The following is a 52,880-nucleotide window of genomic DNA, read 5'->3' as shown; positions in this document are numbered from 1 at the left end:
AAGTGCCCCGCGCCATCCGTATGGAAGACGATACGGAGGTCGAGGTGCCGGTGGCTGATCTGGCCTATGGCGATCTTATCCTGGTGCGCCCAGGTGGTCGGATGCCGGTGGATGGCGTCATTGCCACAGGCGAATCCGAGCTGGACCGTTCTTTGCTCACTGGCGAGACGCTGCCGGTCTTTGCCGCGCCGGGCACGCAGGTTTCGGCAGGGGAGGTCAATCTGACCGGCCCATTGGTGGTCCGGGCTGAGGCCGTGGGCGAGGACACCTCGCTGCACCGGATGGCGGATCTGGTCGCGATCGCCGAGTCTGGCCGCTCGCGCTATACCTCGCTGGCCGATAGCGCCGCCAAGCTTTATGCCCCGGGTGTTCATATCCTTTCGGCTTTGGCCTTTGTGGGCTGGTATCTCTACACCTTTGATCTGCGCATGGCGCTGAATATTGCGGCGGCTGTTTTGATCATCACCTGCCCCTGCGCGCTGGGTCTTGCGGTGCCTGCGGTGACCACGGCGGCCTCGGGGCGGTTGTTCAAAAAGGGCATGTTGATCAAACATTCCACCGCGTTGGAGCGTCTGGCCGGAGTGGATACCGTGGTTTTTGACAAAACCGGTACCTTGACGACGGGGACCCCGCAGTTGGAAAACCTCGAAGTCTTCACCCGCGCCGAGCTGGAAATCGCCCTGGCGCTGGCGGAAGGCTCTTCGCATCCGCTGTCGCGGGCTCTCACCGCTGCGGCACGTACGGCGGGAATAGCTCCGGCCGACGTTACCGACCTGCAGGAACGCCCAGGCTTTGGTACCCAAGGCCAGTATATGGGTCGCACCGTACGCTTGGGCCGTGCCGCTTGGTTGGGGGCTGACCAGGGCAGTCAAACGGCAGCCTGGCTGGACACCGGTGAAGGGGCTGCGCCACGTGGGTTCCTGTTCCACGATGCGCTGCGCCCCGGTGCCGCCGAGGCGGTGGCGCAACTGCATGCGGCTGGCAAAGAGGTTTTGTTGATCTCCGGCGATACCACCGCCGCAGTCGAGGATCTGGCGCAGCGTCTGGGCATCCAGAAATGGCTGGCGGAGGCGCTGCCGGAGGACAAGGCCGAGCGCATTCAATCTCTGTCTGACCGGGGCCACAAGGTTCTGATGGTGGGCGACGGGTTGAACGACACCGCTGCCCTGACGGCGGCGCATGTCTCGATCTCGCCGGCCTCTGCTTTGGATGCGGCGCGGGTGGCCTCGGACATTGTGCTGCTGGGCCAGGATCTGGAACCCATCGCCGAGGCCTGTGTGGTTGCCAGCAAGGCGACCAAACGCATCCGCGAGAATTTCCGCATTGCGACGCTTTACAACGTGATCGCAGTGCCGCTGGCCATAGCTGGCTTTGCAACCCCCTTGATTGCGGCGCTGGCAATGTCTAGCTCTTCGATCACCGTATCCCTTAATGCGCTGCGCCTGAAATAACCTGCGCCGCCCCCGACAAAAGTGCCCTAGCCCATGAGCGTTCTTGCCTATCTCATCCCCATTTCGCTGTTGCTGGGTGGCGGCGCCTTGGCGGCCTTTGTCTATACGGTGCGCTCAAACCAGTATGACGACCCCGAAGGGGACTCACGCCGTATCCTGAGCGAGGAATGGGACGATCACCCCAAGCCGTGAACGCTGATTTGAGACAGAGAAATTGGCCGCAAAACCTCTAGGGTATCCTAAGGGCCGTAGAGCGGGACATTGCTGCCGTTAAAAGAAACGATGCGAAGGGCTGCTTTGCTAACAATGCCCTTTCCTGACCTAACTTCATTGAAGATATTCAGGTGCGAAGATCTTTAAAAACCCGACGACCAAGAAAAGCGTCAAGAAACTAACCACTAGATATGCGATAGCTTTACTCCATTTGCGCCGCAACTCGGGCAAAAGTTCACCAGCTATGAAACGGCCAAAGCTATTTTGAGGGCTGTTTGGGTTGCCCAAACTCTTCGGCGGATTAAATGCGCCATCCCAGTCCGACATCCCATACAAGGTGAAGATAACCTTTGCCTGCCAATAGAACGCGACCCCAAAGGCGACCAGAGCATTCACAAACAGCAAAAGAAAAAGGGCGTAAATAGCAAAGGACATGAAGCAAGATTAACGGCAAAAAGCGCATTGTTCAAATCGGTACTCCGGACATTGATACATCATGCAACATCGGGAGATCTGGGCTCGAAGCCGACATTGAAGGCACTAAAAAGGCCCCTTCGGGAAGGGGCCTTTTGCTGCGGCCAGTCACGAGGTAAGTGCGGCCACGGGTTAATCTGATGTCACAGGGCCTAGGGGCCAAGCGTGTCGCAGGCGATATTGCGGGCACTCAATCGGCGGCAGGCGAGCTCCGCCTGCTCCTTGGTCATGCCTAGGAAATTGGCGTCATAGCCCAGTCGTGATTTGGCCACTTTGCGCAGGGTACCGTTGAGGGTCTCCATCTCCGACAGCGCGGTGCGCAGCAGGACTTTTTCGGCCTGATAGGCGCTGGTGTAGCGTCCGACATTGATGCCCCAGTACCGACCGCCCGAGGTCGATAGTCGGGTGACCACCACCGGCGGCTGGTCAGCAGGCACAACGGCGTTTGCCAATTTGGTTGGGCGCGCCACAGGTCGCAGCCCGGTAAAGGGAACCGTTTGCACGGCGGCAGTCGGCGCGGAGTGTGCTGCGGCGAGAGTCAGAGTTTCGCTGCCTGCAGGTGGATTGGCGCTGGGGCTCTGTCCGGTTGCGGCTGGTAAGACCTCTGCCTCTGCAATGGCGGCGGTGATGCTGGCCTGTAGAACCGCGGGATCGATATCTGTGCTGCTCTGCTCGGCGGCATCCTGTGGTTGGATCGCCTGAGTTTGGACCTCTGGGGCTTGCAGCCCAGGGGCCGGAGTCGCGGTGGCAATTTGCACCGCTTCGGCAATCACATCCGGGTCAACAACCGGGATCGGGCGCGCCAGGGGACGGAGGCTGGTTTTGACCAATCCATTGACGCGAACCGTCTTACCAGCGCCGCCATTGGTGGCAGCCGCCACCTGGGTCGATCCGCCAATCCCTTGATTGCCAACATAGGCTGGACGCCCCGGTGCGCGCACTCTGGCGCGTGATGGAGCGCGGCGGAAGCCAAGGTCGAGCAGTTCAACGATGCGGGCATTGCGCGAGGTAGAGGATTTTCCGCCAAAAACGGTTGCGATGATGCGCTCGTCGCCGCGTTTGGCTGAGGCCACAAGGTTGGAACCCGCTGCACGGGTGTAGCCGGTTTTGATCCCGTCAGCCCCCTTGTAGGAGGCCAGCAGGCGGCGGTTGGTGTTGGGCACTGTTTTCACCCCCGCATCAATCGAGGTCCGCGAAAACAGGTGATAATACTCCGGGTAGTCATACAGGATATGGCGGCCCAGTTTGGTCATATCCCGGGCGGTCGACAGATGCCCGGCCTCGGTGAGCCCATGGGCATTCTTGAACGTGGTCCGTGACATGCCGAGCGCCTTGGCGGTGCGGGTCATGCGCCGGGCAAAGGCGGCCTCTGATCCCGAAATGGCCTCCCCAATTGCGGTGGCGGCGTCATTGGCTGATTTCACCGCAGAGGCGCGGATCAGATAGCGGAAGGCAATCCGCTGGCCGGATTTGAGCCCCAGCTTCGAGGGGGGCTCTGCGGCGGCATTCTTGCTGATACGGACCTTCTGGTCGAGAGAGATCTCGCCGTTGCGCACGGCTTCGAAGGCGATGTAGAGGGTCATCATCTTGGTCAATGAAGCGGGATGCAATCGGGCATCTGCATTGCGCGAGTGCAGCACCTCACCCGTACGCGCATCCACAACGACGGCCGCGTAGGGCGCCGCTTGGGCCTGGGTTGGGGGAATCAGCGCCATCCCAAGAAAGAGAACAACACCCATGATCCACAGCACAGACCGGGCCCTTGCCCGCTGCCCGCGGATCAGGCGATTACACCTGATCTGCACGATATCTGCCATTTTTGCCTCTTGCCGCCGGTTTTCCGGCTGACGTTTTTGCCTGCTATGGAAAAATCGTAGCATAGAAGATGGCTGGAAGAAACCTTGGCGATCAACGGGTAAACAGGGGGGAGAAAGAGCTTCCCCCAGATTTAGTGGCGCCGGGGCGAGTCTCGCCTAAATCGGGGTTGTCTTAAAGAAGTGTAAATAAAATCACAGGCTTTTACCCTGCCAAATCCTGGGGCAGCAGCAGGCGAATTGCCCCCTGTGCGACCTCTGGGCAACAGGTGAAAAGTTTGTTTGCCAACTCCGCCTCGATTCTTATCCACAGCGCAGAAGAGGCCGGGGTGGCCCCAGCGCTCTCTCTTTGCCTGGGGCTAGGGTTCGAGTTTACGAGTCACGTAATGGGGCGTGGAGTAATGCAATCCAAATGAGAACTCGCAGGGGCGCGGTACCCTGGCACTCACGGCCTGCTCCAGTGCGCTGAGCAGAGTGGTAGAGAATGCGTCGTCCCGGTGTGGTTTTACCAAGAGAGAGAGGCTGACAGTGACATGGCTGTGATGGTATTCATCCGTGGGATAGGCGCGCCCCTTGCAAGCGCCAGCACCAGAGTCATGGCGCAGGATGATGGCCTCGATCTCTGCCAGAATCGCGGCGCTATCGAGCTCTAGATCACTTGAGTATTTTATCTCGGCATGGGGCATGGTTTGACCGGTCCTGTCTGTCTGATGCATTCGTAATGTTGGTTTTGGGGGAGCAGCTGTTTATCGCGTCCTGAGCTTTTCCTCAATCTGCGCCACAAGCTGGGGCAATTGGCTCAGATCCGTGATGGCGTTGTAGCGGGGGCTATCCTCAGGGGGCTCTGCATGTTCCAGCTCCCAGATCTCCCCATGTGGGACATAGGTGCCCCAGCCGCCAGCCGTGACCACGGGGACCACATCAGAACGCATGGAGTTGCCCACCATCATGGCGCGCTCAACCCCATCTCCGTGCCGCTCAAAGATCTCCCTGTAGGTCTCTGGGGTCTTTTCCGAGACGATCTCGACCGCGTCAAACAGGTCGCCCAGGCCGGATTGCGCCAGTTTGCGTTCTTGGTCCAGCAAGTCCCCCTTGGTGATCAACACCACCTGGTGGCTTGCCGCCAGATGGCTGACGGCCTCTTGGGCATGGGGCAGCAGTTCAATTGGGTAGGACAGCATCATCTGTCCGGCCACGATCAGCTCTTGAATAACGCTGGCCGGAACCCGCTGCTCGGTCACCTCAATTGCGGTTTCGATCATCGACAGGGTGAACCCTTTGACCCCGTAGCCATACCGACCAAGGTTGCGCTTTTCTGCCGCCAACAACCGCTGATCCAGGGCTGGCTGATCCAGGTCTTCGGCGGTATGATCCTGCAACAGCTCCGCAAATCTTTCCTGGGTCACACGAAAGAAGCGCTCATTATGCCAAAGCGTGTCGTCGGCATCAAAACCGATTGTTGTCAAATTGCCCGTCACGGTACATTTCAATCCCTTTTCCTGCCCTTTTCCTGAGCTGGCTTTACGCTATATAAGCGGGATATAGATTTCCACGCATGACTGGAACACCAAGCCGATGCCGTTGCTGCCTGTGATGATGTCCAAATTTTCGGACGATGACGATACCGATCTGGGTCTATTGACTAAGACGCGCCCAAAAACGCAGCGCCCGCCGCGGTATAAGGTGCTGTTGCTCAATGACGACTACACGCCAATGGAATTTGTCGTGATGGTGCTGGAGCGGTTCTTTGGTATGACCCATGCCCAGTCTTTTGAAATCATGCTTACCGTGCACAAAAAGGGCGTCGCGGTTGTGGGGGTCTTCACCCATGAAATCGCCGAGACCAAGGTTGCTCAGGTGATGGATTTTGCCAATCGCCATCAGCATCCGCTGCAATGTACGATGGAAAAAGAAGAATAATATCAACATCTAAAAGGATGTGTCATGTCCCTGCGCCTGTCCCTGGCCCTTGACGCGGGTGGCTGTGCCCTGCCCGATGAGGGCCGTATTGCTGTCTTTGCGCCTCGCGCTGGTTTGGATCTTTCTGCCCTGCCAAAAGACCGCGTGCTGATCCTGCAGCCGTTGCGACCGGATTTTGAAAGCTTCGAGGCGGCAGGCTTTGCCTGTCTGCCCGAACTGGCCGATCTTCCCGAGACTGAACGCTTTGCCGCTGCCGTGGTTTTCTTGCCCCGTGCAAAGGCTGAGGCCCGAATGTTGGTGGCACAGGCCGAATCCATAACTGCTGGCCCAGTGCTGGTGGATGGGGCCAAAACCGATGGGATCGATTCGGTGCTCAAAAACCTGCGCAAATGCACTGACACCTCGGCGCCACTGTCAAAGGCGCATGGAAAGATCTTCTGGTTCCAAGGCGGAAACAATAGGCTGAGCGATTGGATCCCCGAACCGGGCGTCAGCGTCGATGGCTTTATCACTGCGCCTGGTGTTTTTTCTGCAGATGGTATCGACCCGGCCTCGAAGCTCTTGGCAGGCTGTCTGCCGGAGAAACTGGGTCGCCGGGTTGCGGATCTTGGTGCTGGCTGGGGCTACCTGGCCGCACAGATTCTCCAACGCACAGGCGTGGAGCATTTGCATTTGGTCGAGGCGGATCATGTGGCGCTGGGCTGTGCCCGGCATAATGTTGCAGATGTACGGGCCGAATTCCACTGGGCTGATGCGCGCAAGTGGCAGGCACCGGAACAGATCAATACGGTGGTGATGAACCCGCCATTCCACGCGGGGCGCAGCGCCGAGCCCGAACTCGGCCAGGCCTTTATCTCGGCGGCTGCAAACATGCTGGTGGCATCCGGGCATCTGTGGATGGTGGCCAACCGCCATCTCCCCTATGAGACCCTGCTGGGGGAGCGGTTTTCTGCGGTGAGCGAAGTTGCGGGCGACAACCGGTTTAAGGTCTTACATGCCCAGCGTCCAAGGCGCGCCAAAGGCTGATTTCCTGCGGGCCTATGCCGTTATATTCGTCGTTTCCAAAACGGGAACCGGAGAGTAGGCTCGCGCCCAGAACGAAACTTCAGGAGTATGCTTCGCATGTCCTTTTCCATCTCAGGCAAGACGGCCATTGTAACCGGTGCCTCGTCGGGTATTGGCTTGGCGATCGGCCGTCAGTTTGTGGCCGCCGGTGCCAATGTCATGTTTGCGGATACCAGTGAAGCCGCGCTGCTGCATGAGCTGGGCGAGCAGGCGGAGGAAAGCAACATCCGCTATTTCGCCGGAGACCTGCGTGAACGGCTGACCATTGCCAATTTGCTGTCGGCGACGATTGATGCCTTTGATCAGGTCGACATTCTGGTCAATGGAGCGCGACAAGTGGTGCAAAGTGACCCTCTGGATCCCAATGATGACTCGCTAGAGCTGTTGCTGATGGAAAACCTGCTGCCCACCCTGCGCCTGTCTCAGCAAGTGGCGCGTCGGATGATCAAGCAGGGCGAGGAACGTGACGAAGACGCGCCCCTGGGGGCGATTGTCAATCTGTCCTCGATTGCGGCGCGGCGCACCCATCCTGAGCTGATGGCCTATTCCATCGCTTCCGCCGCGCTTGATCAGCTGACCCGCTCGCTGTCCGTCTCTTTGGCGCCCCATCGTATCCGGGTGAATTCTATTGCCTTTGGCTCGGTGATGAGCGCCTCGATGCGTTCAACCCTGAAAGACAACCGCAGCTATCGGTCGGATATCGAAGAGCACACGCCGCTGGGCCGGATTGCCTCCCCGACAGAACTGACCGAAGCGGCGCAGTATCTGGCATCGGATGCCTCTGCCTTTATGACAGGGCAGGTGATGACTTTGGACGGTGGGCGCACCCTGCTGGATCCGGTTGCCGCACCGGTCCACTAACGCGCGCCCCCATAGATCACAGCAGAAAGCCCCCTTGATGACCGCCGATATGAGCACCGAAAAAGCCCAGGCCGCTGCCTGGTTTCGCACCCTGCGCGACGAGATCGTCGCGGCCTTTGAAGCGCTGGAAGATCGCCATGACCAGGGACCCTTTGCAGAGTTGGAGCCAGGCCGGTTTGAGGTTACCCAGACCAAACGGGCGGCAGAGGATGGGTCAGATGCCGGCGGTGGGTTGATGAGCGTGATGCGCGGAGGCCGGGTGTTTGAAAAGGTTGGCGTCAATATTTCAGAAGTCTACGGCACCCTGGGCGAGCGGGCGCAGAATGCCATGGCGGCCCGCAAGGGCCTGCCGGGGATGAAGGAAGACCCGCGGTTCTGGGCTTCAGGGATTTCCCTGGTGGCGCATATGCGCAACCCCCATGCTCCAGCCGTGCATATGAATACCCGAATGTTCTGGACCCCGCATGCCTGGTGGTTTGGCGGTGGCTCGGATCTGAATCCCTGTCTTGAGTACGATGAAGACACCGCGCATTTCCACGCCACCCAAAAGGCCCATCTCGACCCGTATGGTGCCGATCTGTACCCCCGGCTGAAAGACTGGGCGGATGAGTATTTCTATATCCCCCACCGCAACCGGGCGCGTGGCGTTGGCGGTATCTTTATGGATGATCACAACAGTGGCGACTGGGCGACGGATTTTGCCCTGACACAGGATATCGGCCGCGCCTTCTTGCCTGCCTATCTGCCACTGGTGGACAAGCGCCGGGTGCAGGATTTTTCGGAGGCCGACAAGGACGCGCAATTGGTGCATCGCGGGCTCTATGCGGAATATAACCTGGTCTATGATCGCGGTACCAAATTTGGCCTTGAGACCGGCCATGATGCCAATGCCGTGCTGATGAGCCTGCCGCCCATGGCGAAATGGGTCTGAGGCAGCGTACCAAACGGGCGCGAAATTGTGCCCATTTCCCGGTGGCTGCAGCTTTGCACTAGGAAAACAGATATCTTCGATACAAATTGAAAGAACCGGCGCATTTGCAGCCGGTTCTTTTGTCTTTGGTTCAAGGGTTTCGTGATGCGTAGCAGGGTTTTAGGTGTTCTGGCAATTATGACCCTGGCGAGTTGCGGCGCCAAATCACCGCCCCCGCCAGAGGGGAGCACCGCCCCGACGCAACGTCCCTCCGAGGCCCAGCTGGCCCAGCTCACCACCTTTCCTCGCTTTGGCGACAATGACCCGCATGAATGGACCGGGCGCGGCCCCAACAGTTATGCGATCCATGGTATTGATGTCTCCCGCTATCAGGGCGAGATCGACTGGCCACAGGTGAAATCCGCAGGCGTCTCCTTTGCCTATATTAAGGCAACTGAAGGCGGCGATGTGGCCGACCCGCGCTTCACCGCCAACTGGCAAGGTGCGCAACGTGCAGGGGTTCCACGTGGTGCCTATCACTATTTCTATTTCTGCCGCCCCGCCGAGGAGCAAGCACGCTGGTTTATCAAACATGTGCCACGCGACCCAAAGGCCTTGCCGCCAGTTCTGGACATGGAATGGAACCCGAGCTCGCGCACCTGCACAAAACGCCCTGATGGCCGGGTGGTGCGGGCCGAGGCGCGCAAGTTCCTGGCCCTGCTAGAGGCGCATTACGGTCAGCGCCCGGTGGTCTATACCACGGTGGATTTCTACCGCGAGACTGGCATTGGGCGGTTGCGCGGGACTGAGTTCTGGCTGCGCTCGGTCGCGGGACATCCCCGTCAGGTCTACCCCGGCGCCTTTTGGCGGTTGTGGCAATATACCGGCACCGGAGTGGTGCCGGGGATTGAGGGTAACGTGGATCTGAATGTGTTCCACGACAGCCCTGAAACCTGGCTGCGTTGGTCCGGGCAGCTCTGATTTCTGGCTAAGTCGTCATTCAGTACGCCAAATGCGAAGCAGATTGGTCATGACGGAGTCTTTGCGTTGTGGGGTGCTCGATAGCTCTCCTCCGCCCCAAGCCGAAGAGAAGAGCCTGACGTTGGTACCGGGCTCTGACGTCTTCAAATGCTGAAGATCGACGAGGAGCTTTTCGATCTCATCGGCACTCACAAAGATTTTTACGGTGTGATTGCCCTCTTTGACGTCTTCTGGGTCTCTGATCTCAACTGTAAAGGTCATGCCGTGCTCCCACCTTTGGCGTTATGCCCTCCAGTCAAAAAACCCGGGACCTGCGGTGGCCAGAAGTTTCGCAGCCATCTCGCGGCCTAGTTCGCCCCCGTCTTCAATGGCGCAGCTCTGATCCTCTGCAAGAGCCTCTGACCCATCCGGGCGCAGCACTTCACCGCGCAGCCGGAGTGTGCCGCCATCCAGTTCGGCCAGCCCTGCGATAGGCGTCTCACAAGAGCCATCCAACGCAGCCAGAAAGGCCCGTTCTGCCGCCAAGCGCTTGCCGGTAGTTACGTCGTGGATCGCTTCAAGCATCGCGGCGGTACGACTGTCATCGCCGCGCCGCTCGATCCCAATGGCCCCCTGCGCCACGGCTGGAAGCATGTCATTTGTCTCAATCGCGGTGGCAGGCACATCTGCCATCGCCAGTCGGTTCAGACCAGCCATCGCCAGGAAGGTGCATTCCGCCACACCTTCATTCAATTTTTTCAAACGCGTCTGCACATTGCCACGGAACTCCACCACTTTCAGGTCTGGACGACGGTTCATCAATTGCGCCCGGCGGCGCAGCGATGAGGTGCCAACCACAGCCCCGGGCTCCAGATCCTGCAGGCGTGAAAACTTGGGCGAGACAAAAGCGTCCCGCACGTCTTCGCGCGGAAGATAGCAGTCCAGCAGCAGCCCCTCGGGTTGGGCCACGGGCATATCCTTCATCGAGTGCACCGCGATGTCGATAGCGCCTGACAGTAGATCCTCCTCGATCTCCTTGGTGAACAACCCCTTGCCGCCCAACTCCTTCAGCGGCTTGTCCGCCGCAATCAGCGCCTGATTGTCGCCACTGGTTTTAATCACCACGATCTCAAAGGCCTCATGGGGCAGATCAAAGGCCTCTGCCAGGCGGCGACGGGTCTCATAGGCCTGGGCCAGCGCCAAGGGGGAACCACGGGTGCCGATTTTCAGCGGAGAAGCGGGGGAGGGCAGGTTCTGTGTCATGTTATGACCTTTAGTAGCGGCGATTTGCCGTTGCAAGCATTGCTCAGGCTACCCTTGACAATTTGCCGCTTTGGGCCGACCTCATGGGCGGTGAAACGAGCACGTAAATTGAGGGTGACATGGCTGAACAAAAGAAAATTCTGCGCGCATTGGCAGGGGAAACACAGGATGTGCCGCCAATCTGGATGATGCGCCAGGCGGGCCGCTACCTGCCCGAGTATCGCGCCACCCGGGCCCAGGCCGGGGATTTTCTCAAACTCTGCTACAACCCTGAACTTGCCGCCGAGGTCACGCTCCAGCCAATCCGGCGCTATGGGTTTGATGCGGCGATCCTCTTTGCCGACATTCTGCTGATCCCCCAGGCCCTGGGCGCGGATCTGTGGTTTGTCACCGGCGAAGGCCCGCGTCTTTCGACCATCTCCACCGAGGCCGATTTTGCAAAGCTCGGCCCAGTGTCTGACATTCACGAGACCCTGAACCCGATCTATGAAACGGTAAAGATCCTCTCGCGAGAATTGCCTGCCGAGACCACGCTGATTGGCTTTGCAGGCGCCCCCTGGACCGTCGCAACCTATATGATTGCCGGTCGTGGCACCCCGGATCAGGGCCCGGCCCATGCGCTGAAACAGGAAAACCGCCCCCTGTTTGAGGCCCTGCTGGCGCGCATCACCGAAGCCACGATTGATTACCTGTCCAAACAGATCGAAGCCGGTGCCGAAGTGGTCAAGATCTTTGACAGCTGGGCAGGCTCGCTCAAAGGCGAAGATTTCCGCAAATATGCCTTGGAACCCTGCCGCGAGATCACCGCAGCGCTGAAACAGCGCCACCCCGGTATTCCCGTCATCGGCTTCCCGCGGGAAGCGGGCGAAAAATATCTGGGCTTTGCCAAGGAAACGGGCATCGACTGTCTGGCACTGGACAATTCGGTTGACCCCCTTTGGGCAGCACAGAACCTGCAGGTGGATGGCTGCGTCCAGGGCAATTTGGCCTCGCGCCACATGGTAACCGGTGGCCAGGATCTGGTGGATGAAACCCGGGCCATCGTGCAGGCCTTCAAAAACGGCCCTCATATCTTCAACCTGGGCCATGGCATCACGCCCGACGCCGACCCTGACAATGTCCAGCTGATGATCGACACCGTGCGCGGTGGTTGAACAGGCCATGGAAATCACTCTGCGCCCGGCGCGTCCCGAGGACGCGTCGAGCCTGGCCGCCCTGTCGATTGAAGTCTGGCTGGGGACCTATCTGCGCCACGGCATCAATAGTTTTTTTGCCGATTACGTCTTTGGCGAGCTGACACCCCAGCGCATGGCTGAACATCTGGACCGCGATACCGAGAGTTTCATTGTCTCGCAAAACGCCGATGGCATTGATGGCTTCATTCGTATTTCTGACGGGGTAAAGCCCCCAGCAGGGCCAGGCTCAGCAGTTGAGATCGCCACTCTTTATGTGCAACCGTGCCATCAGGGGCGCGGATTGGGTCAGGCCTTGTTGCAGGCGGGGCTCAAACATTGCGCCGACCTTGGCGCTGCCCGTCCCTGGCTGACCACCAATTCAGAGAACACCCCAGCGATCGGTTTCTACCAGCGCATGGGGTTTGAAATCACCGGCCGCACCCATTTTCATGTCCGGGATGAGGCCTACCCAAATGAGGTCCTGACCTATCGCCCCTAAAGTCTCCTTGGCTTTCATTTTTCCCTAAATATTCCGGGGGCGCGGCCCCAAAGGGGCGGCGGGGGCAGCGCCCCTCTCTCTGGTCCGCCTTGCAAACCTCGGGCCTTTGGTGCATCAGCGCCGTTACAGCGTTCTTTTGCATTCCCAGATTTGAGGCCACCCCCATGGACTATGGAAAAACCGGTAACCCCAAAAAGGGCAGCAACACCCCTCGCCACGCCGAGCACAACGCCAAGGGAACCGCCAAGAATCCCTATGACCGCAAGGCTGACAAGGCGGCTCTTTTGGAGCGCATGAAGGCGGCGGCCAAGAAAAAAGAGGGCTGATCAGCCCTCTTTTCCGGCGCGCGCAATGGGCGGTTCACACCGTCAGGCTGCGGGCAATCAGTTCTTTCATGATCTCGTTAGAGCCACCGTAGATTTTTTGCACGCGGGCATCAGCATACATGGTTGAGATCGGGTATTCCGACATATAGCCGTAGCCACCAAAAAGCTGCAGGCATTCATCTATGGTGTCGCATTGCATCTGGGTCACCCACCATTTTGCCATTGAGGCGGTGGTGGCATCCAGCTCGCCGCGCAGATGTTTGGCCACACAGTCATCCAGAAATACCCGCGCGATATGGGCCACGGTTTTCACCTCAGCCAGTTTGAACCGGGTGTTCTGCATCTCCAAAAGCGGCTTGCCAAAGGCGCGGCGCTCGGAGGTATAGGCGACGGTTTCCTCCAGCGCCTTTTCCATGGCGGCAGCCCCGCCCAGGGCCACGACCAGCCGTTCCTGTGGCAGGGATTTCATCAGCTGATAAAACCCTTGGCCCTCAGTCCCGCCCAGTAGGTTTTCCGGCGGCAGACGTACATTGTCAAAGAACAGCTCTGAGGTGTCCTGGCTTTTCAGCCCCAGTTTCTCCAGATTGCGGCCCCGTGCAAATCCCTCGGCCTCGGCGGTCTCCACCATCATCAGTGATATGCCCTTGGCGCCAAGGCTGGTGTCCGTCTTGGCCACCACGATGATCAGATCGGCCTGCTGGCCATTGGTGATAAAGGTCTTGGAGCCACTCAGTACATATTCATTGCCCTCCAGCCGGGCCGTGGTCTTGATGTTCTGCAGATCAGAGCCGGTGCTGGGTTCGGTCATGGCGATGGCGCAGACCATTTCACCACTGGCCATCTTTGGCAGCCAGCGCATTTTCTGCTCTTCTGAGCCATAGTCGAGGATATATCCGGCACAGATCTGGCTGTGTACCGAATTGCCAAAGCCGGAAAATCCCGCAGCGCGATATTGCTCGGTGGCGATCACCGCCTCATGACGGAAATCACCGCCCATGCCACCGTATTCTTCGGGCGCCGAGGCGCAGAGAATGCCGATCTCTCCGGCCTTGTTCCAGAAATCCCGGTCGATATGCCCCTGCTGCTGCCAGCGTTCCTCATGCGGCACCATCTCTTTGGCATAGAAATCGCGCAGGGTGTCCTGCAGCATGATCAGTTCGTCATCCATCCAGGGGGAGATATGGGCAGTCATCGGAGTCATTCCTTGTTGAGGCCAAGTTCGGCCAGAATTTCGCTGCTGTGCTGGCCGCGTTCCGGGCTGGGGAGAGGTTGCCAAGCCGGAGCGTTATCAAAGCGGGGCGCAGGGCTTGCCTGCAATACACCCTCCGGCTCAATCCAGGTGCCGCGTTTATTCATCGGGTGCTCTATTGCCTCATCCGGGCTCAGCACCGGGGCGACACAGGCGTCAGATCCTTCAAACAGGTTGGCCCAATGGGCACGGGGTTCACTTGCAAAGATCCCGGCCAGTCGCCCGGTCAGCATGGGCCAGAGGCTCTTGTCGAATTGACGTTTGAAATCTGCGTCCTCGCTGAGCTCCATGAGGGCGAGAAACTGAGCATAGAACTTGGGTTCCAGACATTGCACGGTCATATAGCCGCCATCGGCGCAGGCATAAGAGCGGCTCCAATGGGGGCCATCCAGCAGGTTCTGACCGCGTGTCTCGCCAAAGCCGCCTGTCTGGCGGATGCTCATCAACAAGTTCATCATATGGGCCGACCCATCATAGATCGCGGCATCGACCACGCAGCCTTCGCCGCTGGTCTTGGCGCGCAACAGTCCCGCCAGCATGCCGCCCACCAGATACATCGCGCCGCCGCCGATATCGCCCACCAGGGTGGCCGGGGTCAGCGGCGCATCGCCAGGGTTGGAGGCATACCATAGCGCGCCGGAAAGCGAGATATAGTTGAGATCATGCCCCGCCGTTTTTGACAGAGCACTGTCCTGCCCCCAGCCGGTCATGCGGCCAAAGACCAGATCCGGGTTGACCGCATGGCACTCATCGGGGCCGATGCCAAGCCGTTCCATCACACCGGGGCGGAAGCCTTCGATCAGCCCGTCGGCGGTGGCAACCAGGGCAAGGAAAGTCTTGATACCCTCCGGGTCTTTCAGATCCAGCTCGATTGAGCGCTTGCCGCGATCCAGTACAGAGCGTTCGGGCATGCCCGGCGTGACGCCGCCGCCTTTGCGATGGACGCAGATTACATCGGCGCCCATATCGGCCAGCCACATAGCGGCAAAGGGGCCGGGGCCAAGGCCCTCCACCTCGATAATGCGTGTCCCTTGGAGCATCCTGCCCTCCCGGTTGTTAATGTTGCTTCTGGCTTTGCCTATGAGCCGCCGAAGCCGCCCCCGACGATCAGGGTCTGGCCAGAGACATAATTGCTTTCAGGGATACAGAAGAGATAGACGCCGCCAGCGGCTTCTTCGGCGGTGCCCGCGCGACCCAGAGGGATCATCATTTCCATGCCCTGCACCAGCTTCTTGGGGATGCCGATGGCGACCTTGTTGCCCTCAACCTCGATGGATTTCTTTTCATCTGTGGCTTCGGTCAAGCGGGTGGAAATCATCCCAAAGGCCACGGCATTGACGTTGACCTTAAAGCGGCCCCATTCCTTGGCCATGGTTTTGGTGAGCCCGATGACGCCGGATTTTGCTGCAGAGTAATTGGCCTGACCGGCATTGCCGCCGGTGCCTGAAATGGACGAGATATTGACCACTTTGCGAAACACCTCGCGCCCCTCTGCGGTCTCGTGCGCCACCTGTTCGGCAATAAAGGGGGCTGCGGCGCGCAGGATCTGAAAGGGGGCTTTCAGATGCACATCAATCATGGCGTCGAACTGTTCGTCGCTCATCTTGCCGATGAAACCATCCCAAGTATAGCCGGCATTGTTGACGATGATGTCGACGCCGCCGAACTTGTCGATACCTGCCTGAATAAAATCATTGGCAAAGCCTGAGGCGGTGACCGAACCTGCGATGGCCAGGGCCTTACCGCCCATGGCTTCAATTTCTGCCACGACCTCTTGTGCGGGCTCCGCATCCAGATCGTTGAGCACCACATTGGCGCCGTCTGTCGCCAGTTTTAGCGCAATGGAGCGGCCGATGCCGCGCCCGGCACCGGTCACATAAGCGGTCTTGCCTGCGAGTTTTGTCATATCGTCTTCCCTGTTTGTCTCGTGTTGGTGGCGCCGGATCCCGTTAGGGCAGCTCTACCACGGCTTTGCCTGCCAGTTTCACATCGCCATTTTGGTCTGCGGCCTCGATCTCCAGCGCCACTAGATTGCCCTCGCGTTTCTCCACTACTCGGCCGGTGCAGGTCACCACCGCATGCACCTGAGTGATGGAGACAAACCGTGTTGAGAATTCTCGCACCGCGCGTTGGGGGACCCAAGCGGTAAGCAGATGGCCGAGGTAGGCCATGCCCAGCATCCCATGGGCAAAAACATCCGGCATGCCCGCGGCCTTGGCAAAATCAATATCGATATGGATCGGGTTGTGATCGCCCGAAGCCCCCGCAAACAAGGCAAGCGTAGTGCGGCTGATGGGTTTTGAAGTCACGGCAGGTAGGCTGTCGCCAACTTTAACCCCGGCAAAGGTCACGTCATGTGCAAAGGTGCTCATTTGGGATCCCTCACAACAATGGTCCCTGTCATGGTACCAAGATCTTCGCCCAGCTGGTTGGTGGCTTTGGTTTTCAGGATGACAAACTCCATGGCACCGCCCTTTTTGTCATAGATGTCCATACATGTGCATGTGAGGGTCACCCGGTCGCCGGCGCAGATCGGCGCGCCATAGGTAAAGGCCTGCTCGCCGTGCAGCACATGACCCAGCTCGATGCCCATGGCATTGATGAAATAGAAGCGATCCTCACGCTCCTGATCCAGGGTGAATAAAAAGGTGAGCGGCGCAGGCAAGGCGCGATAGCCTGCGGCCTTGGCTGCGGTTTCATCGGTATATATCGGATCACGCTGGCCAGTGGCGCGGGCGAAATTCCTTAGCTGCCCCGCTTCTACATCCACATGTAGGGGCGGGAAGGTTTTGCCAATGAAGGATCTGTCGATCATGGGGCTCTCCTCAGGCAGCCTGATACAGGGTGACTACGCAGGCGCCGCCAAGACCAAGGTTGTGCTGTAGCGCGGTGCGCGCTCCCTCGACTTGGGTAGGACCCGCCGTGCCGCGTAGCTGTCGGGTGAGCTCGTAGCACTGTGCCAAACCGGTGGCCCCCAGCGGATGCCCCTTTGACAACAGCCCGCCCGAGGGGTTGGTGACATATCTGCCGCCATAGGTATTGTCGCCCTCAGCGATGAACTGACTGGCACCGCCTTCGGGGCACAGGCCAAGTCCCTCGTAGGTGATCATCTCGTTATGGGCAAAACAATCGTGCAGCTCGACTACATCGACGTCGTCGATCCCGATGCCGGTCTGTTCCTGCACCTGTTTGGCAGCAGCGGCGGTCATGTCGTAACCCACCACCTGCATCATGTCGTGGGCCTCAAAGGTTGAGGCATAATCGGTGGTCATCGCCTGACCTTTGATGCGCACGGCCTGATTGAGCCCGTGTTTCTTGGCATAGGTGTCGCTCACCACGATGGCAGCGGCGGCACCACAGGTGGGCGGGCAGGCCATTAGACGGGTCATCACGCCGTCCCAGATCATCGGGCTTTGCAGCACATCCTCGGGCGTGAGCTCGGATCGGAACAGGGCGAGCGGGTTATTGACCGCGTGGCGGCTGGCCTTGGCGCGGATGCGGGCCAGATCGGTGAGCGAGGAGCCGTATTTCTCCATATGTGATTTGCCTGCACCACCAAAGTAGCGCAGCGCCAGCGGGATTTCGGGGCGGCCAACCAGATCGTCGGTCTCTGAATCAAAGGCATCAAAGGGGCTGGGGCGATCGGTCCAATGCGAGGTCAGCGCGCCGGGCTGCATGTGCTCAAACCCAAGGGCCAGCGCCACATCCACCGCACCTGATTGCACGGCCTGACGCGCCATGAACAGGGCGGTAGAACCCGTTGAGCAGTTGTTGTTCACATTCATCACCGGAATGCCGGTCATGCCCACCTTATACAGCACCGCCTGTCCGCAGGTGCTATCGCCGTAGACATAGCCGGCATAGGCTTGCTCGACCGCATCATAGGGCAGGCCCGCATCGGCGAGGGCGTCGCGCAGCGCCGCAGCGCCCATTTCGGTATAGGGGGCGTTTTGGCCGGGCTTGGCAAATTTTGTCATGCCCACTCCGGCAACCAGTACCTCTGATGACATTGGCGTTCTCCTTGATGCAGTTTTGGGGCAGCGCTGGCGTGGCCGCGAAATTACACTTCCGGGTTACTTTGTGCCGGGGCTGGGCAAGGGGTCAAGTTTGATGTAACCGATAAGTGTAATTACCGGGCGTCATCGGGTAGGTTGGGTGACCGGGCGGCGCGAGTTTGAAGGCAGAGCGGCAGCATGGGCAACAAGAGCTGGACCAAAGCGGGGGCGGGGCGCGATGCCCAACGGGAAGCCAAGCGCCAGGCGGTGCTTCAGGCCGGAGCGCGGCTGTTCAACGATCATGGCTATGAGCAGACCTCGCTTGAGGATATCGCAGCAGCCCTGAACATCACCAAACGGACCATCTATTACTATGTGCAAAGCAAAGAGGACATTCTCTTTGGCTGCCATCAGCAAGGGCTGGAGGTTTTGGGCGACACCATGGCGAAGAGTCAGGATATCACTCTGCCGGTGGTGGAGCGTATTGCCCTGCTGATCCGGGGGTATTGTGCCTGGGTCTCTACCGATTTGGGGGCGACAATTGCAATGGTGCGTGAACACAGCCTCTCGGCTGAACGCCGCCAGGCCCTGCGCGCCAGCAAGGCGGAGGTTGATTTCCAACTGCGCAACCTGATCAAGCAGGGCGTGGCCGAGGGCAGCCTGCGGCCCTGCGATCCGCGTCTTGTGTCGGCGGCGGTTTTTGGGGCGTTGAATTGGATCCCCCATTGGAACCGGGTGGCAAACCCGGTGCCACAGGAAGAGATCGCAGAGCAGTATTTGCAACTGGTCTTTGGGGGGATGAGGATTCCGACTGGTGATGTTCAGACCTTGGCTTAGGCCTCGCTGACCTTTTTGCGAAATAGTTTCGGGGGGGTGCCGGTCCCCTTGGTAAAGACGCGGCTGAAATGCGCTGGGTCAGAGAAGCCTAGATCATAGGCGATCTGGGCGGCGGTCAGGTTGGTATAGATCAGCATCCGGCGGGCCTCGAGCAGCATGCGTTCATTGATGAGTTGCGAGGCGGACTGCCCAGCCGATTGATGCGCTATCCGATTGAGGTGAGTAGGGGAAATTGCCAGATCACGGGCATAGTCCGCCAGCGGTCGACGCTTGCGGAAATCCCTCTCAATCAGTGCTTCGAAACGGGTGAACAAAGGATTCCCTGCGCGATGCTGGTTGGCACTATCTGCTTCAAAAATGGCGCGCGCTGCCAGCGCGATCAGGGCACCAGCTAGGGATCGCAGCACTTGGGCGCGGGCAAAGTCCTGACGATGGTATTCATCAAACAGATGCTCCGCCAGCGCCCCCAATTCGACTGCAAGCGGCAGTATCGCTGGTTGCTCCAGCGGGGCGCGCACCCCCTCGCTGGCCTGAATACAGTGATCCAGCAGATCCGAAGTCAGCGTCACCACCCAGCCGCGGGTACCGGGGGCAAAGTCATAGCCATGCACGACACCACGTGGAATATTGACAAAACTCCCGCTTGGGATCGTCTGTGATTTGCCGTCAATCTCTGCTGCGCCATTGCCTTCAGTCAGAAACAGCAGCTGATGCAGCCGCGCGTGACGATGGGCTTTCAGCTGCCAATCATGCAGGGCCGAGCGCGAGCGAATGGTCTCAACATGGAGCACATCCGCCAGTTCTGCGGTTTCACCAAACAGGTTGTAGCTGCTGATATGGGAGGAAGGGCTCATGTATGAAATGTACAAGAGGTTGCGCAGTCAGTCCATTCGCAAAGTGACTTTTGCCATGCATATTAGTGGTCAGATCCAGGGCAGGTAACAGGCCCGCAGTATTAGGGAGGCGTGATCATGTCGCAATCAACCACTCAAGTCGCCATCATCGGCGGGGGGCCTTCTGGCCTGTTGTTATCCCAGCTTTTGCATCGGCAGGGCATTGAGACCGTGGTGCTGGAACGCCAGACGCGGGACTATGTTCTAGGGCGTATTCGCGCTGGGGTGCTGGAACGCGGTTTTGTCGAGCTGATGCGCGAAGCTGGCTGTGCCGCGCGTATGGAGGCCGAGGGTGAAGTGCATCATGGGGTCTATCTGGCGCATCAGGGGCGCATGGATCGCATTGATCTGGCAGAGTCGGCTGATGGGGCCACGGTGATGGTCTATGGCCAGACCGAGGTAACGCGCGATCTGTATGAGGCGCGCGAGGCCATGGGCGGTATCGTCATTCACCAGGCAGACAAAGTGCAACCGCATGACCTGAAATCGCAAACCCCCTATGTAACCTACGAAAAAAACGGGGTAGAGCACCGTATTGACTGTGACTTTATCATTGGTGCCGATGGTTTTCACGGCGTCAGCCGCAAATCGATCCCGGCGGATGTGCTGCGTGAGTACGAAAAGGTCTACCCTTTTGGCTGGCTTGGCGTGCTGTCCGAAACCAAACCCGCCTCACCTGAACTGATCTATGCCCGCCATGACCGGGGCTTTGCGCTGTGTTCCATGCGCAGCCAGGTGCTGAGCCGCTACTACATTCAGGTGCCGCTGACCGATAAAGTCGAAGATTGGTCGGATGAGGCCTTTTGGTCTGAGCTGAAGGCGCGCCTGCCACAAGAGGTGGCCGAGGGGCTGCAGACTGGCACCTCGATAGAGAAATCCATCGCACCGCTGCGCAGCTTTGTGGCAGAGCCGATGCGCTATGGTCAGTTGTTTCTCGCTGGCGATGCGGCCCATATCGTGCCGCCAACCGGGGCAAAGGGGCTGAATTCGGCGGCGTCCGATATCTACTATCTTTATCATGGGTTTCTGGATCACTACAAAAACGACGACAGCGCCGGGCTGGAGGGGTATTCCGAAAAAGCCCTGGCGCGAGTCTGGAAGGCAGAGCGGTTTAGCTGGTGGATGACCAATCTTCTGCACCGATTCCCGGAGATGAGCGAGGTAGATCTGCGGCTGCAATGTGCGGATCTGGACTATCTGTTCTCCTCCGAGGCGGCCCAGGCCTCGATGGCGGAAAACTACGTGGGCCTGCCCTACTAACCTCTCTGACGCCACGTAGGCCGGAGAGAACTCGGCCTGAGGGGGCTGGTGGCATAGCAAAGGGCGTGATCTCCTGAGTGCAAATTAGGGAGAGAAACATGTCGACAGTTGCCTACGAAAAAACTGGCCGGATTGCTCGGATTACGCTCAACCGGCCAGAAGTCATGAATGCAATCAACGATCAATTGCCCCAGGATCTTGCCGCCGCCGTGGCGCAGGCGGATGCAGACCCCGGCGTGCATGTCATGGTGCTTTCGGGCGCCGGCGAGGCCTTTTGTGCTGGCTATGATCTGACGTTTTATGCCGAGGGCAACGGCTCCGGCGCGGCGACGCAGGATATGCCCTGGGATCCGATCAAGGACTATCGGTTCATGTGGGAAAACACGCAGCACTTCATGTCCCTGTGGCGGGCGGTGAAGCCTGTTTTGTGCAAGGTGCATGGCGCGGCGGTGGCTGGAGGTTCCGACATCGCGCTCTGCGCCGATATGACCATCATGGCTGAGGAGGCGCAGATCGGCTACATGCCGACACGGGTCTGGGGCTGTCCAACCACCGCAATGTGGGTTTATCGGCTGGGGGCGGAGCGCGCCAAACGGATGCTGTTCACCGGCGATAAGATCTCTGGCCGCGAAGCTGCAGACATGGGGCTGGTGATGCAGGCGGTGCCACAGGCGGATCTGGAGGACCGGGTTGAAGCCATGGCGGCGCGCATGTCCACGGTGCCGATCAATCAGTTGGCGATGCAAAAGCTGGTGATCAACCAGGCGGTCGAGCAGACCGGCCTGATGCAGACCCAGCGCTTGGCCACCATCTTTGATGGCATTACCAGACATTCGCCGGAGGGGCTTAACTTCAAGGCGCGCTCAGAAGAGATGGGCTGGAAACAGGCGGTGCGGGAGCGCGACGAGGGCACATTCGACTGGACCACCAATGAGGAAATCCCAAAAGGGAACCGCTAGGCCTCGCACCCTCCAGTTACAGGTTAAGCTAGGGGCGTCGATATGCGCCCCTTTCTGTGATCTGAGCCCTTTGCTTGGGCAGATCAGCCGGTGCCCGTTGTTGTGTCGGCACTGCTGTCTGCTTGGAGGGCTGGGGTAGGGGCCGAACGGTGTGCCTCAATCACCTTGGCGGCAGCAGCCGTTGCGGGGACCATGAGAACCGTCCGGTGGTTCAGCTCCTGCCCTGTGTGCCTGTCGGTGACAACCGGGCAGACCTCGGCACCACTGTCGCGGGTGATAAAGGTAAAGGGGGCAGGGTCGTCGCTGGGCAGGCATTGCTGTGCCCAGTCCTGCATCGCCAGCAGGACTGGGGCAAAGCTCTTGCCCGAGGCGGTGAGCCGATATTCATGGCGAAGCGGGCGTTCCTGGTAGGGGCGACGCTCAAGCATCCTCATTGTCTCCAGCCGCTTTAACCGTTCTGCCAGCAAATGCCGGGTCACGCCGAGCCGTTTCTGGAACCCATCAAACCGGCGCACGCCAAGAAAACACTCCCGCAGGATGAGCAATGTCCAGCGGTCGCCAATCGCCCCCATTGCCCGCGCAAGAGGGCAGGTGTCGTTATTGAGATCATGCCATTTCATAGGATGATTCCTAACATGGATTGACAGAGTTCTCAAATGGAACTGATAATGAGTTCCAAAATAGAACTTAATTTTGATTCGTGTGCCCAAGTTTAAATCTGGCTCAGATCCCAAGGGGTAGGCTGGTGGAGACGCAAATCCAGACACAGGAGACCACCAGATGGTGACGACCTCTACAGCGCAGCCGCAACAGGGCCCAAAACCTCGGAGGCGGGGTGGGCAAATCCCAAAATGGTTTCATCTCATCACTGGGGGGCTCAGTAGCCTTGTCCCAGGCGTGGCGGCGCGCCTGTTTGCCTTTCTCTTCACCCGCCCGCCCCGTCACAAACTACCAAAACATGAGCGCGCCTGGTTGCTGCAGGCGACGGCCACTCCGGTAAAACTGGCCAGCGGAGAAGTGGTGCCGCTCTATCAGTGGCGGGGCAGCCCGGCACCGTTCGGTGTGCGCGACGAAGCCCCCCTACCGACGGTTCTGCTGGTGCATGGATTCGGCAGTCGTGCTGGGCAGCTGGGCAGTTTTGCCGCCCCCCTTGGTCGCTGCGGGCTATCGGGTGGTGGCCTTTGACGCCCCCGCGCATGGTGCCGCGGCAGGTCGCCGTAGTTCTTTGCCCGAGATGTTGGAGGTCACCCAGGACATTGCTGCCCGGCTTGGCCCGTTGGCTGGGGTGGTGGCCCATTCTAACGGCGCGGCAGCGGTGATTGCCGCGCTTGCCGGTGGGATGCAGGCCGACAGGGTGGCGCTCTTGGCGCCTATGCCGGATCTGGAGAGTTTCATTCTGCGTTTGGCGGCTACGCTGGGGTTCAGCGCCAAGGTGGCAAAACGGGCACAAAAGCGTGTAGAGGCGCGCTACGGGGTGCCCTTTTCCGCCCTGAAAGCCCAGAATCTGACAGGATCATTGTCGCAACCCGTGTTGATCCTACAGGACAGCAAGGATCGCACGGTTCCTTTGGCTGAGGTCGAGGAATTGGCCCGCAACTGGCCTACCGCCGATCTGCAGATCTCAACTGGCTTGGGGCATAACAGACTGTTGCGCGATGCGGCCAGTATTGACCGGGTGGTCGCGCATATGGGCGATCCGACGCAGCGTTAACAGGTGGCGGGGCGGCCGCCTCTGTGCGGCCTTGCATCTTGGCAGAGGGGGCCTGGGCCGGCTAGGTCTAGGGGGGAAGAGATCCCTGTGATTTAATATGGGCGCGGGTGCAAATAGATCCGTCCCGCGTGCCAGCCCCAAGGAGGCCCCCCATGCAGATGAGTGACAGCAAAGAGATTGCCGCCCCCCCAGCCGAGGTCTACGCGGCCCTGCTGAATCCTGAAGTTCTGAAGGCCTGTGTGCCGGGCGCGCAAGAGGTGAATGGCAGCGTCGAGGAGGGGTTTGAAGCCTCGGTCACCCAGAAGGTTGGCCCTGTAAAAGCCACTTTTAAGGGCCAGGTTACCCTGTCGGACCTGGTCGAGAATGAAAAGCTCACCATCAGCGGCGAAGGCAAGGGCGGTGCAGCAGGGTTTGCCAAGGGCGGTGCGGTGGTCAGCCTGGCGGAGTCAGAAACCGGGACCCTGCTGTCTTACGAGGTCGAAGCCAAGGTCGGCGGCAAGCTGGCGCAGCTGGGCAGCCGGATCATTGATGGTTTTGCAAAGAAGATGGCGGATCAGTTCTTTGTCAATCTTCAGACCCATCTCGCCCCCGAAGAGGCGGATGCCGACGGCGAAACTGACGCGGGCGAGAAAAAGGGCTGGTTCAAAAAGATCACCGGCAGCTGAACCGTGGCCAGGCGTAGCTCTGGCCTAAACCCAAGCGCGCCGATGGGGCAGGCTCAATAATATCTCTGCGCAGGTGCACAGGTGTCTGCGCATGGCTTTGGGGGTGCACTGACTGGTGGCGGGTCAACTCTCTCGTTAGGGTGCGCAGACTGAAGTCTTTTGTTCTAGGGAGGTCCCATGGCGGCGATCCTGTCCATTTCCGATCTGCGCAAATCCTACGAGGGCGGCTTTGAGGCGCTAAAGGGGGTGTCGCTGGATATCGACGAGGGGGAGATCCTCGCGCTCTTGGGGCCAAACGGCGCTGGCAAGACCACGCTGATCTCGACTGTTTGCGGCATTATCACACCGACCTCGGGCTCGGTGAGGGTGGGCGGCCACTGTATCATCGAGGATTTTCGCGCTGCCCGCGCGCTGGTCGGATTGGTGCCGCAGGAAATCAACCTTGAACCCTTTGAAAAGGTAATCAATTCTGTTCGGTTTTCGCGGGGACTGTTTGGCAAGCCCAAGAATGAGCCCTTGATCGAAGACATCCTGAAGAAGCTGTCGCTTTGGGACAAACGTAACGCCCAGGTCAAAGAGCTGTCTGGCGGGATGAAACGCCGGGTGTTGATCGCCAAGGCGCTGGCCCATGAACCGCGGGTGCTGTTCCTGGATGAACCCACCGCTGGCGTTGATGTGGAGCTGCGCAAAGACATGTGGGAGGTGGTGCAGGAGCTGAAAGACGGTGGCGTCACCATCATCTTGACCACCCACTACATCGAAGAAGCCGAAGCTATTGCTGACCGGGTTGGCGTGATCGCCGATGGCCAGATCTTGTTGGTCAAGGACAAGGACGATCTGATGGCGCAGCTGGGGCAAAAACAGCTCTGTGTGCATCTTTCAGCGCCCATCAAAGAGGTGCCCAGCAGTCTGGCGACGCATGACTTGGAACTAAACCAAGAGGGCGATGCCTTGATTTATTCCTATGACACCAAGGCCGAGCGCACGGGGATCACCGCATTGTTGAATGATGTGGCTGCAGCGGGGCTGGTGCTGGCGGATGTGTCCACCCGGCAATCCAGCCTTGAAGATATCTTTGTTGGTCTTGTTTCAGGAGAGAAGTCATGAACTGGACGGCTATCTGGTCAATCTACCGCTTTGAAATGGCGCGGTTCTTTCGCACGCTGTTTCAAAGCTTCCTGTCGCCGGTATTGTCGACCTCTCTGTATTTTGTGGTCTTTGGCGCCGCCATCGGCAGCCGCATTGATCAGGTGGACGGCATTGCCTATGGCGCATTTATTGTTCCGGGTCTGATCATGCTCAGCGTTATGACCCAGAGCATCTCCAATGCTTCCTTTGGGATCTATTTCCCCAAATTCATCGGCACCATCTATGAGCTGCTCTCGGCGCCAGTGAATTTTTTGGAAATCGTACTGGGCTATGTCGGGGCGGCGGCGACCAAGGCGCTGTTTATCGGCACTGTCATTTTGGCCACTTCTACCCTGTTTGTGGATATTACCATCGCCCACCCGCTGGCCATGGTATTGTTCCTGGTACTGACCTGCCTCAGCTTTGCGCTGTTGGGGTTCATCATTGGCATCTGGGCCAAGAATTTTGAGCAGTTGCAACTTGTCCCGCTGCTGATCGTGACGCCATTGGTGTTCTTAGGCGGTTCGTTCTACTCAATTTCGATGCTGCCGCCGATCTGGCAGAAGATCACTCTGTTCAACCCTGTCGTCTATCTGATTTCGGGCTTTCGCTGGTCCTTTTTTGGCGCCTCGGATGTGCCTGTGGGGACCAGCCTCCTGGCGATTGGTGTCTTTACGGCGCTTTGTCTTGGGGTGATTTGGTGGATCTTTAAAACCGGTTGGCGCATCCGGTCTTGATCGATGCGTGTAGCTTGGACGCGTGTTTCGGCGTAGGGTTGTGTGGCTGTTATGGCGGGGAGTTAAGCGGAGATTACCAACAGAGGCTAGAGCGTTGCAAATATACACGTTGACCTTTGGTTTTTGCCTTCAACGGATTTTGTATCGGCCCTTCCCTTGTTTCACCCCCCCCGGCCATCTACATCGGCGCAATGATGCTGCGCTTACCCTTTGTCAAAAAATCACCACTCGTCTCCGTTGTACGTCTTTCGGGGGCAATCGGCATGTCTAGCCGTGGATCGCTGAATGATGCCACGCTTGCTCCGGTGTTGGAGGCGGCTTTTAGCAAGGGCAAACCTGACGCCGTTGCGCTGGAAATCAACTCACCGGGCGGCTCGCCAGTGCAAAGCTCGCTCATTGGCGCGCGGATCCGGCGGCTGGCAAAAGAAAAAGACCTACCCGTTCTGGCCTTTGTTGAGGATGTCGCGGCTTCGGGAGGATATTGGTTAGCGGCTGCAGCGGATGAGATCTGGGCGGACGCCAGCTCGATCGTTGGCTCAATTGGTGTGATTTCTGCCGGATTTGGCGCGCAGGAACTGCTCAATCGGCATGGTGTCGAACGTCGGGTCTATACCGCCGGGGAAAGCAAATCCATGCTTGACCCTTTTCAGGCAGAAAACCCAGAGGATGTTGCGCGGCTCAAGGTGCTGCTGGGCGATATCCACGACAATTTCATCACCCACGTCACGGATCGGCGCGGTGATAAGCTCGACAGCAGTGAGAAACTGTTCACCGGCGAGATCTGGCTTGCCAAGCGCGCTACTGAGCTGGGTTTGATCGACGGGATTGGTCATATCAAACCAACGCTGATAGACCGCTTCGGCGACAAGGTTAAGCTGCGGCGCTACAGCATAAAGAAGCCCTTCCTCAGCCGGTTTGGCGTCGCCCTTGCCCAGGATGCCTTGGCAGGAATTGAGGAGCGCGCCGAGTTTGCGCGTTTTGGCCTCTGAAGTGATTTTTAAGATCGTTACCATATTTTTGGTGGTCATAGCAGTGCTGGCTATGTTCGGGAAATTCACCTTTCCAGGACAAAAACGCCTGCAATCTGCGCGCTGTCCCTCGTGTGGGCGGTTCAAGATCGGCAAAAGCCCCTGTGGCTGTAAGATAAAAGGACCGCGCAAATGATGCCGTGGCTGCTTTGTGGTTTGGGTTTGGTAATCCTGCTTTTGGCTGGCGATGCACTGGTGCGTGGTGCAGTGAACCTCTCCCTGCGATTGGGCGTACCGGCGCTTATCGTTAGTCTCACAATCGTGGCCTTTGGCACCTCTGCGCCTGAGCTGCTGATCGCGATTAAGGCGGTTGCGGACAATGCAGACGGCATTGCGCTGGGCAATGTGGTGGGCTCTAACACGGCCAATATCCTGATGGTGCTGGGCATTCCGGCGATCATCGCCACTTTGCATACCAGCGGCTGCGACAGCCGCAAAAGCTATGTCCTGATGCTGATGGCCTCGGTGCTGTTCATTGGTCTGGCTATGTGTGGTACCCTCACGATCTGGTCTGGCTTGGTGTTGCTGACAGCCCTGGCGCTGTTTTTGGCGGATGCGTTCCGTGACGCGCGTGCCCATCGTAAGAATTGCTGTGGAGACCAAGAAGACGAGGTCCTGGACGGCCTCGAAGAGGCGGATCCCACCATGGCGCTGTGGAAGATCGGCATCTACCTCGTGCTTGGCTTGATCGGCCTGCCGCTGGGCGCTGATCTTTTGGTGGACAACGCGACGATTATCGCCCGTATGTACCACGTCAGCGAGCCAGTCATTGGTCTGACCTTGGTTGCCATCGGCACTTCGCTGCCTGAACTGGCCACAACAGTGATGGCGACCCTGCGCAAACAGGCCGATGTGGCCCTGGGCAATGTCATTGGCTCCAACATGTTCAACCTATTGGCCATTATCGGTATCGCCACCTTTATTGGACCGATCTCGGTTGATCCCGAGTTCTTGCGCTTTGACCTCTGGGTGATGCTCGCGGCCTCTTTGCTGATCTTCCCCTTTGTGTTCCTAAAAAAGGATATCACCCGGCCTTGGGGCTTTGGCCTAGCAGGGCTTTACATCGCATATCTGCTGGTGCTCTTTTGATCGCACCATCTGCTCTGTGGCAGTTAGCAGGGCAATGAGAGGGGGGGTGTGATGCGCGCATTGGTAACAGGAGCGGGGCGGCGGCTTGGCCGTGCCATGGCACTGAAACTGGCGGCTGAAGGCTATGATGTCGCTGTGCATTATGACCAGTCCGCGGCCCCGGCAGAACAAGTTGCTGACGAGATCCGCATAATGGGACGTCAGGCCATCACCCTGCAGGCAGATCTGCTCTCGCATCAAGCCACGCGCGATCTGCTGCCACGCGCTGCTTCAGGACTGGGTGGCGCCATCACCTGCCTGGTAAACAATGCCTCGATTTTTGAACCAGATCAGTTGAACACCGCGACGACACAGAGTTGGGATCGCGCTTTTGACAGTAATCTGCGGGCGCCTTTCCTGTTGACCCAGGCAATGGCGGCGCAATCACTCGCGCTGCCAACAGACGCGCTGGGAGAGCCGCAGGCCTGGGGGTTGGTGGTCAATATGATTGATCAGCGGGTGCGCAACCTGACACCTGACTACATGAGCTACACTTTGGCCAAATCGGCACTGTGGACGCTAACGCAGACCGGAGCCCAGGCTCTGGCACCAGGAATTCGCGTCAATGCGATCGGGCCGGGACCGACGCTGGCCAACGCCAGGCAAAGCACAGAGGATTTTGCCAAACAGAGGGCTGCTACGATTCTACAGCGTGGTGTGAACCCCGCGGATATCACCGCAGCACTTGGCTATTTTTTGACTGCAACCGCCGTGACTGGACAGTTGCTCTGTGTCGATAGTGGTGAACATCTGGGCTGGGTTGATACGGAAAATTTGAGCCCAGACTAGTTCTCTCAAAGGTGACTTTAGGGAAAGTTGTGCACCTTTAAGGGTGAGGTCACAGATCTGTTACAAAAGAGTCTTTGTTTTCAGAAACTTGACAGGGTCGAGAAAAAATATCATTTAATTTCAATCCCTTAAAAATGTGCCTAAAAATTAATCAAGAGTGAAAAACTTGGGTGAAATAAGGGAAAACCGGGGATAGCCCAAAGATATCTTCAGGCTTATCCACAGGGGTGGTGGATTTGTTCAGGGCTTGAATCCAAAGGTGAGTCATTGCAGCGACGTGCTGAGAATCATATCACTAGAGCATGACTGATCAGACACCAGAACAGCCCTCAGCCGCGTCCTCAGAGATCCCGTTGGACCAGGGCAACGCCTCGCCCTCTAGCCGAGAGGAGCCACGCGCAGGCTATGGCGTGATTCAGGACTATGTTAAGACTCTGGATGCCTCACCTGGGGTGTACCGGATGCTCGATAGTGAAAGCCGGGTTCTCTACGTTGGTAAGGCGCGCAATCTCAGGGCACGGGTGTCAAATTACACCCGCCCCGGTAATTCCCCTCGGATCGAGCGGATGATTGCACTGACCACCCGGATGATGTTCCTGACAACGCGGACCGAGACAGAGGCGCTGCTGCTGGAGCAGAACCTGATCAAGCAGCTGAAGCCCAAATACAACGTGCTGCTGCGCGACGACAAAAGCTTCCCCAGTATTCTGGTGGCCAAGGACCATGCCTTTGCCCAGCTCAAAAAACATCGCGGCGCGCGCAAACAAAAGGGGAGCTATTTTGGTCCCTTCGCTGGGGCTGGCGCGGTGAACCGGACGCTCAATCAGCTGCAAAAGGCCTTTTTGCTGCGGGACTGTTCCAACGCCATGTTTGAAAGCCGCACCCGCCCCTGCCTGCAGTTTCAGATCAAACGCTGCTCGGCGCCTTGTACCGGTGAGATCTCGGAAGAGGAGTACAGTCTTTCGGTGCGGGATGCTGAACGCTTTCTGGCAGGGCGCTCCACCAAGATCCAGGAAGAGTTGGCGGCAGAGATGATGAAGGCCTCAGAAGCGATGGAGTTTGAACGCGCGGCGGCCCTGCGTGATCGCATCAAGGCCCTGACACAGGTGCAATCGGTGCAGGGCATCAACCCGCGCGGTGTGGCCGAGGCCGATATCATCGGGCTGCATATGGAGCGCGGCCAAGCCTGTGTGCAGGTCTTCTTTATTCGCGCCAATCAGAACTGGGGTAATCAGGATTTCTACCCCCGTGTGGAAGCGGATATGAGCGCTGCGGAGGTGATGGAGGCCTTCCTGGGCCAGTTCTATGACAATAAGGAACCGCCCAAGCAGTTGATCCTGTCAGATGCGATCGAAAACACCGACCTGATGGAAGAGGCCCTAAGCGGCAAGGCCGAGCGCAAGGTGGAAATTCTGGTGCCGCTTCGTGGAGAAAAGACCGAGCTGGTAGCGGGCGCGGTGCGCAATGCCCGCGAAAGCCTGGCCCGGCGCATGGCCGAAAGTGCCACTCAGGCCAGGCTTCTAAAAGGTCTGGCCGAGGCCTTTGGCCTCAAAGCTCCGCCACAGCGGATCGAAGTCTATGATAACTCGCATATCCAAGGAACGAATGCGGTGGGCGGCATGATCGTGGCCGGCCCCGAGGGTTTTGTGAAAAACGCCTATCGCAAGTTCAACATCAAGGGCGATGATCTGGTGCCGGGCGATGACTTTGGCATGATGAAAGAGGTGCTGAACCGGCGCTTTTCACGGCTGAAGAAAGAAGATCCCGTCCGCGAAAAGGGGCTTTGGCCGGATCTGCTGTTGATCGATGGCGGTGCCGGGCAGGTGAGCGCGGTGGCGGAAATCATGGCGGAACATGGCGTTGAGGATATTCCTATGGTCGGTGTGGCCAAGGGCGTTGACCGCGACCATGGCAAGGAAGAGTTCCACCGCCAGGGCGAGAATGCCTTTGCGCTGCAACGCAATGATCCTGTGCTGTATTTTGTCCAGCGTCTGCGGGATGAGGCGCATCGCTTTGCCATTGGCACTCATCGGGCCAAACGGGCCAAGGCTGTTGGTGCCACGCCGTTGGACGAGGTGCCGGGCGTTGGTGCGGGGCGCAAACGCGCCTTGCTGAAACATTTCGGCAGCGCCAAGGCGGTGAGCCGCGCCGATCTGCTGGATCTCAAAGCGGTGGATGGCATTTCCAATGCCCTGGCCGAGACGATCTATGATTTCTTCCATGGGCAAAATTGAAAATGAAACCTACAGGGAAGCGTGAATTGGAGTGTATTCCGCGCTTCAGAACCGCTTAAAAGGGTGTGTATCCCTATTAGATCGCCCGGCCATACTGATGTCAGGGTTTCACCAGGTGACAGGCGAAAGCATGCAAAGATTTCGAAACATGATTCTTAGGCGGGCCCTTGAGGGCAAAATCCCTTTTTCTGACCAGATCCTGAAATGGGAAACGCGACGAAGCTTGGCTGCCGCAGAGCCCAGTTCTTTCTTGTGCTATGACTTGAAGATCCCCGATATCACGCGCCCATTGGGACCCGAATTTGCGACAGGCCTTGGGCCGAAGCATGAGCTGATTTCTCTGGTTCCCGTACCGCTCACTCTTGATATTCTTGCGGGAAAGCCAGTTGAGGAGATTTCGACGGAACTTGGGTCCTATGGCATGGGTGGCGAAGGCTTTTTTGGGCTTCGGCTTGGGCAGGACTGGTTCGTTATTGCACTTAGCGGCGCCGCAGCCTGGCTTCGTTTTGACGGTGTGCTGGTTGAGGACTGGTTCTATGAGGGGCATGGCAGGCCCAAACCCTGGATTGACGATGAGGGTGATCGCTTAAGTCCTCAGATTCTGGGGGCACAGATTGTGCGTGTTGAGGTGCAGCCCCACTCTTTGCACCTGGGGTTTGATAACAGCAGCCAGCTTTCGCTTGATACCACTATGGATCTACCTGTTTTTGAAGGCACAAAGGCGCCGCGCAGGCTCTTGCAGGAAGATGATCTGAATCACACGCTGTTCCTCGCGCCAAGCCGGGAAATTTGGGTTTTATGACGCGTATTGGGGGCGTCTCCGGAAGAGAGGCTGGGCAAACCATCTTTCGTCATCTGCCTTTGAGTGGGAAAATGTTGCCAGTGCCTTTTATGTTCTGGATGTGCATTGTAGGGTCCGCTGCATGAAATGGACCCTGCCCAATATCCTGACTGTGGTGCGCCTGCTGGCGGCACCGGGTCTCGCCGTTATGTTTCTCTATTTTGCCCGCCCGCTGGCGGATTGGTTTGCATTGATCCTCTTTGTGGGGGCGGCGGTGACCGACTGGTTTGATGGCTATCTGGCGCGGGCCTGGGGGCAAGAGACCAAAATGGGGGCGATGCTCGATCCCATTGCGGACAAAGCTATGGTGGTCGTCGCGCTGATGATTCTGGTGGGCTATGCGGATGAGCATTGGACCCCCTGGTTGGTGCTTCCCACCACGGTGATCCTGTTCCGTGAGGTATTTGTTTCGGGCCTGCGTGAGTTCCTGGGCGATACAGCGGGTACGTTAAAGGTGACACAGCTGGCCAAATGGAAGACCACGGCCCAGATGGTGGCGATTGCTACCCTGTTTTCGCAGGGTGTTTTTGAACACTATCTGGTGATGTCCTCCATCGGTATGGATCAGGAGCTGGTCGCCGAGATCCTATCGGGACAGGTCGAGGATTTGCATGGTCTGCGTTGGAAGCTGGATGGCATGTTCTGGACCGGGCGCATTGGGCTGTGGCTGTTGTGGATTGCGGCGGCTTTGACCTTGATTACAGGTGCGGATTATATGCGCAAGGCACTGCCACATCTGAAGGAGAGCAACTGATGGATGTTGTCTATTTTGCCTGGGTGCGTGAACGCATCGGTCTGCCGCGTGAGCAGGTCGAGACCAGCGCTGCGACGGTTGCGGATCTTGTGGTTGAACTCAGCGCACGTGAAGAACGCTATGCGGCAGCTTTTGCGGATCTGTCGGCGCTGCGGGTAGCGCTGGATCAGGAGTTGTCGGATTTTGACGCGGCGCTGGAGGGCGTGCGTGAAGTCGCGTTTTTCCCACCGATGACCGGAGGTTAAAGATGCAGGTTCGGGTGCAGGAAGAGGGCTTTGATCTGGGGGCTGAAAGTGATGGTTTCGCCGCCGGAGTCTCAGGCGCTGGCGCGATTGTAACCTTCACTGGCGTGGTGCGCGACGCAGATGGTGGTGGGCTTGAGGCGATGGAGATCGAGCATTACCCAGCCATGACCCAAACAGCACTAGAAGCAATCGCGACAGAGGCGAAGACCCGCTGGGAACTGGCGGATGCATTGGTTATCCATCGTTATGGGCGTCTGCTTCCTGGAGAGCGGATCATGATGGTGGCGACGGCGGCCCGCCATCGCAAACACGCCTTTGAGGCGGCTGAATATCTGATGGACTATCTGAAATCCCGCGCGCCATTCTGGAAAAAAGAGATCCTGTGCGATGGTCAGTCTGACTGGGTTTCTGCCAAGGCAGATGATGAGGCCGCTTTAGAGCGCTGGTAGCGCCGTGCCAGAATGCTTGTGGCGGGCTATTGAGCCGCCATTTTCTTACAAAAAGGGGGGCTCCCGCCTGTTACGGCAACATTCACAGAATGTGCCTGCACAGTTGGGCCCAGCTCAGCGCTTTGCGCTGAGCCTTGGGCATTGCGCCGCCTACGGGGTGACTCTAGCTTCACCTGCATCTACACCCTGCAGGGCAAGGGGGGCGGAGGAGAATGTGCTCTTTGGAGCAGTGCAATGAACGGGATGGTGAGGCTGGCTGGCCTTTCGCCATGGCTGCGACAATGCAGCAGCGTTCCGATAGGGGATTGGGGGAGAACGATATTCGGATCAAACCGGTAAAACTGCTGCATCCGGTTTTGTTCCCGTCAGGCAGGCCAAAACTTTTGTTGCTTGTATCTGCATTGTTGATCCTCGCAGGGTTTCTTCAACCGCTGAACCATCTGCCGAACCTCAATGTGATGAGCATGATTGCATTTGCGGTTTGGCTTGCCCCTGCAGTGCCCTTGATCTGTGTTTGCCTGAGGGCCATGATGGCATCCCCACTCTCGCAGGTTTGGGCCTTGTTCTTGACAGTCGCTGCCTTTTGGATTGGGCTTTGCCTCACTCTTCTGGGGAGCGCCTTTGCGCCATCAGGGTCTGCGTTCATATCGGCTGTGCAGGGCTGTGGTTTGACCCTAGCCGTCAGTGCCAGCCTGCTGAGCCTCGCGCCGGAGGCGTCGGGTGAAAGGGCTGAATGGCTGGCGGTCTCCGGACTGATGCTGGCGAGCCTTCTGGCAATTTGGTCCCTGCTCTGTGTTCCCGTTGTGTTGATTCAGGCCGAGCGGGCAGCAACAGGAGCGCCCTATTGCATTGCCCCCCATGGGCCTTCACGCAGCGTCGATGGGTTTTGGGATCTGCGTGGATTTTCCTTTTACACCCGAGACCCTGGCTACAAGGACAATTCCGGCTGGTATTTCCACGGTGTCCTGATTGTGGAAGGCGCAGAGGGGCGTCAGTATTTCAACTGGTCACCACGGCACCTGCGGTTTGACCGAATTGAGCACCCCAACAGGTATAGTGTCTCAGTGCGAAAACTCTGCTCACCCAGGCTTGCCCGTAAGCGGGAAAGGGGTGTGACGCGCTACAGCAGCGCGCGCAGCGCGGTGCCAGGCCCAAGGCCTTTCAGGATGGCTTTGCCATCCTGAGGGCGCGGGAGCCCCACCTCTTTAGGGGGCCTGTTTCGGACTTGGTTCGGGTCGACAAAACGGCCAGCAAGCAGCAGGTTCAGTCCTGCTGCAGGTAGCTGCGGAGCTCTTCTGCTTCGCGGCGTGCATCGCGCAGCCCGTCCATGGCGGCGCTGAGTTCTGCTTCGGTCTGGGTGAGCTGATTGCTCAACTCGGCCTCACGTTGCTGCAGGTAGGTGATGGCCTGATCGCGGGTCTCTTCGGCCTCATGCAGTTCCTGGCTCATCCGGTCCAGGTCAGCCACGTCGCTTTGGCGTACCCGGGTAAAGCGATGCACCAGCCAATTGGCGAACCAGCCCATGGCAAAGGCGGCAAACAGGATGATGGCGGTGGTGAGGATGAACTCTGCTCTGTTCATTGTCCGGTGGTCTCCTGTGCGTTGCTGGATGGGGCGCTGTCCTCAGCGGCAGCGTCCTGCGTTGTTTGGGCGGCTTCTTCGAGGGTGGTCGCGTCCTCGGAGGTGGTTTCGGGCAGGATCAAGCGGAATTCGATCCGTCGATTGGCCTCGCGGCCTTCTTCGCTGTCGTTGGAGGCAATCGGCTGGCTTTCACCATAGCCTATGGCGATAAAGGCTGAGGTGCGGATGCGGCGGGCCCGCAGCTCGTTCAGGATTGACTGCGCGCGAGACTGGCTAAGAGCTTGGTTCATGCCCTCCCGCCCCTGACTGTCGGTATGACCTTGAATTTCCAACCGGATTGGGCCGCATTTTTCCAAAATACTGGCGATGTGATCCAGCACCACGCTGCTGCCGCCTGCCACTGTGGCAGAACCGGGTTCAAAACTAATCTTACCAGAGCTTGCCTGCGCCCCTGCCAATTGCGCGGCACAAAGTTCTGTACTCAGCGGCTGATCCTTGGGGGCTGGGGGCTCTTCATAGGTGAGCGCCAGCTCATAGCTTTCGGCTTCCCCTAGCTTGGAGGCGAGAAAACCGGTGACCTTGGCCAGGGTGTCTTCCTGATGACTCATGCCGCGCAGTTGCAGGTTGTCCGGGGTGACAGTAACCGAGCCACGCTCCAGATGAGACAGGGCTTCCAGACCGGCCAGGACACGTACGGGCCAATCGGCAGGCAGATCTGTCACCACGCGGGTGGCGGTATGCACTTGATCAGCCCCAAACCGTGCTTTGGCATAGCTGCTGGCGATATCGCGTGACATGGCATCATTAATCCGCCCCCGCAGCTGTACCTGACCTTCGGGGCTAAGGGTCGCGGTGAATTCGGGTGGGCCCGCCGCGCTGTCGTTTGTGGGCATGGGCAGCACCGCATGCAGGGCAAAAACCTCTGGGAGGGCATTCTCCAGCTCACCCACAACCTTGTCAAACAGATCAGGCGCGGTCCCTTCAGCGGCAACCAATGTGATATCGGCATTGGCGATGGTGATCGTCCCCTGTCCCAGGCTCGCGAGGCTGGCAATGCTCAGGGCGCTGGCGCGGGACCAATTGGGCGAAGGAACCCCCATGCCAATGACACAATCCACGTCGCCTTCCAGCCCGGCGGCGCGTGCGGCACTAAGAATCGCTGCGCGGCTTTCTGCACTTTCAGCAGAACAGGCGTCAAAACGCGCCCCGCCCTCGCCGATCAAAAACCTGAGCGTAAAGGGGCTGATCACCGGGCGTGCAGCGGTGATATCGAGGACAAGATGAAGTTCAGGCGGCGCCATGCGGGTCAACTGGGCCTGCAACTGGTCTTTTGCAGCGGAAGAATCTGCCATCGAGGTGATCTTGATGGTCTCAGCATCCACCGAAATCTTGGCACGTGGCAGCAGCTCCAGCGCGGCGATGGCATAGCGCAGAGCGCTCGACCAGCCCTGTGGCTCTGGGTAACGCGCAGTTTCCAATAGATCCGCGACGGGTCCGGCTTCGCCCAAGCTGTTCAACTGGTTTACAAGATCGGCCCGCGGGGAACTGGCCGGGATTAGGCCGATGATGGAGATGCCGCTGTGATTGCGCAGAATTTCTGCGGAAAACCGGGGCGGGGCGATGCCCTTGGACGGTGGAACAGACATCTCGTCGATCACCCGTGTGGCATCGACCACGCCTCCTGCCAAGGATAGGGCGGCAAAACGGGTCGCTTCATCTGGGGCGGTGCCCTGCATGGTTACCCGCAGCCCATCAGCGGTGACTTCGGCCCAGCCCATACCGCCTTCGTCCAGGGCGCGGCGCAGGGCGGTTTCGCTGTTTTGCTCCATCACCGTCACAGCAAAACTGGCCGCAACCAGGCTGACGCCAGCAGCCGCCGCAAAGGTCAGGGTGGGGATCAAAAGCGAAGACAGGCGCATAAAACGGCTATTCCTTTGAAAAACTGCGTCTTGTGTATAGGTCCGCGCCGGGCGTTTCAATCAAAGGAAGCAAGCCAAGATGAAGAAAATAAGCGGAATCAAGCCGGTATCTCGGTTTAGCCGGAATAGCTGCAGCAGACGCTGATTGTTCTCAGCATCAAAGATCCGCAATTGCCAGGTCATATGCCAACCCATGGCCCAGGGGCCGAGCAGGGCAAGTCCCAAGGCCCAGTAGTTGTCCTCCAGATCCAGCGCCAGAATAATGGCAAAAGCCATCAGGCTGACGGTGCCGACAATAAAGCGACGTAGCCAGGTGGGGGTATTGCTTCCAAACAGGCGGGCGGTGGATTTCACCCCGATCAGGGCGTCATCTTCGGTGTCCTGATGGGCATAGATGGTATCATAAAACAGTGTCCAGCTGATGCCTGCAAAATACAGCGCCACCGCAGGCCAATGCAGCGCCCCACTATGGGCGGTCCAGGCCCAGAGCGCCCCCCAGTTGAAGGCCAGCCCCAGAAACACCTGCGGCCACCAGGTAAATCGTTTGGCAAAGGGGTAGATCGCCACCGGAAACAGCGCCAGAATCCCCATCGAGATCGCCATGGGGTTAAAGGTCAGCAGGATGCCAAAGGAAATCAGCGCCTGCAGCACCATCCAGATCACCGCGCCTTTGACTGTAACCTGTCCTGATGGAATGGGGCGTGAGCGGGTGCGCTCAACCGCGCCGTCAAAGTTGCGGTCGGTAATGTCGTTCCAGGTACAGCCCGCGCCGCGCATCAGCCAGGCGCCCAGGGCGCAGGCAATGGCGATCCAGGCGTCTTCCCAGCGTGGACTTCCATCCCAAAGTATCGCCAGCGCCAGCCCCCACCAACAGGGGATCAACAGCAGCCAGGTGCCAATGGGACGGTCCGCCCGGCTGAGGCGCAGATAGGGGCGGCTCCATTCTGGTGCATATTGATCAACCCAGTTGTCTTTGACCGCATCTGCGACCTGTCCATCTGGTTTTGGCGCATCACCTTGCATATGTAAGGCCTCATGAGTGCAAAAATCAGACTGTATGTAGAGCACCCTTTGGGTGCAGGGCAATCCATTCCTCTGGAGAAGGAGCAGGCGCATTACCTCTTTGGGGTGATGCGGCAGCGTCTGGGCGGCGCCGTGGCGCTATTCAATGGCTTTGATGGCGAGTGGCAGGCCGAAGTGACCGAGGCAGGCAAGCGCGGCGGCACCCTGACCTGTGTCGCGCAAAGCAAGACCTTGCAGATGCCGCCGGATCTTTGGCTGATCTTTGCGCCGATCAAAAAGGCCCGCACCGATTTCATCGTGGAAAAAGCCGCTGAGATGGGCGCCGCCCGCATTCTGCCCGTGGGCACGGACTATACCAATTCCGAACGCATCCGGCAGGACCGGTTGCAGGCCCATGCGGTCGAGGCGGCTGAGCAATGCGGCGGCACCTATGTGCCCGAGGTCTGTGATTTGCAAAAACTCTCGCAGCTCTTGGATCACTGGCCCGACGAGCGTCAGCTGATGTTTTGCGACGAGGCTGAGGTTGGCCAGCGGCGTTTTCTGGAAGTCGCACGGGGAAGCGCCGGTCCCGAGGGGGGGCGTGAAGCGCCCGCCCTGGGGGGCGGGACGGGCGCTGACCGGTCCGCAAGCGAACCGTTCGGCAAGCTATCATTGCAGCCTTGGGCAATCCTCATCGGCCCTGAAGGCGGTTTTTCCGACAAGGAGCGCAAACGCCTGCACGCCATGGCGCAGGCCCATGTGGTCAGCCTGGGCCCGCGTATCCTGCGGGCGGATACCGCCGCCGTGGCCGCCATGACCCTGTGGCAACAAACGCTTGGCGATTGGTAATGCAGGCTCCGCGCCGGGAATTACACCTGTTCTTTCCGGCTGAGAACGACAGGGCCGTAATCCTGTATCGGGCCAACTCCAGCCTTTACCGGTTGATTTCCTGGCGCACGATAGGGGATCATTTTGAACCAGGGCAGTGGCTAAAGACGGGGGTATACGAGACAAGCTGCGGTCTTTCACCAGACGGCGAGTTTTTTGTCTATGGGGCAGAGCTCAGGGGGTCTTCTTTTCACTATACTGCCCTAAGCCGCGTTCCTTACTTCACAGCGCTTGAGTTTCACGGTGACCTAACTATCGCTTCCGTTGGCGGGTACTTCCTCGATAAAGGAACGGTAACATTTAAGCACACAATCAATGAAGAGCGGCACAGCAGACTGAGCTGTGGTCTGAGCGTGAACAGTGCTCGTAAAAACTGGTGGCATAGCATGAACAATAGAGCAGCGGGTATTTCCTATGAAGACGGAGTTTCCCAGCGCGCCTCTGTTCAAGTCAAACGCGGCAAAATACCGGATCTTTTGGAATGCTATCACTGCGACGGAGCGAAACTCTATCGTAAAACGGCCAAGGGCCTTGAACTGTTGCTTGACTGTTCCGACATGGAGTTTGAGCCGATCCAAGCACCCTATGAGGGCGTGACAAAGGCTCGACCTTGAATTTTGGCCCGCCCTTAACAATGGGAGGGGCCAAACTGGGAAAGAGCGAACTGGGAGAAAGATCATGAGCTTCATTCGTCCAGAGGCCCGTGTTGCCATCTGGCGTTGGCGCGAGCTGATTGTTGCGGCGCTCATGCTGCTGGTGGGGCTGAAATGGGCTTTTACCTCTTTTGGCGTGACGGCGGCCACCGGCTGGGCTCTGGTGGTGGTGGGGCTGGTCATCGCCGTGATTGGCGCCCAGCGACTGCGTTTTCGCCTCGGAGCGGGTGGTCCCGGCGTGGTGCAGGTGGATGAGGGGCAGATCGCCTATTTTGGCCCGCTCACCGGCGGCGCGGTGGCGGCGTCTGAGTTGCAATGCCTGCGGCTGGATCACACTGCCAAGCCGCCGCACTGGGTTCTGGAGCAGGACGGTCAGCCTGCCCTGGCCATTCCGGTCAATGCGGCCGGGAACGAGGCGCTGTTTGATGTCTTTGCCGCCCTGCCAGGGCTCAAGACCGAGCGGATGCTGAGCGAGCTACGACGCCAGGGACCTCACCAGGTCGTGATTTGGGAACGCAGTCCAAGTCGCCCTCCGCTGCACAGGTTGCATTGACACTGGGAACGATTCCGCTCACCACTGACCCCTCAAGACAACCCTACAGGACGGAGTGCCCGGCATGTCCATTCCCCAGTCCGGCGGCGGACCCATTGAGCGCCACGAAGATCTGGCTGAGTATCTGGCCAGTGGCTGCAAGCCACGCGATGCCTGGCGCATCGGCACCGAGCACGAAAAGTTCGGCTATTGCAAGGATACGCTAAAGCCGCTGCCCTTTGAGGGCGAGCGCTCTATCGTGGCAGTGCTGCAGGGGCTTCGTGATACCTATGGCTGGTCGCCGGTCACCGAAGGCGGCAATCTGATCGGCCTTGAAAAAGACGGTGCCAATGTCAGCCTGGAGCCAGGCGGTGCGCTGGAACTCTCTGGGGCGCCTTTGGAGACCATTCACGAGACCTGCGACGAGGTGAACAATCACCTGCGCGAGGTTAAGGATATCTCTGACAAGATTGGCGTTGGTTTTATCGGTCTGGGCGCGGCCCCCATCTGGTCCCACGACGAGATGCCGCTGATGCCCAAGGGGCGTTACCGCCTGATGAACGACTACATGACCAAGGTTGGCACCATGGGCCGCGACATGATGCGCCGGACCACCACAGTGCAGGTCAATATCGACTTTGGCTCCGAGGCTGACATGGTGCAAAAGCTGCGCGTGGCGCTGGCGCTGCAGCCGGTGGCGACGGCGCTCTTTGCCAACTCTCCCTTCTTTGAGGGTAAGCCCAACGGTCATAAAAGCTGGCGCAGCAAGATCTGGCGGCATCTGGATGACAGCCGCACCGGGATGTTGCCCTTTGTCTTTGACGAGGGCTTTGGCTTTGAAGCATATGTGCAATATGCGCTCGATGTGCCGATGTATTTTGTCTATCGGGATGGCGAGTATATCAATGCGCTGGGCATGTCCTTCCGCGACTTCCTGCAGGGCAAACTGCCAGCCCTGCCCGGCGAAACGCCCACCATGTCGGACTGGGCGGATCATCTGACCACCGCCTTCCCCGAGGCGCGGATCAAGAAATACATGGAAATGCGCGGCGCCGATGGTGGCCCCTGGCGGCGCCTTTGTGCGCTGCCGGCCTTCTGGGTGGGACTGACCTATGATCAATCGGCGCTGGATGCGGCCTGGGATCTGGTCAAGGGTTGGGACGCCGAGACCCGCGAGGGCTTGCGTGTTGCGGCCTCGCGCGAGGGATTGCAGGCACAGGTCAATGGCATCAAGATGCAGGATCTTGCCCGCGAAGTCGTGGCAATTTCGGATTCTGGCCTGAAAAACCGGGCCCGCCCCGGGGCAGGTGGGTTGGTGCCGGATGAAACCCATTTCCTCAATGCGCTGAAAGACAGCCTGGACAGTGGCAAGGTACCCGCAGATGAGTTGTTAGAGCGCTATCATGGGGATTGGGAGGGCGATCTGACCCGGATCTACGCCGACTACAGCTACTGATTTGACACCAGTTAACACCAGGAAAAGGGGCGCCGCTTAGGTGCCCCTTTTCCTTGCGCTGATGCTCTGGCGGCGCCCATTGCCGTAGCGCGGGTGGCGCGGAACCAGCCCCTCTCAGGTCGTGCGATCAAACCAGGGCACCACGGGCTGGCGGCTTTTGGCATAGCCGGGCACCTGATCGTCCAACCGGGCGGCCAAATCCGGCAGGCGGCTGACCGGAACCTTGGGAAACAGGTGGTGTTCGCGGTGATAGAACATCAAATAGGCGAGCCGCGCCAAAACCCCACGCTGGCTGCGCCCCGCGAGGCCGGTTTGCGCAGTGCCCTGATGGGTGATCCAGACCGCAAAGAAAGCGGTGAGACACTGTGCGGCCCCCATGGCTGCCAAATGCAGCAACAGGAAATCCTGATGGCTGTACAGGATCAGGCCGATTGCCATTGCCACGGCCAAACCATCGCAGAGCATCCGCCGCCGCCATTTGCGCCCGCCCCCTTGCCAGCAATGCTGGATCAGATCCAGCGGGAAGCACGGCCCGTAGAGCAGAACCTCCCCCGCACTCATGTGGCCACAGTGTCCTTCCAAATCATTGGGCCCCATGGCGTGACGATGGTGCTGCATATGGCTCCAAGCGATGGAGGAATTGCTGCCAATCATCAGCGCACTGAGCAAGTGCAACAGAGCGATGTCGGCGCGCCGGGGCAGGCCAAGATTGCCATGGATGGCCTCATGGTTCAGTCGCAGAGCGCAGAGAAAAAACATGAAGCTGGCGAGGGCGCCTACTGGCCAAAACGGTGAGGCATAAAGCGCCCAGGAGGCCGCCAGCCAGGGCAGCGGCAGGGTCAGCTCCGCCCAGCGTTGACGGCGTGAGACGGGCAGGAGATCCTGCCAGTTCACATTGCGTGGAGCCTCTTCTTTGACGCGGGGCGGGCACATGTTCTACTCCTTTCCAGAGTGGTTTCAGGCAGGGTGCGCCATTTCTGCGGGGCGCGCAGATTTGGGTTTTTCTGCGGTTAGGGTAGATGGCGCCCCTTGAACCGCCTCACGCACAACGGCGCGCAAAGTCGCCACAGCATGGGAAAACCCTAGACCTAGGCAGATCGCCACCAGGCCGAGTGCTGGCAGCAGGGAAAGAAGACCGCCTTCCAGCATAGGGATAACGGCACCGATCAGGACGACACCGCCCAATCCCACCATGGCATAGCCCGTGGCAATGGTGACGGAGCCGACCCGGAGACGGGACAGTCCCCAAGTAATTTCCCGATCTTCAGGATCATGAGCGCCATCGCGGCAACCATGACCAGGCCAAGGCCAACATAGAGGCTGATGTAAAAAAGCATGGTGAGGTCCTTTCAAAGTCAGATGGATTGTTTGTAGAAATCGCGTTCGAGCCACCGGTAGAGATCACCGCTGAAAACCCCCCACAACGGCGCAAAAACGCTGCCAAAACATAGAAACAGGCTGGTCCCATCGTGGTTCCCATCTGCGAGCCACGCGAGCAGGAAGATTGGCGTAAAAAGGGCGAGGTGGGTCGTTAGCGCAAGCAAAGCCCAGCCGCCCGGCGAGAGCCTGTGATGGGACAGGTAGTGCAACATGACGGGGATACCGACGGCGAGATAAATCGGGCCGCCAAATACTGCGGCAAAAGAGGGGATAAGCAGCAGGGGCGCACCGATCACACCAACGAGCAGCGGGCTGCCAACCATGGCAAGTCCAAAGGCAACGGGATCAACCAGGTGGCGTTTTGTCGGTGGGGAGGGAAATAGAAGACTTCTTGAGTTTGCAGTTATTTCTGTCATTTGAGAAATTACCTCACAAAATTTTTTCTATTACTTGTGAGAGCCCCAGCAGTGGCTCCCACGAGATGTCTCTTGTTTAGTCGGCTGGTTTGCCCGGCAGAAAGCGGGCGACTTTGGCGCCCAGCTTCAGCACCGCCAGATGTACCGAGCGGGGCAGGCGAGAGAAATCAACATACCACTCATCAAACATCCGCATCACCCGCAGGGTCTCGCCCATACGGTCCTTGGTGCGTTTGGGAGTGTCATCGCCTTCGGCCTCTTTCATCACCTCATCCAAGGCACGCAGGGTGGGGGCAAACTCCCGCTCGCGCCGGGTCTTGATCACCGCATCCACCAGATCGAACATATCGCGGATCGAGGTGAAGTGATCGCGCCGGTCGCCGAGCTGTCTTGAGGCTTTGACCAGCCCCTGGGATTGCAGCTCTTTCAACCCGTTAGAGACATTGGAGCGGGCCAGGTTCAGGGTCTCGCAGATCTCATCTGCTGTCATCGGATCAGTGGAGATATGCAGCAGCGCGTGGATCTGCGCCACTGAACGGTTGACCCCCCATTTGGAGCCCATTTCGCCCCAGTGGAGGATGAAGTTCTGCATGGCGGGGGTCAGTCTCATCTGAATATCCTGCAAGTTCTGTAAAGACAGAAATAAATGAAGACCCGAGTCGCGTCAAGCGATTATCCTTGATTGCAGGGAGCCACGACTGCAGAGTAAATGGGCTCTACAATCAGAGGTTTTGAAATGCGCGATCTTTTTATTGGTTTGTTTGAGAAATTTGTTGGCGGCTTTGTGCTGTTACTATGGTTGGGCGTATTGGTTGGTACTGTGGCAGCCTTCCTGTCGCCGAACGGGGGAGTGATTCCTGCTGTGTTCACCCTGCTGGCTGGCACAACCTATGCTGTATTGATGGGCGGGATGATGTATCTGTTTCTAGGCGTTTATCACAACACCAAACGCACTGCTGAGGCGATCGAGGAACTCGCCAAACGCTGACCGGGACCAACAAAAAAACCGGCGAAGCCTGTTGGCTCCGCCGGTTTCATCGTTTTAGCAGCTCAGGTAAATTCTGAGGTTGCTTTGCTTACTGCTGCAGCGCTGCGGGCTCTACATCTGCGATGTTTTCCCAGTGGCCGTTGGCGTCCTGAACAAAGCCAGGGATGTTGCCTTCCCAGCGGGTCTGGATGTCCTTGGACAGGTTCAGATAGAGCTTGTTGTCAACGATCTTCCAGTATTCTGGGTCGCCGTCGAATTTGAAGCCCATGGCGGTGCCAAAGGCGCAGTAGCCGCCGTAGGCGGGCAGATATGCTTCGGGGTTGGCCTCAAACTGCGCTTTGTGCTCTTCGGAAGCAAAGCGGTAGGTCGCGTCATTAAAAACAGTTGTGATTTTATAGCTGCCCTTGGCGGGGGCACCGTCGGTGAAATAGGCGACGGGGTCGTAGCCCTGCATGGCAAGACCGGTGGAGGATGCGTTGAGCTCAACGCCTGCGGCCATTGCCGAGGTTGCCAATGCAACCGAAAGTGCCACGCCGCTCAGCAGGGATTTAAATGTGTTCATCGGATCGTTCCTTTTCCTGTCCGGTCATGGGCTGCTTTAGCGGGCTGACCGGCACATTTGCGATATGTATGATGGCCTGTCTGGCTGTCATGGAACCCATGTGGAGAGGCGGTCGATCACGTTCAATCAAACTGTTTTTGATTGCGCAAATGCTCAGAAGGACTGTGCGCCTATGCGCAGACTTCAGCCATCACAATGTGAGGAGGTCCTTATTTTACTGACATTTTAGGCTGGGCGCAGCACAGTGGGGGCATTGAAATGGAGGAATTACCCATGAAGAATTTTCTGTCCCGGCGGGCCTTGATCAGCACCTTGTTCGCCTCTTTGCTCTGGTCAGCAGGCGGCGCAGCGGCGCAAAGTGTTGGCGGAGTCTACCGGGCCGAAGGGCGCAACCCTGATGGCAGCAGCTACAGCGGTACAGTACAGATCCGCGACAGCAAGGGGGTGCTGCTATTTAACTGGCAAGTCGGAAGCCAAAGCTATTCCGGCAGCGGCACCCGCAATGGCGATGTGATCTGGGTGCATTGGGGGGATCAATATCCGGTTGTCTATGTGCGTATGCCCAGCGGAGAGCTGCACGGGACCTGGGCCAATGGCCGCGGGTTGGAGCGGCTCATTCCCTGACCTGGCTCCAGTGCAGGTCCCTCCCCAACCTCGCTGGCGGCGGAGGCTATTTTTGCCCGATACGTGGTTCGCGACCTGCGAGGAGACGGCTGATATTGGCCGCGTGTCGCCAAAACACAATCGCAGCCAGCAGGACGGCGAGCAGGATCACGGCAGGATAGCCCAGCAGATAGGCCCAGAGCGGCGCGGCCAGCGCGGCAACCAGCGCGCTCAGCGATGAGATCCGGCTGACGGCGGCGGTGGCCACCCATGTCAGGCAGCAGGCAATGCCAACTGGCCAAGCCAGCGCCAGCATCAACCCAAGGAAAGTGGCAACGCCCTTGCCGCCCTTGAACTTCAGCCAGATGGGGAAGCAGTGGCCCAGGAAAGCAGCGAGTCCAGCCAGCTGCGCGGCGTCTTCGCCGGCCAGAGAACGCGCCAATAGCACCGCCGCCGCGCCTTTGCCGCCATCCAAGATCAGCGTCGCTGCCGCGGCGGCTTTGCTGCCGGTGCGCAGCACATTGGTGGTGCCGATATTGCCCGAGCCTATTTCGCGCAGGTTACCCAGCCCCAGGGCGCGGGTCAGCACCAGCCCAAAGGGGATCGAACCCAACATATAGCCAATCACGGCCCAAAGCAGCAGGATGGCGGCGGCGCTTTCAATCAGGGGCATCAGTCTCTCCGGTATACCGGCGTACCGGTGACATAGGTTGCCAGCACTCTGCCCTGCATACGCTGTCCGTCATAGGGGGTATTTTGCGATTTAGACTTCAGCTGGAAGCGATCCATCACAAAGGGCATATCCGGGTCAAACAGTACCAGATCCGCAGGCGCGCCGGGGCTCAACCGACCAGAAGAGAGCCCCAACCGTTTCGCCGGGTTCAGCGCCATGGCCCGGAACAGCGTCGGCAAATCCATAAGCTCGCCGTGATAGAGCCGCATCGCCGCCGGCAGTAGGGTTTCCAGTGCCACGGCACCGGCGGCAGCTTCCTCGAATGGCAGGCGTTTGCTTTCTTCATCCTGCGGTGTGTGCATTGATGAAATCGTGTCGATCAGCCCGGTGCGCACCGCTTCGGCCACGGCCAGGCGATCCTCTTCTGAGCGCAGCGGTGGCTTCACCTTAAAGAAGGTGCGGTAGTCGGCCACATCCAGCTCGTTCAGGGTCAGGTGATGGATTGAGGTGCCGGCGGTGATATCCAGTCCGTTGGCCTTGGCCCGCTCCAGCGCGGGCAGGGCGCGGGCGGTGGTGATCTGATCGGCGTGATACTTAGCCCCGGTCATTTCTAGCAGGGCAATATCACGATCCAACCCCATGCGCTCCGCCATGGGTGAGACCGCTGGCAGGCCCCGCAGAGCGGCGAATTTGCCTGAGGTGGCTGCGGCGCCAGCGCTCAGCAGTGGCTCCTGCGGGTGGGCGATCACCAGCGCGCCGCAAGAGCGCGCATAGGTCAGCGCCCGGGAAAACACCTTGGTGTTGCTGACCACATGGTCACAGTCAGAAAAGGCCACCGCACCGGCATCCATCAGGAAACCGATCTCGGTCATCTCGCGCCCTTCGCGCCCCTTGGTCAGCGCCGCCATGGGCCGCACATGCACCGGCGCATCGGCCTGGGCGCGGCGGGTGACAAACTCCAGGGTTTCCGGGCTGTCGATGGCGGGCGTGGTATCTGGACGGGTGACGATGGTGGTCACGCCCCCGGCGGCTGCTGCCAGACCCGCGGTCTTATAGCTTTCCTTGTGGCGCTCGCCCGGCTCGCAGACCTTGACGCCGATATCGACGATGCCCGGCGCCAGACATTTGCCCTCACAGTCCACGACCTCGACCGCCTCTGCATCAATGTTTCGCGCACGAAACAGTTGCCCAGGCTCCGTCCCCGCGGGCAGGATCTCGGCAATCTTGCCGTCCTGAACCAGCAGGACCCCCAGGCTATCGGTGCCAGCTTCGGGGTCGATCAGGCGGGCATTGATAAAGAGAAGGGTCATGATGCTACTCAATCTTGGCTGGAGCGGGATTGAATGTCGCGCATCAGTCGGTAGACCTCGCGGCCATCCCTGATACGTTCAAACCCAACAGGGGTTGTGTAGGTGTTGCCGTTTTTGCCGCGTCGGGATTTGGAGGCAAAATACAGGCTGGAAAGCGCGCCGTCGACGAGTTCCAGTGGCGTTTCTTTGGAGATCGGATAGGATTGGAGGCGTTTTCCAACCAAGGGCAGCTTACTGGCAATAAAGGCACGTCGATCAGTCAGGCTGTAGTTGCTGTGTTTGCGGACATAGGCTGACCAGAATATCGCATGAAAAATGACGCCGAGACCGGCAGAAAAATGCACCAGACCAAACATCCAAAAGCTACCACCACCCTTTGCAGCCATGGTCATCCAAAACAGGGCAAAACCGGCAAAAAACAAACCAAAGATAGCTTCAAAGATTTGAAAGGGGCGCATAGAAATACCTCCATCCGGACGTCCCTGCCATAGCACCGTCTCATCGGCATCCAAAATATCTTCCCAACCATTCTTAGTATTCACAGTAAAACCCTTTGCACAATAATTTGGAAATATGAGAGAGGCTTGTCCAAAAGACTTGCATCATCGCGCCCCTTCAATGGTGCTGGCGGTAAAGCTCGGGCTGGCCTGATATTTGATAAGGTGCTTGTCGCCGCCTTTGGTGATCACCTGAACGTAGGATCCCATGGTCTTGACCGCCTCAATCTGGTTCAGCGACACCCGGCGCTCTGCTGGGCCGGTCAGCACACCATCCTCAATGCGCCAGACCACCGCCAGCTCTTCGCTCATCATGTACCAGCCGCGCAAAACAATCGCCGCCAGCCCGCCGATGGCACCAGTCCAGACATGCGGGTTGCCCATGGCCCAAAGAATAACCATGCCGGCCACCATGGCAATCGCGGCCATCCAGGCATGGGCGGTGATATAGGCGTTTCGGTTGGGGTTGAACTCGATCACATCCATCTCAGAACACCAATACAAAAAGGGTGACAACAATCGCGCTCATCACCACGGCAAACAGCGCAGCCCCAATGCGCCGCGCCGCGTGGCGGGCCGCGCGGGGCGACAGTTTGGGCCCAGTGTAGAGCCTGCTGCTTTCCGGCGTTGGTTGTGGCTGGGCGCTCCAGGTGATCGGCGTTTCTCCAAAGCTGGCGATAGGACGGATCTGGCTGGCCGGTGTCAGCCGGGTGGCAGCACCGTTGAAGGCACGTGAGCGCAGCAGCAGCACATGGCCGCTTAGCTTCTTCAAGGCTGCGAGGTCGGGGGCAATCTCCTCTTGCGCAATGCCGCAGCCCTGGGTCAGATAGCCCGCCAGCCCCAGCTCTTCGAGATCGGAGACCGGAAAGATCTCAACATGATCGAGATTGATCTCGTCAATGCCCAGCACCTGCGCCAGCGCGCCGGGTTCCCGTAGGAACTGCGTCTGCTCAGGCCGCATGTCCAGATCAAAGACCCGGATCACGCCGCGCTCGCCTGCGGGAATTTCGATGACGCCTGTCATGCGATCAGCTGGCCTCTGCCAGGCGGCGTTTACGCAGGTTCTGTGCCAGCAGGTCCATCGCTGCCATGCGCACGGCAACGCCCATTTCCACCTGCTCCTGAATGACCGAGCGGTTGATGTCATCGGCAAGGGTGCCGTCAATTTCAACGCCGCGGTTCATCGGGCCGGGGTGCATGACAATGGCATCGGGTTTCGCAAGCGCAAGCTTGTCTGCGTCCAGCCCGTAGCGGTGATAGTACTCCCGCTCGGAGGGGATAAAGCCGCCGTCCATCCGCTCCTTTTGCAGGCGCAGCATCATCACCACATCGACGTCCTTGAGGCCTTCGTGCATGTCGTCATAAATCTCGGCACCAAATTCGGCGAACTGGCCGGGCACCAGCGTTGGTGGACCGATCAGGCGAATGCGGTTTTCCATCTTACCCAGCAGGATCAGGTTCGAGCGTGCCACGCGGCTATGGGCGACATCGCCGCAGATGGCGATGTTCAGCCGGTGCAACCGGCCCTTGGCGCGGCGTATCGTCAGCGCGTCCAGCAGGGCCTGGGTTGGGTGCTCGTGCTTGCCATCGCCGGCATTCAGCACCGCACAGTTGACCTTTTGTGCCAAGAGATCAACGGCGCCGGAATGGGGATGACGCACCACCAGCAGATCCGGGTGCATGGCGTTCAGGGTCATAGCGGTATCAATCAGGGTTTCGCCCTTTTTGATCGAGGAGGCCTGCATCGCCATATTCATCACATCAGCACCCAGTCGCTTTCCGGCGATCTCAAAACTGGCCTGGGTGCGGGTGGAGTTTTCAAAGAACATGTTGATCTGGGTGAGCCCCGCCAGCGTCTCTGCATGTTTTTCGGGGCGGCGGTTCAGGTCGACATAGCTGTCGGCGAGATCCAGAAGCGCCGTGATCTCATGCGGCTTTAGGGTCTCGATGCCAAGCAGGTGACGGTGGTCGAAAGACATGGGGCAGCTCCGCTCTGTTTGGCGCATCTTATAGGCAGCTTGGTCCTGACGGGCAAGGCATGCAAGGAGCGTCAAAAGGGCCTGCATGAGGGGTGTTTCGCTTGGCCGCGCGGCAGGGTAGCTTAGGCCATGGAATCGGCAATTGATTATTGGAGCGCTAAAGCGCTGTTGGAGTGGCAGGTGGAGCTTGGCGCCACCGAGGCCCTGTGTGAAGAGCCGGTCAACCGCTATGAACTTGCAGCGCCTGCGCCCAAGGGCCGTCAGGGACAGCAAGCCGGACAACAGCCAGGGCAAAAACCGGGCATGCCGCCGCCGGTTGCCCCCAAGCCAAAACCGGTGGATCCCGTGGCCGAGGCGCGCAAAGCCGCTGCCGCCGCCGCCGAGCTGCCCTCGCTGAGGGCGGCCATGGCTGAGTACCGCCATTGCGATCTGAAAATGGGCGCGCGCAATCTGGTCTTTGCTGATGGCCAACCGGGGGCGCGGGTGATGGTGATCGGCGAGGCCCCAGGGCGCGATGAGGATCAGCAAGGGAAGCCCTTTGTGGGCGCGGCGGGGCAGTTGCTGGACCGGATGCTGCAGGCCATTGATCTGGGACGAGATAAAAACGTCTATATCACCAATGTGTTGCCCTGGCGGCCACAGCAAAACCGCGATCCCAGCCCTGAGGAAATCGATATGATGCTGCCCTTTCTGGAGCGCCATGTGGAACTGGCCCAGCCGGAGATCCTGGTGCTGATGGGCAATATCAGCTGTCAGGCGGTGCTGGGCAAACGCGGCATCACCCGGCTGCGTGGCACCTGGGCCGAGGCCTGGGGTAAACCCGTCCTGCCGATGTTCCATCCGGCCTACCTGCTGCGCCAGCCGGATCAGAAACGCGCCGCCTGGGCGGATCTTTTGGAGCTGAAAGCACGGCTTGGCGCGCCAAACTAGGGATCATTTTCAGATGAAAATCATGGCTTTTTCCGATCTGCACCTCGGCGCTGCCCATGCGGCAGAGCTGGTTGCGGCCAGTGATCAGGCGGATCTTGTGGTTGGCGCTGGGGATTTCTGCAACCATCGCAAGGGCCTGGACCGGGCCATGGCACTTTTGTCCGATATCAAAACGCCGCTGATCACCGTGCCAGGCAATGCCGAAAGCGCCGAGGAACTGCGCGCGGCCGCCCTGCCAGGCATGCATGTGCTGCACGGTGAGCGGATGGAGTTTGAAGGGCTGCAGATCTTTGGCCTTGGCGGTGGTATTCCGCAAACGCCTTTTGGCGAATGGTCGTATGATTTGTCAGAGAAAGACGCTGAGGCGCTGCTGGCAGGCTGTCAGCACGCCGATATCCTGATCTGTCACTCCCCGCCCAAGGGGCAGGGGGACGCGACATCGCTGGGAACCTCTGTTGGCTCCACGGCGATCCTGCAGGCGGTGGAACGATTGCAGCCGCAATTGGCCCTGTTTGGCCATATTCACGACAGCTGGGGCTTTCGCGGCCAGATTGGCACAACCCTGGCCGCCAATCTGGGGCCGACCTCCAACTTTTTTGACGTTACACTATGATTGACCCCATCTCTCTATTGACCTTTGTACCGGCGGCCTTGGCGCTGAACCTGACCCCTGGAGCGGACATGATGTTCTGTCTGGGACAGGGGCTGCGGTCGGGGCGCGGATCGGCGCTGGCGGCCAGTGCGGGGATCTCTGCCGGGGGGATGGTGCATGTGGCGCTGGCCGGGCTGGGGCTCGGCGCGGTTGTGAAGTCACTGCCGGGGCTGTTTGATGTGATCCGCTGGCTTGGCGTGGCCTATCTGCTCTATCTTGCCTGGGGAGCGCTAAAAGCGCCCACCGCGGCGCTGCCCGGCCAGCCGCCGGTGTCGGCGTCCCACGCTTTTCGCGCCGGGTTTTGGGTTAATCTGACCAATCCAAAGGTGATCCTCTTTGTGTTGGCCTTTGTGCCGCAGTTTGTGGTGCCTGAGGCCGGGCCGGTGCTGGGGCAGTTCCTGATCTTTGGGCTGGTGCTTGCACTGGGCGGCTTTGTCATCAATGGGCTGGTCGGGGTCTTTGGCAGCTCAATGGGGCGCTTTTTGGCCCCGTCTTCGGGCTCGGCCATTTGGCTGGGCCGTATATCGGCGGGGATTTTTGCGGGGCTGGCTCTCAGGCTCGCGCTTTTGCAAAGAACATGAGGACTGCTATGTCACGTATTGACGAAACCAAGGCGTTCATCCCGGTTCGCATCGCCATTCTCACCGTCTCTGACAGCCGCAGTCTGGAGGAGGACCGCTCGGGGCAGGTGCTGGTGGACCGGCTGCAGGCGGCGGGGCATGTCCTTGCCGATCGTCAGATCATGCCAGATGAACGCGGCGAGATCGCTGATCAGCTGCGGACCTGGGTCGCAGACCCGGAGGTAGACGTGGTGATTTCCACTGGCGGCACGGGGCTCACGGGGCGCGATGTGACGGTAGAGGCCCACCGCGACGTCTATGAAAAAGAAATCGATGCCTTTGGCACTGTCTTTACCATCGTGTCGATGAAAAAGATCGGCACCTCAGCGGTACAGTCGCGGGCCACAGGTGGAGTCGCGGGTGGGACCTATCTGTTTGCACTGCCCGGCAGTCCCGGTGCCTGCAA

General features: G+C 59.0%; 66 protein-coding genes (2 of these 66 cut by a window edge). 37 read left to right on the top strand and 29 right to left on the bottom strand.

The genetic code is table 11. From position 1 onward, the window contains the following. Both MED193_RS10755 and ccoS read left to right on the top strand, forming a co-directional pair. Positions 1 to 1,451, top strand: the 3' portion of a protein-coding gene (locus tag MED193_RS10755; protein ID WP_009809751.1) for a heavy metal translocating P-type ATPase. The gene continues 754 nt to the left of window position 1, outside the view; only the last 1,451 of its 2,205 coding nucleotides appear in the window; its start codon lies beyond the left edge, outside the window; the stop codon is at positions 1,449 to 1,451. Between the two features lie 33 nt (positions 1,452 to 1,484). Further along, positions 1,485 to 1,643, top strand: a complete 159-nt coding sequence (gene ccoS / locus MED193_RS10750; RefSeq protein WP_009809750.1) for a cbb3-type cytochrome oxidase assembly protein CcoS — start codon at positions 1,485 to 1,487, stop codon at positions 1,641 to 1,643. A gap of 135 nt (positions 1,644 to 1,778) precedes the next feature. Here ccoS and MED193_RS10745 read toward each other — a convergent pair whose 3' ends face one another. The 4 genes from MED193_RS10745 to MED193_RS10730 form a co-directional block, all read right to left on the bottom strand. Continuing rightward, positions 1,779 to 2,099, bottom strand: a complete 321-nt coding sequence (locus MED193_RS10745) for a hypothetical protein (protein ID WP_009809749.1) — start codon at positions 2,097 to 2,099, stop codon at positions 1,779 to 1,781. Positions 2,100 to 2,290: 191 nt separating this feature from the next. Further along, positions 2,291 to 3,955, bottom strand: coding sequence for a D-alanyl-D-alanine carboxypeptidase family protein (locus MED193_RS10740; RefSeq protein ID WP_009809748.1), 1,665 nt, complete (start codon positions 3,953 to 3,955; stop codon positions 2,291 to 2,293). 356 nt (positions 3,956 to 4,311) lie between these two features. Beyond that, on the bottom strand, positions 4,312 to 4,638 hold the full coding sequence (locus MED193_RS10735; RefSeq protein WP_039966105.1) for a hypothetical protein: 327 nt from the start codon (positions 4,636 to 4,638) through the stop codon (positions 4,312 to 4,314). Positions 4,639 to 4,698: 60 nt separating this feature from the next. Further along, positions 4,699 to 5,430: an HAD family hydrolase gene (locus MED193_RS10730; protein WP_039966838.1), complete on the bottom strand. Its 732-nt coding sequence runs from the start codon at positions 5,428 to 5,430 to the stop codon at positions 4,699 to 4,701. A gap of 97 nt (positions 5,431 to 5,527) precedes the next feature. Here MED193_RS10730 and clpS point away from each other — a divergent pair, with 97 nt between their 5' ends. The 5 genes from clpS to MED193_RS10705 all read left to right on the top strand — a co-directional run bounded on the left by clpS (position 5,528) and on the right by MED193_RS10705 (position 9,689). Further along, positions 5,528 to 5,872 carry an ATP-dependent Clp protease adapter ClpS gene (gene clpS, locus MED193_RS10725; RefSeq protein ID WP_009809745.1) on the top strand — a complete coding sequence of 115 codons (345 nt, stop codon included), beginning with the start codon at positions 5,528 to 5,530 and terminating at the stop codon, positions 5,870 to 5,872. Positions 5,873 to 5,896: 24 nt separating this feature from the next. Continuing rightward, on the top strand, positions 5,897 to 6,898 hold the full coding sequence (locus MED193_RS10720; RefSeq protein ID WP_009809744.1) for a class I SAM-dependent methyltransferase: 1,002 nt from the start codon (positions 5,897 to 5,899) through the stop codon (positions 6,896 to 6,898). 96 nt (positions 6,899 to 6,994) lie between these two features. After that, complete coding sequence (locus tag MED193_RS10715; RefSeq protein ID WP_039966104.1) at positions 6,995 to 7,798, top strand: SDR family NAD(P)-dependent oxidoreductase; 804 nt, start codon at positions 6,995 to 6,997, stop codon at positions 7,796 to 7,798. A gap of 37 nt (positions 7,799 to 7,835) precedes the next feature. Next, positions 7,836 to 8,729, top strand: a complete 894-nt coding sequence (gene hemF / locus MED193_RS10710) for an oxygen-dependent coproporphyrinogen oxidase (RefSeq protein ID WP_009809742.1) — start codon at positions 7,836 to 7,838, stop codon at positions 8,727 to 8,729. 144 nt (positions 8,730 to 8,873) lie between these two features. Beyond that, complete coding sequence (locus tag MED193_RS10705) at positions 8,874 to 9,689, top strand: GH25 family lysozyme (RefSeq protein ID WP_039966103.1); 816 nt, start codon at positions 8,874 to 8,876, stop codon at positions 9,687 to 9,689. A gap of 15 nt (positions 9,690 to 9,704) precedes the next feature. Here MED193_RS10705 and MED193_RS10700 read toward each other — a convergent pair whose 3' ends face one another. Next, positions 9,705 to 9,950: a hypothetical protein gene (locus tag MED193_RS10700; protein ID WP_009809740.1), complete on the bottom strand. Its 246-nt coding sequence runs from the start codon at positions 9,948 to 9,950 to the stop codon at positions 9,705 to 9,707. 21 nt (positions 9,951 to 9,971) lie between these two features. Beyond that, positions 9,972 to 10,931 carry a hydroxymethylbilane synthase gene (gene hemC / locus MED193_RS10695; protein ID WP_009809739.1) on the bottom strand — a complete coding sequence of 320 codons (960 nt, stop codon included), beginning with the start codon at positions 10,929 to 10,931 and terminating at the stop codon, positions 9,972 to 9,974. A 119-nt stretch (positions 10,932 to 11,050) separates the two neighbouring features. Between hemC and hemE the strand changes: the two genes are divergently transcribed. The 3 genes from hemE (at position 11,051) to MED193_RS23080 (ending at position 12,931) form a co-directional block, all read left to right on the top strand. After that, entirely contained in the window at positions 11,051 to 12,085 is a 1,035-nt protein-coding gene (gene hemE / locus MED193_RS10690) for a uroporphyrinogen decarboxylase (protein WP_009809738.1), read from the top strand. Between the two features lie 7 nt (positions 12,086 to 12,092). Beyond that, on the top strand, positions 12,093 to 12,605 hold the full coding sequence (locus MED193_RS10685; protein WP_039966102.1) for a GNAT family N-acetyltransferase: 513 nt from the start codon (positions 12,093 to 12,095) through the stop codon (positions 12,603 to 12,605). Between the two features lie 164 nt (positions 12,606 to 12,769). Then, positions 12,770 to 12,931 (top strand): hypothetical protein, encoded by a 162-nt coding sequence (locus tag MED193_RS23080; RefSeq protein ID WP_009809736.1) that lies wholly within the window; start codon positions 12,770 to 12,772, stop codon positions 12,929 to 12,931. 34 nt (positions 12,932 to 12,965) lie between these two features. Here MED193_RS23080 and MED193_RS10675 read toward each other — a convergent pair whose 3' ends face one another. The 6 genes from MED193_RS10675 to MED193_RS10650 are packed head-to-tail and all read right to left on the bottom strand — an operon-like array spanning position 12,966 to position 18,190. After that, positions 12,966 to 14,123 carry an acyl-CoA dehydrogenase family protein gene (locus tag MED193_RS10675; protein ID WP_009809735.1) on the bottom strand — a complete coding sequence of 386 codons (1,158 nt, stop codon included), beginning with the start codon at positions 14,121 to 14,123 and terminating at the stop codon, positions 12,966 to 12,968. 5 nt (positions 14,124 to 14,128) lie between these two features. Beyond that, complete coding sequence (locus tag MED193_RS10670) at positions 14,129 to 15,220, bottom strand: CaiB/BaiF CoA-transferase family protein (protein ID WP_009809734.1); 1,092 nt, start codon at positions 15,218 to 15,220, stop codon at positions 14,129 to 14,131. A 38-nt stretch (positions 15,221 to 15,258) separates the two neighbouring features. Further along, positions 15,259 to 16,086: an SDR family NAD(P)-dependent oxidoreductase gene (locus MED193_RS10665; RefSeq protein ID WP_009809733.1), complete on the bottom strand. Its 828-nt coding sequence runs from the start codon at positions 16,084 to 16,086 to the stop codon at positions 15,259 to 15,261. Positions 16,087 to 16,129: 43 nt separating this feature from the next. Next, the gene (locus tag MED193_RS10660; protein WP_009809732.1) at positions 16,130 to 16,552 is read right to left on the bottom strand and encodes a MaoC family dehydratase; all 423 of its coding nucleotides are present in this window, start codon (positions 16,550 to 16,552) and stop codon (positions 16,130 to 16,132) included. Next, complete coding sequence (locus MED193_RS10655) at positions 16,549 to 16,995, bottom strand: MaoC family dehydratase N-terminal domain-containing protein (protein WP_009809731.1); 447 nt, start codon at positions 16,993 to 16,995, stop codon at positions 16,549 to 16,551. Before MED193_RS10655 ends, MED193_RS10660 begins: the two co-directional genes overlap by 4 nt. A 10-nt stretch (positions 16,996 to 17,005) precedes the next feature. Next, positions 17,006 to 18,190, bottom strand: a complete 1,185-nt coding sequence (locus tag MED193_RS10650; protein ID WP_039966101.1) for a lipid-transfer protein — start codon at positions 18,188 to 18,190, stop codon at positions 17,006 to 17,008. A 183-nt stretch (positions 18,191 to 18,373) separates the two neighbouring features. On the opposite strand from MED193_RS10650, the gene MED193_RS10645 reads away from it, so the two are divergent. After that, entirely contained in the window at positions 18,374 to 19,012 is a 639-nt protein-coding gene (locus MED193_RS10645) for a TetR/AcrR family transcriptional regulator (RefSeq protein WP_009809728.1), read from the top strand. On the opposite strand, the gene MED193_RS10640 is transcribed toward MED193_RS10645, so the two are convergent. After that, positions 19,009 to 19,866: a helix-turn-helix domain-containing protein gene (locus tag MED193_RS10640; protein ID WP_009809727.1), complete on the bottom strand. Its 858-nt coding sequence runs from the start codon at positions 19,864 to 19,866 to the stop codon at positions 19,009 to 19,011. The two genes, MED193_RS10645 and MED193_RS10640, sit on opposite strands and share 4 nt — an antisense overlap. Positions 19,867 to 19,983: 117 nt before the next feature. Between MED193_RS10640 and pobA the strand changes: the two genes are divergently transcribed. After that, entirely contained in the window at positions 19,984 to 21,165 is a 1,182-nt protein-coding gene (gene pobA / locus MED193_RS10635) for a 4-hydroxybenzoate 3-monooxygenase (protein WP_009809725.1), read from the top strand. 98 nt (positions 21,166 to 21,263) lie between these two features. After that, complete coding sequence (locus tag MED193_RS10630; protein ID WP_009809724.1) at positions 21,264 to 22,124, top strand: crotonase/enoyl-CoA hydratase family protein; 861 nt, start codon at positions 21,264 to 21,266, stop codon at positions 22,122 to 22,124. An 83-nt stretch (positions 22,125 to 22,207) separates the two neighbouring features. Here MED193_RS10630 and MED193_RS10625 read toward each other — a convergent pair whose 3' ends face one another. Continuing rightward, complete coding sequence (locus tag MED193_RS10625; protein WP_009809723.1) at positions 22,208 to 22,744, bottom strand: helix-turn-helix domain-containing protein; 537 nt, start codon at positions 22,742 to 22,744, stop codon at positions 22,208 to 22,210. 160 nt (positions 22,745 to 22,904) lie between these two features. Here MED193_RS10625 and MED193_RS10620 point away from each other — a divergent pair, with 160 nt between their 5' ends. The 14 genes from MED193_RS10620 (at position 22,905) to MED193_RS10550 (ending at position 35,017) form a co-directional block, all read left to right on the top strand. Then, positions 22,905 to 23,309, top strand: a complete 405-nt coding sequence (locus MED193_RS10620) for a hypothetical protein (protein ID WP_039966100.1) — start codon at positions 22,905 to 22,907, stop codon at positions 23,307 to 23,309. Continuing rightward, entirely contained in the window at positions 23,227 to 23,835 is a 609-nt protein-coding gene (locus MED193_RS10615; RefSeq protein WP_009809721.1) for an alpha/beta hydrolase, read from the top strand. Before MED193_RS10620 ends, MED193_RS10615 begins: the two co-directional genes overlap by 83 nt. 152 nt (positions 23,836 to 23,987) lie before the next feature. After that, positions 23,988 to 24,500, top strand: a complete 513-nt coding sequence (locus MED193_RS10610) for a CoxG family protein (protein WP_009809720.1) — start codon at positions 23,988 to 23,990, stop codon at positions 24,498 to 24,500. A 177-nt stretch (positions 24,501 to 24,677) separates the two neighbouring features. Then, entirely contained in the window at positions 24,678 to 25,607 is a 930-nt protein-coding gene (locus MED193_RS10605; RefSeq protein ID WP_009809719.1) for an ABC transporter ATP-binding protein, read from the top strand. Further along, the gene (locus MED193_RS10600) at positions 25,604 to 26,365 is read left to right on the top strand and encodes an ABC transporter permease (protein WP_009809718.1); all 762 of its coding nucleotides are present in this window, start codon (positions 25,604 to 25,606) and stop codon (positions 26,363 to 26,365) included. Before MED193_RS10605 ends, MED193_RS10600 begins: the two co-directional genes overlap by 4 nt. A gap of 191 nt (positions 26,366 to 26,556) precedes the next feature. Continuing rightward, positions 26,557 to 27,354 carry a S49 family peptidase gene (locus tag MED193_RS10595; RefSeq protein WP_039966832.1) on the top strand — a complete coding sequence of 266 codons (798 nt, stop codon included), beginning with the start codon at positions 26,557 to 26,559 and terminating at the stop codon, positions 27,352 to 27,354. A gap of 171 nt (positions 27,355 to 27,525) precedes the next feature. Continuing rightward, positions 27,526 to 28,482, top strand: a complete 957-nt coding sequence (locus MED193_RS10585) for a calcium/sodium antiporter (protein ID WP_009809716.1) — start codon at positions 27,526 to 27,528, stop codon at positions 28,480 to 28,482. Positions 28,483 to 28,533: 51 nt separating this feature from the next. Beyond that, positions 28,534 to 29,310: an SDR family oxidoreductase gene (locus MED193_RS10580; protein ID WP_009809715.1), complete on the top strand. Its 777-nt coding sequence runs from the start codon at positions 28,534 to 28,536 to the stop codon at positions 29,308 to 29,310. A 302-nt stretch (positions 29,311 to 29,612) separates the two neighbouring features. Beyond that, on the top strand, positions 29,613 to 31,544 hold the full coding sequence (gene uvrC, locus MED193_RS10575; RefSeq protein ID WP_009809714.1) for an excinuclease ABC subunit UvrC: 1,932 nt from the start codon (positions 29,613 to 29,615) through the stop codon (positions 31,542 to 31,544). Positions 31,545 to 31,692: 148 nt separating this feature from the next. After that, positions 31,693 to 32,346 (top strand): hypothetical protein, encoded by a 654-nt coding sequence (locus MED193_RS10570; RefSeq protein ID WP_039966099.1) that lies wholly within the window; start codon positions 31,693 to 31,695, stop codon positions 32,344 to 32,346. A gap of 121 nt (positions 32,347 to 32,467) precedes the next feature. Continuing rightward, on the top strand, positions 32,468 to 33,139 hold the full coding sequence (gene pgsA, locus MED193_RS10565) for a CDP-diacylglycerol--glycerol-3-phosphate 3-phosphatidyltransferase (protein ID WP_009809712.1): 672 nt from the start codon (positions 32,468 to 32,470) through the stop codon (positions 33,137 to 33,139). Continuing rightward, positions 33,139 to 33,384: a molybdopterin converting factor subunit 1 gene (gene moaD, locus MED193_RS10560; RefSeq protein WP_009809711.1), complete on the top strand. Its 246-nt coding sequence runs from the start codon at positions 33,139 to 33,141 to the stop codon at positions 33,382 to 33,384. Before pgsA ends, moaD begins: the two co-directional genes overlap by 1 nt. Before the next feature lie 2 nt (positions 33,385 to 33,386). Beyond that, positions 33,387 to 33,833 (top strand): molybdenum cofactor biosynthesis protein MoaE, encoded by a 447-nt coding sequence (locus MED193_RS10555; RefSeq protein WP_009809710.1) that lies wholly within the window; start codon positions 33,387 to 33,389, stop codon positions 33,831 to 33,833. A 221-nt stretch (positions 33,834 to 34,054) separates the two neighbouring features. Beyond that, positions 34,055 to 35,017: a hypothetical protein gene (locus MED193_RS10550; RefSeq protein ID WP_157041335.1), complete on the top strand. Its 963-nt coding sequence runs from the start codon at positions 34,055 to 34,057 to the stop codon at positions 35,015 to 35,017. Positions 35,018 to 35,096: 79 nt separating this feature from the next. On the opposite strand, the gene MED193_RS10545 is transcribed toward MED193_RS10550, so the two are convergent. From MED193_RS10545 to ubiA, 3 genes are read right to left on the bottom strand one after another with little or no spacing between them, the layout of a single operon-like run. Further along, positions 35,097 to 35,414 (bottom strand): hypothetical protein, encoded by a 318-nt coding sequence (locus tag MED193_RS10545; RefSeq protein WP_009809708.1) that lies wholly within the window; start codon positions 35,412 to 35,414, stop codon positions 35,097 to 35,099. Next, the gene (locus MED193_RS10540) at positions 35,411 to 37,333 is read right to left on the bottom strand and encodes an OmpA family protein (protein WP_009809707.1); all 1,923 of its coding nucleotides are present in this window, start codon (positions 37,331 to 37,333) and stop codon (positions 35,411 to 35,413) included. The genes MED193_RS10545 and MED193_RS10540 overlap by 4 nt, the downstream gene beginning before the upstream one ends. Before the next feature lie 60 nt (positions 37,334 to 37,393). Continuing rightward, positions 37,394 to 38,356, bottom strand: coding sequence for a 4-hydroxybenzoate octaprenyltransferase (gene ubiA, locus MED193_RS10535; RefSeq protein ID WP_009809706.1), 963 nt, complete (start codon positions 38,354 to 38,356; stop codon positions 37,394 to 37,396). 12 nt (positions 38,357 to 38,368) lie between these two features. Between ubiA and MED193_RS10530 the strand changes: the two genes are divergently transcribed. The 4 genes from MED193_RS10530 (at position 38,369) to MED193_RS10515 (ending at position 41,864) form a co-directional block, all read left to right on the top strand. After that, positions 38,369 to 39,184 (top strand): 16S rRNA (uracil(1498)-N(3))-methyltransferase, encoded by an 816-nt coding sequence (locus MED193_RS10530; protein ID WP_039966098.1) that lies wholly within the window; start codon positions 38,369 to 38,371, stop codon positions 39,182 to 39,184. Next, a complete protein-coding gene (locus tag MED193_RS10525; RefSeq protein ID WP_009809704.1) occupies positions 39,184 to 39,837 on the top strand; it encodes a hypothetical protein in 654 nt (217 codons plus the stop codon). The genes MED193_RS10530 and MED193_RS10525 overlap by 1 nt, the downstream gene beginning before the upstream one ends. A gap of 64 nt (positions 39,838 to 39,901) precedes the next feature. Beyond that, positions 39,902 to 40,429: a hypothetical protein gene (locus tag MED193_RS10520; RefSeq protein ID WP_009809703.1), complete on the top strand. Its 528-nt coding sequence runs from the start codon at positions 39,902 to 39,904 to the stop codon at positions 40,427 to 40,429. Between the two features lie 64 nt (positions 40,430 to 40,493). Further along, positions 40,494 to 41,864, top strand: coding sequence for a glutamate--cysteine ligase (locus MED193_RS10515; protein ID WP_009809702.1), 1,371 nt, complete (start codon positions 40,494 to 40,496; stop codon positions 41,862 to 41,864). 114 nt (positions 41,865 to 41,978) lie between these two features. Here MED193_RS10515 and MED193_RS10510 read toward each other — a convergent pair whose 3' ends face one another. The 5 genes from MED193_RS10510 to MED193_RS10495 all read right to left on the bottom strand — a co-directional run bounded on the left by MED193_RS10510 (position 41,979) and on the right by MED193_RS10495 (position 44,270). Then, positions 41,979 to 42,797, bottom strand: a complete 819-nt coding sequence (locus tag MED193_RS10510) for a fatty acid desaturase (protein WP_009809701.1) — start codon at positions 42,795 to 42,797, stop codon at positions 41,979 to 41,981. A 24-nt stretch (positions 42,798 to 42,821) separates the two neighbouring features. Further along, entirely contained in the window at positions 42,822 to 43,058 is a 237-nt protein-coding gene (locus MED193_RS10505) for a hypothetical protein (protein ID WP_009809700.1), read from the bottom strand. Continuing rightward, on the bottom strand, positions 43,031 to 43,201 hold the full coding sequence (locus MED193_RS22935; protein WP_157041333.1) for a hypothetical protein: 171 nt from the start codon (positions 43,199 to 43,201) through the stop codon (positions 43,031 to 43,033). The genes MED193_RS10505 and MED193_RS22935 overlap by 28 nt, the downstream gene beginning before the upstream one ends. An 18-nt stretch (positions 43,202 to 43,219) precedes the next feature. Continuing rightward, entirely contained in the window at positions 43,220 to 43,567 is a 348-nt protein-coding gene (locus MED193_RS10500; RefSeq protein WP_039966097.1) for a hypothetical protein, read from the bottom strand. A 169-nt stretch (positions 43,568 to 43,736) separates the two neighbouring features. After that, complete coding sequence (locus tag MED193_RS10495) at positions 43,737 to 44,270, bottom strand: GbsR/MarR family transcriptional regulator (protein WP_009809698.1); 534 nt, start codon at positions 44,268 to 44,270, stop codon at positions 43,737 to 43,739. 126 nt (positions 44,271 to 44,396) lie between these two features. On the opposite strand from MED193_RS10495, the gene MED193_RS10490 reads away from it, so the two are divergent. Further along, on the top strand, positions 44,397 to 44,648 hold the full coding sequence (locus MED193_RS10490) for a hypothetical protein (protein ID WP_039966827.1): 252 nt from the start codon (positions 44,397 to 44,399) through the stop codon (positions 44,646 to 44,648). An 88-nt stretch (positions 44,649 to 44,736) separates the two neighbouring features. Here MED193_RS10490 and MED193_RS10485 read toward each other — a convergent pair whose 3' ends face one another. Beyond that, the gene (locus tag MED193_RS10485; RefSeq protein ID WP_009809696.1) at positions 44,737 to 45,210 is read right to left on the bottom strand and encodes a YHS domain-containing (seleno)protein; all 474 of its coding nucleotides are present in this window, start codon (positions 45,208 to 45,210) and stop codon (positions 44,737 to 44,739) included. 273 nt (positions 45,211 to 45,483) lie between these two features. Between MED193_RS10485 and MED193_RS10480 the strand changes: the two genes are divergently transcribed. Beyond that, on the top strand, positions 45,484 to 45,834 hold the full coding sequence (locus MED193_RS10480; RefSeq protein ID WP_009809695.1) for a hypothetical protein: 351 nt from the start codon (positions 45,484 to 45,486) through the stop codon (positions 45,832 to 45,834). A 46-nt stretch (positions 45,835 to 45,880) separates the two neighbouring features. Here MED193_RS10480 and plsY read toward each other — a convergent pair whose 3' ends face one another. The 6 genes from plsY to MED193_RS10450 are packed head-to-tail and all read right to left on the bottom strand — an operon-like array spanning position 45,881 to position 50,272. Next, entirely contained in the window at positions 45,881 to 46,486 is a 606-nt protein-coding gene (gene plsY, locus MED193_RS10475; RefSeq protein WP_009809694.1) for a glycerol-3-phosphate 1-O-acyltransferase PlsY, read from the bottom strand. Next, positions 46,486 to 47,796, bottom strand: coding sequence for a dihydroorotase (pyrC, locus tag MED193_RS10470; RefSeq protein WP_009809693.1), 1,311 nt, complete (start codon positions 47,794 to 47,796; stop codon positions 46,486 to 46,488). Before pyrC ends, plsY begins: the two co-directional genes overlap by 1 nt. Before the next feature lie 8 nt (positions 47,797 to 47,804). After that, the gene (locus MED193_RS10465) at positions 47,805 to 48,338 is read right to left on the bottom strand and encodes a hypothetical protein (protein WP_009809692.1); all 534 of its coding nucleotides are present in this window, start codon (positions 48,336 to 48,338) and stop codon (positions 47,805 to 47,807) included. A gap of 60 nt (positions 48,339 to 48,398) precedes the next feature. Beyond that, a complete protein-coding gene (locus MED193_RS10460) occupies positions 48,399 to 48,779 on the bottom strand; it encodes a hypothetical protein (protein WP_009809691.1) in 381 nt (126 codons plus the stop codon). Position 48,780: 1 nt separating this feature from the next. Then, positions 48,781 to 49,317: a hypothetical protein gene (locus tag MED193_RS10455; protein WP_009809690.1), complete on the bottom strand. Its 537-nt coding sequence runs from the start codon at positions 49,315 to 49,317 to the stop codon at positions 48,781 to 48,783. Positions 49,318 to 49,321: 4 nt separating this feature from the next. Next, positions 49,322 to 50,272: an aspartate carbamoyltransferase catalytic subunit gene (locus MED193_RS10450; RefSeq protein WP_198133863.1), complete on the bottom strand. Its 951-nt coding sequence runs from the start codon at positions 50,270 to 50,272 to the stop codon at positions 49,322 to 49,324. Between the two features lie 129 nt (positions 50,273 to 50,401). Between MED193_RS10450 and MED193_RS10445 the strand changes: the two genes are divergently transcribed. The 4 genes in view from MED193_RS10445 to moaB are tightly spaced (at most 13 nt apart) and all read left to right on the top strand, a layout consistent with a single transcriptional unit that may run on beyond the window. Next, complete coding sequence (locus tag MED193_RS10445) at positions 50,402 to 51,202, top strand: uracil-DNA glycosylase family protein (RefSeq protein WP_009809688.1); 801 nt, start codon at positions 50,402 to 50,404, stop codon at positions 51,200 to 51,202. A gap of 13 nt (positions 51,203 to 51,215) precedes the next feature. Then, positions 51,216 to 51,815, top strand: coding sequence for a metallophosphoesterase (locus tag MED193_RS10440; protein ID WP_009809687.1), 600 nt, complete (start codon positions 51,216 to 51,218; stop codon positions 51,813 to 51,815). Further along, positions 51,812 to 52,435 carry a LysE family translocator gene (locus MED193_RS10435; RefSeq protein WP_009809686.1) on the top strand — a complete coding sequence of 208 codons (624 nt, stop codon included), beginning with the start codon at positions 51,812 to 51,814 and terminating at the stop codon, positions 52,433 to 52,435. The genes MED193_RS10440 and MED193_RS10435 overlap by 4 nt, the downstream gene beginning before the upstream one ends. An 8-nt stretch (positions 52,436 to 52,443) precedes the next feature. Next, positions 52,444 to 52,880, top strand: partial view of a molybdenum cofactor biosynthesis protein B gene (gene moaB, locus MED193_RS10430; protein WP_009809685.1) — the 5' portion only. The gene runs 106 nt beyond the window's last position; 437 of the gene's 543 nt are visible here — the first part of the coding sequence; its start codon is at positions 52,444 to 52,446; its stop codon lies beyond the right edge, outside the window.

The organism is Roseobacter sp. MED193, assembly GCF_000152965.1.
GTDB lineage: Bacteria > Pseudomonadota > Alphaproteobacteria > Rhodobacterales > Rhodobacteraceae > Pseudophaeobacter.
Note: the sequence above shows the minus strand (reverse complement) of the source record. Positions and strands in the feature narration are given on the sequence as shown.

Coding starts and splice junctions, on each gene's coding strand:
- MED193_RS10570 (WP_039966099.1), top strand. CDS start 31,693: ATGATTCTTAGGCGGGCCCTTGAGGGCAAAATCCCTTTTTCTGACCAG.
- pobA (WP_009809725.1), top strand. CDS start 19,984: ATGTCGCAATCAACCACTCAAGTCGCCATCATCGGCGGGGGGCCTTCT.
- MED193_RS10640 (WP_009809727.1), bottom strand. CDS start 19,866: ATGAGCCCTTCCTCCCATATCAGCAGCTACAACCTGTTTGGTGAAACC.
- ubiA (WP_009809706.1), bottom strand. CDS start 38,356: ATGCAAGGTGATGCGCCAAAACCAGATGGACAGGTCGCAGATGCGGTC.
- MED193_RS10460 (WP_009809691.1), bottom strand. CDS start 48,779: ATGGATGTGATCGAGTTCAACCCCAACCGAAACGCCTATATCACCGCC.
- MED193_RS10480 (WP_009809695.1), top strand. CDS start 45,484: ATGAAGAATTTTCTGTCCCGGCGGGCCTTGATCAGCACCTTGTTCGCC.
- MED193_RS10720 (WP_009809744.1), top strand. CDS start 5,897: ATGTCCCTGCGCCTGTCCCTGGCCCTTGACGCGGGTGGCTGTGCCCTG.
- MED193_RS10555 (WP_009809710.1), top strand. CDS start 33,387: ATGCAGGTTCGGGTGCAGGAAGAGGGCTTTGATCTGGGGGCTGAAAGT.
- MED193_RS10585 (WP_009809716.1), top strand. CDS start 27,526: ATGATGCCGTGGCTGCTTTGTGGTTTGGGTTTGGTAATCCTGCTTTTG.
- MED193_RS10660 (WP_009809732.1), bottom strand. CDS start 16,552: ATGAGCACCTTTGCACATGACGTGACCTTTGCCGGGGTTAAAGTTGGC.
- MED193_RS10485 (WP_009809696.1), bottom strand. CDS start 45,210: ATGAACACATTTAAATCCCTGCTGAGCGGCGTGGCACTTTCGGTTGCA.
- ccoS (WP_009809750.1), top strand. CDS start 1,485: ATGAGCGTTCTTGCCTATCTCATCCCCATTTCGCTGTTGCTGGGTGGC.
- MED193_RS10685 (WP_039966102.1), top strand. CDS start 12,093: ATGGAAATCACTCTGCGCCCGGCGCGTCCCGAGGACGCGTCGAGCCTG.
- clpS (WP_009809745.1), top strand. CDS start 5,528: ATGCCGTTGCTGCCTGTGATGATGTCCAAATTTTCGGACGATGACGAT.
- MED193_RS10450 (WP_198133863.1), bottom strand. CDS start 50,272: ATGTCTTTCGACCACCGTCACCTGCTTGGCATCGAGACCCTAAAGCCG.
- MED193_RS10735 (WP_039966105.1), bottom strand. CDS start 4,638: ATGCCCCATGCCGAGATAAAATACTCAAGTGATCTAGAGCTCGATAGC.
- plsY (WP_009809694.1), bottom strand. CDS start 46,486: ATGCCCCTGATTGAAAGCGCCGCCGCCATCCTGCTGCTTTGGGCCGTG.
- moaD (WP_009809711.1), top strand. CDS start 33,139: ATGGATGTTGTCTATTTTGCCTGGGTGCGTGAACGCATCGGTCTGCCG.
- MED193_RS10540 (WP_009809707.1), bottom strand. CDS start 37,333: ATGCGCCTGTCTTCGCTTTTGATCCCCACCCTGACCTTTGCGGCGGCT.
- pyrC (WP_009809693.1), bottom strand. CDS start 47,796: ATGACCCTTCTCTTTATCAATGCCCGCCTGATCGACCCCGAAGCTGGC.
- MED193_RS10620 (WP_039966100.1), top strand. CDS start 22,905: ATGGTGACGACCTCTACAGCGCAGCCGCAACAGGGCCCAAAACCTCGG.
- uvrC (WP_009809714.1), top strand. CDS start 29,613: ATGACTGATCAGACACCAGAACAGCCCTCAGCCGCGTCCTCAGAGATC.
- MED193_RS10645 (WP_009809728.1), top strand. CDS start 18,374: ATGGGCAACAAGAGCTGGACCAAAGCGGGGGCGGGGCGCGATGCCCAA.
- MED193_RS10705 (WP_039966103.1), top strand. CDS start 8,874: ATGCGTAGCAGGGTTTTAGGTGTTCTGGCAATTATGACCCTGGCGAGT.
- MED193_RS10655 (WP_009809731.1), bottom strand. CDS start 16,995: ATGATCGACAGATCCTTCATTGGCAAAACCTTCCCGCCCCTACATGTG.
- hemE (WP_009809738.1), top strand. CDS start 11,051: ATGGCTGAACAAAAGAAAATTCTGCGCGCATTGGCAGGGGAAACACAG.
- MED193_RS10440 (WP_009809687.1), top strand. CDS start 51,216: ATGAAAATCATGGCTTTTTCCGATCTGCACCTCGGCGCTGCCCATGCG.
- MED193_RS10455 (WP_009809690.1), bottom strand. CDS start 49,317: ATGACAGGCGTCATCGAAATTCCCGCAGGCGAGCGCGGCGTGATCCGG.
- MED193_RS22935 (WP_157041333.1), bottom strand. CDS start 43,201: ATGCTTTTTTACATCAGCCTCTATGTTGGCCTTGGCCTGGTCATGGTT.
- MED193_RS10500 (WP_039966097.1), bottom strand. CDS start 43,567: ATGGTTGGCAGCCCGCTGCTCGTTGGTGTGATCGGTGCGCCCCTGCTG.
- MED193_RS10600 (WP_009809718.1), top strand. CDS start 25,604: ATGAACTGGACGGCTATCTGGTCAATCTACCGCTTTGAAATGGCGCGG.
- MED193_RS10630 (WP_009809724.1), top strand. CDS start 21,264: ATGTCGACAGTTGCCTACGAAAAAACTGGCCGGATTGCTCGGATTACG.
- MED193_RS10595 (WP_039966832.1), top strand. CDS start 26,557: ATGATGCTGCGCTTACCCTTTGTCAAAAAATCACCACTCGTCTCCGTT.
- MED193_RS10740 (WP_009809748.1), bottom strand. CDS start 3,955: ATGGCAGATATCGTGCAGATCAGGTGTAATCGCCTGATCCGCGGGCAG.
- MED193_RS10530 (WP_039966098.1), top strand. CDS start 38,369: ATGAGTGCAAAAATCAGACTGTATGTAGAGCACCCTTTGGGTGCAGGG.
- hemF (WP_009809742.1), top strand. CDS start 7,836: ATGACCGCCGATATGAGCACCGAAAAAGCCCAGGCCGCTGCCTGGTTT.
- MED193_RS10520 (WP_009809703.1), top strand. CDS start 39,902: ATGAGCTTCATTCGTCCAGAGGCCCGTGTTGCCATCTGGCGTTGGCGC.
- MED193_RS10445 (WP_009809688.1), top strand. CDS start 50,402: ATGGAATCGGCAATTGATTATTGGAGCGCTAAAGCGCTGTTGGAGTGG.
- pgsA (WP_009809712.1), top strand. CDS start 32,468: ATGAAATGGACCCTGCCCAATATCCTGACTGTGGTGCGCCTGCTGGCG.
- MED193_RS10525 (WP_009809704.1), top strand. CDS start 39,184: ATGCAGGCTCCGCGCCGGGAATTACACCTGTTCTTTCCGGCTGAGAAC.
- MED193_RS10675 (WP_009809735.1), bottom strand. CDS start 14,123: ATGACTGCCCATATCTCCCCCTGGATGGATGACGAACTGATCATGCTG.
- MED193_RS10670 (WP_009809734.1), bottom strand. CDS start 15,220: ATGCTCCAAGGGACACGCATTATCGAGGTGGAGGGCCTTGGCCCCGGC.
- MED193_RS10505 (WP_009809700.1), bottom strand. CDS start 43,058: ATGGTGGGATTGGGCGGTGTCGTCCTGATCGGTGCCGTTATCCCTATG.
- MED193_RS10495 (WP_009809698.1), bottom strand. CDS start 44,270: ATGAGACTGACCCCCGCCATGCAGAACTTCATCCTCCACTGGGGCGAA.
- MED193_RS10515 (WP_009809702.1), top strand. CDS start 40,494: ATGTCCATTCCCCAGTCCGGCGGCGGACCCATTGAGCGCCACGAAGAT.
- hemC (WP_009809739.1), bottom strand. CDS start 10,931: ATGACACAGAACCTGCCCTCCCCCGCTTCTCCGCTGAAAATCGGCACC.
- MED193_RS10435 (WP_009809686.1), top strand. CDS start 51,812: ATGATTGACCCCATCTCTCTATTGACCTTTGTACCGGCGGCCTTGGCG.
- MED193_RS10580 (WP_009809715.1), top strand. CDS start 28,534: ATGCGCGCATTGGTAACAGGAGCGGGGCGGCGGCTTGGCCGTGCCATG.
- MED193_RS10625 (WP_009809723.1), bottom strand. CDS start 22,744: ATGAAATGGCATGATCTCAATAACGACACCTGCCCTCTTGCGCGGGCA.
- MED193_RS10490 (WP_039966827.1), top strand. CDS start 44,397: ATGCGCGATCTTTTTATTGGTTTGTTTGAGAAATTTGTTGGCGGCTTT.
- MED193_RS10715 (WP_039966104.1), top strand. CDS start 6,995: ATGTCCTTTTCCATCTCAGGCAAGACGGCCATTGTAACCGGTGCCTCG.
- MED193_RS10545 (WP_009809708.1), bottom strand. CDS start 35,414: ATGAACAGAGCAGAGTTCATCCTCACCACCGCCATCATCCTGTTTGCC.
- MED193_RS10615 (WP_009809721.1), top strand. CDS start 23,227: ATGGATTCGGCAGTCGTGCTGGGCAGCTGGGCAGTTTTGCCGCCCCCC.
- MED193_RS10610 (WP_009809720.1), top strand. CDS start 23,988: ATGCAGATGAGTGACAGCAAAGAGATTGCCGCCCCCCCAGCCGAGGTC.
- MED193_RS23080 (WP_009809736.1), top strand. CDS start 12,770: ATGGACTATGGAAAAACCGGTAACCCCAAAAAGGGCAGCAACACCCCT.
- MED193_RS10745 (WP_009809749.1), bottom strand. CDS start 2,099: ATGTCCTTTGCTATTTACGCCCTTTTTCTTTTGCTGTTTGTGAATGCT.
- MED193_RS10700 (WP_009809740.1), bottom strand. CDS start 9,950: ATGACCTTTACAGTTGAGATCAGAGACCCAGAAGACGTCAAAGAGGGC.
- MED193_RS10665 (WP_009809733.1), bottom strand. CDS start 16,086: ATGACAAAACTCGCAGGCAAGACCGCTTATGTGACCGGTGCCGGGCGC.
- MED193_RS10650 (WP_039966101.1), bottom strand. CDS start 18,190: ATGTCATCAGAGGTACTGGTTGCCGGAGTGGGCATGACAAAATTTGCC.
- MED193_RS10510 (WP_009809701.1), bottom strand. CDS start 42,797: ATGTGCCCGCCCCGCGTCAAAGAAGAGGCTCCACGCAATGTGAACTGG.
- MED193_RS10605 (WP_009809719.1), top strand. CDS start 24,678: ATGGCGGCGATCCTGTCCATTTCCGATCTGCGCAAATCCTACGAGGGC.